At 50.6% G+C, this 56,536-nt stretch carries 58 protein-coding genes and 2 tRNA genes (1 of these 60 cut by a window edge); 46 read left to right on the forward strand and 14 right to left on the reverse strand.

Features of this window, described 5'->3' with window-relative positions; all coding sequences use genetic code 11:
* A partial coding sequence (locus tag SU32_RS06875) for a zinc-binding dehydrogenase (protein ID WP_144421060.1) occupies positions 1-535 on the forward strand: 535 nt, incomplete at its 5' end.
* 130 nt (positions 536-665) lie between these two features.
* Here SU32_RS06875 and SU32_RS06880 read toward each other — a convergent pair.
* The 3 genes from SU32_RS06880 to SU32_RS06890 form a co-directional block, all read right to left on the reverse strand.
* Positions 666-1,277, reverse strand: coding sequence for a transglutaminase-like cysteine peptidase (locus SU32_RS06880; RefSeq protein WP_053998624.1), 612 nt, complete (start codon positions 1,275-1,277; stop codon positions 666-668).
* A 156-nt stretch (positions 1,278-1,433) separates the two neighbouring features.
* Entirely contained in the window at positions 1,434-2,036 is a 603-nt protein-coding gene (locus tag SU32_RS06885) for a PilZ domain-containing protein (RefSeq protein WP_053998625.1), read from the reverse strand.
* A gap of 92 nt (positions 2,037-2,128) precedes the next feature.
* Positions 2,129-2,806: a PAS domain-containing protein gene (locus SU32_RS06890; RefSeq protein ID WP_053998626.1), complete on the reverse strand. Its 678-nt coding sequence runs from the start codon at positions 2,804-2,806 to the stop codon at positions 2,129-2,131.
* Positions 2,807-3,163: 357 nt separating this feature from the next.
* Between SU32_RS06890 and SU32_RS06895 the strand changes: the two genes are divergently transcribed.
* Positions 3,164-3,880 (forward strand): rhomboid family intramembrane serine protease, encoded by a 717-nt coding sequence (locus SU32_RS06895; RefSeq protein WP_053998627.1) that lies wholly within the window; start codon positions 3,164-3,166, stop codon positions 3,878-3,880.
* A gap of 83 nt (positions 3,881-3,963) precedes the next feature.
* Positions 3,964-4,395 (forward strand): CBS domain-containing protein, encoded by a 432-nt coding sequence (locus SU32_RS06900; protein WP_053998726.1) that lies wholly within the window; start codon positions 3,964-3,966, stop codon positions 4,393-4,395.
* Positions 4,396-4,411: 16 nt separating this feature from the next.
* Here the strand turns inward: SU32_RS06900 and hisI are convergent, their stop codons facing one another.
* Positions 4,412-4,879, reverse strand: a complete 468-nt coding sequence (hisI, locus tag SU32_RS06905) for a phosphoribosyl-AMP cyclohydrolase (protein WP_053998628.1) — start codon at positions 4,877-4,879, stop codon at positions 4,412-4,414.
* Between the two features lie 6 nt (positions 4,880-4,885).
* A complete protein-coding gene (folE, locus tag SU32_RS06910; RefSeq protein ID WP_053998629.1) occupies positions 4,886-5,509 on the reverse strand; it encodes a GTP cyclohydrolase I FolE in 624 nt (207 codons plus the stop codon).
* Positions 5,510-5,676: 167 nt separating this feature from the next.
* Here folE and SU32_RS06915 point away from each other — a divergent pair, with 167 nt between their 5' ends.
* The 6 genes from SU32_RS06915 to SU32_RS06945 all read left to right on the forward strand — a co-directional run bounded on the left by SU32_RS06915 (position 5,677) and on the right by SU32_RS06945 (position 10,611).
* Entirely contained in the window at positions 5,677-6,120 is a 444-nt protein-coding gene (locus SU32_RS06915; protein WP_053998630.1) for an iron-sulfur cluster assembly scaffold protein, read from the forward strand.
* The gene (gene yidD, locus SU32_RS06920) at positions 6,120-6,401 is read left to right on the forward strand and encodes a membrane protein insertion efficiency factor YidD (RefSeq protein ID WP_053998631.1); all 282 of its coding nucleotides are present in this window, start codon (positions 6,120-6,122) and stop codon (positions 6,399-6,401) included. Before SU32_RS06915 ends, yidD begins: the two co-directional genes overlap by 1 nt.
* Before the next feature lie 126 nt (positions 6,402-6,527).
* A complete protein-coding gene (locus SU32_RS06925; RefSeq protein ID WP_053998632.1) occupies positions 6,528-6,965 on the forward strand; it encodes a universal stress protein in 438 nt (145 codons plus the stop codon).
* Between the two features lie 12 nt (positions 6,966-6,977).
* Positions 6,978-8,531, forward strand: a complete 1,554-nt coding sequence (locus tag SU32_RS06930; protein WP_053998633.1) for an alanine/glycine:cation symporter family protein — start codon at positions 6,978-6,980, stop codon at positions 8,529-8,531.
* Positions 8,532-8,687: 156 nt separating this feature from the next.
* Complete coding sequence (gene mgtE, locus SU32_RS06940) at positions 8,688-10,097, forward strand: magnesium transporter (RefSeq protein ID WP_053998635.1); 1,410 nt, start codon at positions 8,688-8,690, stop codon at positions 10,095-10,097.
* Between the two features lie 127 nt (positions 10,098-10,224).
* Positions 10,225-10,611, forward strand: a complete 387-nt coding sequence (locus tag SU32_RS06945; RefSeq protein WP_053998636.1) for a MerR family transcriptional regulator — start codon at positions 10,225-10,227, stop codon at positions 10,609-10,611.
* Positions 10,612-10,619: 8 nt separating this feature from the next.
* On the opposite strand, the gene SU32_RS06950 is transcribed toward SU32_RS06945, so the two are convergent.
* From SU32_RS06950 to SU32_RS06960, 3 genes are read right to left on the reverse strand one after another with little or no spacing between them, the layout of a single operon-like run.
* Positions 10,620-11,105, reverse strand: coding sequence for a methyltransferase family protein (locus tag SU32_RS06950; RefSeq protein ID WP_053998637.1), 486 nt, complete (start codon positions 11,103-11,105; stop codon positions 10,620-10,622).
* The gene (locus SU32_RS06955) at positions 11,092-12,075 is read right to left on the reverse strand and encodes a heparan-alpha-glucosaminide N-acetyltransferase (RefSeq protein WP_053998638.1); all 984 of its coding nucleotides are present in this window, start codon (positions 12,073-12,075) and stop codon (positions 11,092-11,094) included. Before SU32_RS06955 ends, SU32_RS06950 begins: the two co-directional genes overlap by 14 nt.
* Positions 12,075-12,989, reverse strand: coding sequence for a DMT family transporter (locus SU32_RS06960; RefSeq protein WP_053998639.1), 915 nt, complete (start codon positions 12,987-12,989; stop codon positions 12,075-12,077). Before SU32_RS06960 ends, SU32_RS06955 begins: the two co-directional genes overlap by 1 nt.
* A gap of 655 nt (positions 12,990-13,644) precedes the next feature.
* Between SU32_RS06960 and SU32_RS06965 the strand changes: the two genes are divergently transcribed.
* Genes SU32_RS06965 through SU32_RS06980 form a run of 4 tightly spaced genes read left to right on the forward strand, consistent with a single transcriptional unit; the run spans position 13,645 to position 16,999 of the window.
* The gene (locus SU32_RS06965; protein ID WP_053998640.1) at positions 13,645-15,045 is read left to right on the forward strand and encodes an L-serine ammonia-lyase; all 1,401 of its coding nucleotides are present in this window, start codon (positions 13,645-13,647) and stop codon (positions 15,043-15,045) included.
* Between the two features lie 44 nt (positions 15,046-15,089).
* Positions 15,090-15,527 carry a DUF1489 family protein gene (locus SU32_RS06970; protein WP_053998641.1) on the forward strand — a complete coding sequence of 146 codons (438 nt, stop codon included), beginning with the start codon at positions 15,090-15,092 and terminating at the stop codon, positions 15,525-15,527.
* A gap of 36 nt (positions 15,528-15,563) precedes the next feature.
* On the forward strand, positions 15,564-16,295 hold the full coding sequence (locus SU32_RS06975; RefSeq protein ID WP_053998642.1) for a hypothetical protein: 732 nt from the start codon (positions 15,564-15,566) through the stop codon (positions 16,293-16,295).
* Positions 16,295-16,999, forward strand: coding sequence for a DnaJ domain-containing protein (locus SU32_RS06980; RefSeq protein ID WP_053998643.1), 705 nt, complete (start codon positions 16,295-16,297; stop codon positions 16,997-16,999). The genes SU32_RS06975 and SU32_RS06980 overlap by 1 nt, the downstream gene beginning before the upstream one ends.
* Before the next feature lie 73 nt (positions 17,000-17,072).
* On the opposite strand, the gene SU32_RS06985 is transcribed toward SU32_RS06980, so the two are convergent.
* The gene (locus tag SU32_RS06985; protein WP_053998644.1) at positions 17,073-18,392 is read right to left on the reverse strand and encodes a D-alanyl-D-alanine carboxypeptidase family protein; all 1,320 of its coding nucleotides are present in this window, start codon (positions 18,390-18,392) and stop codon (positions 17,073-17,075) included.
* Between the two features lie 274 nt (positions 18,393-18,666).
* Between SU32_RS06985 and SU32_RS06990 the strand changes: the two genes are divergently transcribed.
* The 8 genes from SU32_RS06990 to SU32_RS07025 all read left to right on the forward strand — a co-directional run bounded on the left by SU32_RS06990 (position 18,667) and on the right by SU32_RS07025 (position 27,101).
* Positions 18,667-19,020 carry a phasin family protein gene (locus SU32_RS06990; protein ID WP_053998645.1) on the forward strand — a complete coding sequence of 118 codons (354 nt, stop codon included), beginning with the start codon at positions 18,667-18,669 and terminating at the stop codon, positions 19,018-19,020.
* A 248-nt stretch (positions 19,021-19,268) separates the two neighbouring features.
* Entirely contained in the window at positions 19,269-19,637 is a 369-nt protein-coding gene (gene clpS, locus SU32_RS06995; RefSeq protein ID WP_201454895.1) for an ATP-dependent Clp protease adapter ClpS, read from the forward strand.
* Positions 19,637-22,117 carry an ATP-dependent Clp protease ATP-binding subunit ClpA gene (clpA, locus tag SU32_RS07000; protein ID WP_053998646.1) on the forward strand — a complete coding sequence of 827 codons (2,481 nt, stop codon included), beginning with the start codon at positions 19,637-19,639 and terminating at the stop codon, positions 22,115-22,117. The genes clpS and clpA overlap by 1 nt, the downstream gene beginning before the upstream one ends.
* A gap of 82 nt (positions 22,118-22,199) precedes the next feature.
* On the forward strand, positions 22,200-22,946 hold the full coding sequence (locus SU32_RS07005; protein WP_053998647.1) for an AzlC family ABC transporter permease: 747 nt from the start codon (positions 22,200-22,202) through the stop codon (positions 22,944-22,946).
* The gene (locus tag SU32_RS07010) at positions 22,943-23,293 is read left to right on the forward strand and encodes an AzlD domain-containing protein (RefSeq protein ID WP_053998648.1); all 351 of its coding nucleotides are present in this window, start codon (positions 22,943-22,945) and stop codon (positions 23,291-23,293) included. The genes SU32_RS07005 and SU32_RS07010 overlap by 4 nt, the downstream gene beginning before the upstream one ends.
* 238 nt (positions 23,294-23,531) lie before the next feature.
* Complete coding sequence (gene lon / locus SU32_RS07015) at positions 23,532-25,961, forward strand: endopeptidase La (RefSeq protein WP_053998649.1); 2,430 nt, start codon at positions 23,532-23,534, stop codon at positions 25,959-25,961.
* Positions 25,962-26,190: 229 nt separating this feature from the next.
* On the forward strand, positions 26,191-26,466 hold the full coding sequence (locus SU32_RS07020; RefSeq protein WP_053998650.1) for an HU family DNA-binding protein: 276 nt from the start codon (positions 26,191-26,193) through the stop codon (positions 26,464-26,466).
* A gap of 68 nt (positions 26,467-26,534) precedes the next feature.
* Positions 26,535-27,101, forward strand: a complete 567-nt coding sequence (locus tag SU32_RS07025) for an HD domain-containing protein (RefSeq protein ID WP_053998651.1) — start codon at positions 26,535-26,537, stop codon at positions 27,099-27,101.
* A gap of 11 nt (positions 27,102-27,112) precedes the next feature.
* On the opposite strand, the gene SU32_RS07030 is transcribed toward SU32_RS07025, so the two are convergent.
* Together SU32_RS07030 and SU32_RS07035 are read right to left on the reverse strand one after the other, a co-directional pair.
* Positions 27,113-27,322, reverse strand: a complete 210-nt coding sequence (locus SU32_RS07030) for a Flp family type IVb pilin (protein ID WP_053998652.1) — start codon at positions 27,320-27,322, stop codon at positions 27,113-27,115.
* A 107-nt stretch (positions 27,323-27,429) separates the two neighbouring features.
* A tRNA-Val gene (locus SU32_RS07035) sits at positions 27,430-27,505 on the reverse strand.
* 175 nt (positions 27,506-27,680) lie between these two features.
* Between SU32_RS07035 and SU32_RS07040 the strand changes: the two genes are divergently transcribed.
* The 25 genes from SU32_RS07040 (at position 27,681) to SU32_RS17075 (ending at position 55,290) form a co-directional block, all read left to right on the forward strand.
* Positions 27,681-27,757 (forward strand) — tRNA-Asp (locus SU32_RS07040).
* 267 nt (positions 27,758-28,024) lie between these two features.
* Positions 28,025-28,390, forward strand: a complete 366-nt coding sequence (locus SU32_RS07045) for an NADH-quinone oxidoreductase subunit A (RefSeq protein ID WP_053998653.1) — start codon at positions 28,025-28,027, stop codon at positions 28,388-28,390.
* Positions 28,381-28,959 (forward strand): NuoB/complex I 20 kDa subunit family protein, encoded by a 579-nt coding sequence (locus SU32_RS07050; protein ID WP_053998654.1) that lies wholly within the window; start codon positions 28,381-28,383, stop codon positions 28,957-28,959. Before SU32_RS07045 ends, SU32_RS07050 begins: the two co-directional genes overlap by 10 nt.
* A 33-nt stretch (positions 28,960-28,992) precedes the next feature.
* Positions 28,993-29,619: an NADH-quinone oxidoreductase subunit C gene (locus tag SU32_RS07055; protein WP_053998655.1), complete on the forward strand. Its 627-nt coding sequence runs from the start codon at positions 28,993-28,995 to the stop codon at positions 29,617-29,619.
* Positions 29,616-30,806 (forward strand): NADH-quinone oxidoreductase subunit D, encoded by a 1,191-nt coding sequence (locus SU32_RS07060; RefSeq protein WP_053998656.1) that lies wholly within the window; start codon positions 29,616-29,618, stop codon positions 30,804-30,806. Before SU32_RS07055 ends, SU32_RS07060 begins: the two co-directional genes overlap by 4 nt.
* Positions 30,806-31,999, forward strand: coding sequence for an NADH-quinone oxidoreductase subunit E (locus SU32_RS07065; RefSeq protein WP_053998657.1), 1,194 nt, complete (start codon positions 30,806-30,808; stop codon positions 31,997-31,999). Before SU32_RS07060 ends, SU32_RS07065 begins: the two co-directional genes overlap by 1 nt.
* Before the next feature lie 9 nt (positions 32,000-32,008).
* On the forward strand, positions 32,009-33,313 hold the full coding sequence (gene nuoF / locus SU32_RS07070) for an NADH-quinone oxidoreductase subunit NuoF (RefSeq protein WP_053998658.1): 1,305 nt from the start codon (positions 32,009-32,011) through the stop codon (positions 33,311-33,313).
* Positions 33,310-33,717: a hypothetical protein gene (locus SU32_RS07075; protein ID WP_144421061.1), complete on the forward strand. Its 408-nt coding sequence runs from the start codon at positions 33,310-33,312 to the stop codon at positions 33,715-33,717. The genes nuoF and SU32_RS07075 overlap by 4 nt, the downstream gene beginning before the upstream one ends.
* Positions 33,718-33,919: 202 nt before the next feature.
* Complete coding sequence (gene nuoG, locus SU32_RS07080) at positions 33,920-36,007, forward strand: NADH-quinone oxidoreductase subunit NuoG (protein ID WP_053998660.1); 2,088 nt, start codon at positions 33,920-33,922, stop codon at positions 36,005-36,007.
* 31 nt (positions 36,008-36,038) lie between these two features.
* Positions 36,039-37,073, forward strand: coding sequence for an NADH-quinone oxidoreductase subunit NuoH (gene nuoH / locus SU32_RS07085; RefSeq protein WP_053998661.1), 1,035 nt, complete (start codon positions 36,039-36,041; stop codon positions 37,071-37,073).
* An 18-nt stretch (positions 37,074-37,091) separates the two neighbouring features.
* Positions 37,092-37,583, forward strand: a complete 492-nt coding sequence (gene nuoI, locus SU32_RS07090) for an NADH-quinone oxidoreductase subunit NuoI (protein WP_018687653.1) — start codon at positions 37,092-37,094, stop codon at positions 37,581-37,583.
* An 89-nt stretch (positions 37,584-37,672) separates the two neighbouring features.
* Entirely contained in the window at positions 37,673-38,296 is a 624-nt protein-coding gene (locus SU32_RS07095; RefSeq protein WP_053998728.1) for an NADH-quinone oxidoreductase subunit J, read from the forward strand.
* 4 nt (positions 38,297-38,300) lie between these two features.
* Positions 38,301-38,609 (forward strand): NADH-quinone oxidoreductase subunit NuoK, encoded by a 309-nt coding sequence (nuoK, locus tag SU32_RS07100; RefSeq protein ID WP_018687655.1) that lies wholly within the window; start codon positions 38,301-38,303, stop codon positions 38,607-38,609.
* An 8-nt stretch (positions 38,610-38,617) separates the two neighbouring features.
* Positions 38,618-40,609, forward strand: a complete 1,992-nt coding sequence (gene nuoL / locus SU32_RS07105) for an NADH-quinone oxidoreductase subunit L (RefSeq protein ID WP_053998662.1) — start codon at positions 38,618-38,620, stop codon at positions 40,607-40,609.
* Positions 40,609-42,129 carry an NADH-quinone oxidoreductase subunit M gene (locus SU32_RS07110; protein ID WP_053998663.1) on the forward strand — a complete coding sequence of 507 codons (1,521 nt, stop codon included), beginning with the start codon at positions 40,609-40,611 and terminating at the stop codon, positions 42,127-42,129. The genes nuoL and SU32_RS07110 overlap by 1 nt, the downstream gene beginning before the upstream one ends.
* Before the next feature lie 13 nt (positions 42,130-42,142).
* Positions 42,143-43,588, forward strand: a complete 1,446-nt coding sequence (gene nuoN / locus SU32_RS07115; RefSeq protein WP_053998664.1) for an NADH-quinone oxidoreductase subunit NuoN — start codon at positions 42,143-42,145, stop codon at positions 43,586-43,588.
* A gap of 3 nt (positions 43,589-43,591) precedes the next feature.
* The gene (locus tag SU32_RS07120; RefSeq protein WP_053998665.1) at positions 43,592-44,365 is read left to right on the forward strand and encodes a biotin--[acetyl-CoA-carboxylase] ligase; all 774 of its coding nucleotides are present in this window, start codon (positions 43,592-43,594) and stop codon (positions 44,363-44,365) included.
* Between the two features lie 39 nt (positions 44,366-44,404).
* Positions 44,405-46,090: a ribonuclease J gene (locus SU32_RS07125; RefSeq protein ID WP_053998666.1), complete on the forward strand. Its 1,686-nt coding sequence runs from the start codon at positions 44,405-44,407 to the stop codon at positions 46,088-46,090.
* Positions 46,091-46,114: 24 nt separating this feature from the next.
* Positions 46,115-46,519, forward strand: a complete 405-nt coding sequence (mce, locus tag SU32_RS07130; protein WP_053998667.1) for a methylmalonyl-CoA epimerase — start codon at positions 46,115-46,117, stop codon at positions 46,517-46,519.
* A 4-nt stretch (positions 46,520-46,523) separates the two neighbouring features.
* Positions 46,524-46,799 carry a DUF1467 family protein gene (locus SU32_RS07135; protein ID WP_053998668.1) on the forward strand — a complete coding sequence of 92 codons (276 nt, stop codon included), beginning with the start codon at positions 46,524-46,526 and terminating at the stop codon, positions 46,797-46,799.
* A 383-nt stretch (positions 46,800-47,182) separates the two neighbouring features.
* Complete coding sequence (gene proS, locus SU32_RS07140; protein WP_053998669.1) at positions 47,183-48,511, forward strand: proline--tRNA ligase; 1,329 nt, start codon at positions 47,183-47,185, stop codon at positions 48,509-48,511.
* A gap of 2 nt (positions 48,512-48,513) precedes the next feature.
* Positions 48,514-49,830, forward strand: a complete 1,317-nt coding sequence (locus SU32_RS07145; RefSeq protein ID WP_053998670.1) for a lipoprotein-releasing ABC transporter permease subunit — start codon at positions 48,514-48,516, stop codon at positions 49,828-49,830.
* Entirely contained in the window at positions 49,830-50,549 is a 720-nt protein-coding gene (locus SU32_RS07150; protein ID WP_053998729.1) for an ABC transporter ATP-binding protein, read from the forward strand. The genes SU32_RS07145 and SU32_RS07150 overlap by 1 nt, the downstream gene beginning before the upstream one ends.
* A gap of 482 nt (positions 50,550-51,031) precedes the next feature.
* Positions 51,032-54,559: a DNA polymerase III subunit alpha gene (gene dnaE, locus SU32_RS07155; RefSeq protein WP_053998671.1), complete on the forward strand. Its 3,528-nt coding sequence runs from the start codon at positions 51,032-51,034 to the stop codon at positions 54,557-54,559.
* Positions 54,560-54,588: 29 nt separating this feature from the next.
* Entirely contained in the window at positions 54,589-55,290 is a 702-nt protein-coding gene (locus tag SU32_RS17075; protein ID WP_082376529.1) for a TIR domain-containing protein, read from the forward strand.
* Here the strand turns inward: SU32_RS17075 and arsH are convergent.
* The 3 genes in view from arsH to SU32_RS07175 are tightly spaced (each overlapping or abutting the next) and all read right to left on the reverse strand, a layout consistent with a single transcriptional unit that may run on beyond the window.
* Positions 55,287-56,000, reverse strand: a complete 714-nt coding sequence (gene arsH / locus SU32_RS07165) for an arsenical resistance protein ArsH (RefSeq protein ID WP_053998672.1) — start codon at positions 55,998-56,000, stop codon at positions 55,287-55,289. The genes SU32_RS17075 and arsH overlap by 4 nt on opposite strands.
* Positions 55,997-56,401: an arsenate reductase (glutaredoxin) gene (gene arsC / locus SU32_RS07170; RefSeq protein ID WP_053998673.1), complete on the reverse strand. Its 405-nt coding sequence runs from the start codon at positions 56,399-56,401 to the stop codon at positions 55,997-55,999. Before arsC ends, arsH begins: the two co-directional genes overlap by 4 nt.
* Positions 56,398-56,536 carry the end of an MIP/aquaporin family protein gene (locus tag SU32_RS07175; RefSeq protein ID WP_053998674.1) on the reverse strand. The gene runs 527 nt beyond the window's last position, so 139 of the gene's 666 nt are visible here — the last part of the coding sequence; its start codon lies off the right edge, out of view — the gene reads right to left on this strand; the stop codon is at positions 56,398-56,400. The genes arsC and SU32_RS07175 overlap by 4 nt, the downstream gene beginning before the upstream one ends.

Genomic DNA, 56,536 nt, shown 5'->3' on the forward strand with positions numbered 1-56,536 from the left:
CGGTGTCGGTTCGATCGCCATTCAGTTGCTGCGTGCAATGACTGACCTGACAATTATCGCAACGGCATCGCGTCCGGAAACAATGGACTGGGTGAAGGAGCTGGGCGCGCACCATGTCATCGATCACAGCAAACCATTGCCTGATCAGATTGATGCATTGGGAATAGGCCAGCCCGGTTTTGTCTTCTCGACAAATTACTCGGATACTTACGTGTCACAGATTGGAGAGTTAATCGCTCCGCAAGGTCGGTTCGGTCTGATTGATGACCCGAAGAGTTTCGACATTATGCCATTTAAAGGCAAAGCGGTGTCGATACACTGGGAGATGATGTTTACCAGACCAATGTTTGAAACAGAAGACATGCAGCGTCAGGGCGATATACTGAACGAAGTTGCAGCGCTTCTGGATGATGGAAAGATCCGCTCAACAGCAACGGAGACGCTTGGCACCATCAATGCCGAAAATCTGAAAACCGCACATGCCATACTTGAAAGCGGTAAGGCGCGTGGCAAGCTCGTGCTTGAAGGGTTTTAGGAGAGAGCGTCAGCGCTCATAAAAAGAAAGCCGGTCTTCTATTTAAGAAGACCGGCTGCTGCCCAAGTCTGGGGATGGATGATGGGACTCGACCCGGGCAAACTCAGTTTACAGTGTGGTTTCAGATGTATCAGTTACGTGCGATACGGCTGCGGTTGTCTTCAATCGTAACCCAACGACCGGCATGGTCGGTTGATTGGCGTTTCAGATATTCATAAGGGGTGTCGCGCCAGTCATCGATCCGTCCGACAAGATTGTCGAGAATGAAATCGCCCCGGTCTGTGCGCACAGTTAAAACAGCATGGCCTTCGCCATTGGCCTGTTTGACGACAGTGACCAGAAGATTGCCCGGGCTGATACCGGCTTTGATCAGTTTCTTGCGTTTTAAAAGGACATAGTCTTCACAATCACCCACATTTGTCGGGTAGGACCAGACTTCCATCTTTCCCCATATTTCAAGGTCGGTAAGCGGGGCGACGGTCGTGTTGACGAGATTGTTCACGTCTACAATTTTTGCCCAACTGGCGCGTGTCAGTACATGAGGTGCAATATTGCGGCCAACGCGCTGACATTCGACCGGAGCTGCTTTGCAAAACTCGTTATGGCCAATGGGCTGTGTGGTGAAATTAGTCGTTTTCATATTAACGGCAAAGGCACTGCCGCTTGTTGCCATAAGACCGCAAAGTGCAACGCCTAATGCGGAAGCTACAAACTTGCTCGCTGAATTCTTGTTTTTTGTCATATCCATCTCCTGTGGGATGAACACTGACAGCAAGAGTTTTATATCAGGCGAATTCCGGCGCTTGGATTTGAGACAAATTCTGCGAAATTACTTTTAAAATTATATCTTGTTTTTACAGGTTAAATCTAAGTGTTTGTATTTATGTATATAAATAGATTAGCCTAGATAGTCGGAGAGACTTTCACGGCGCTGAATTACTGCAAATTCAATTGCAATTCCGTCTTCAAAATGTCGAACAACCTGTCCGCGCATATTGCCCAGAGTGACCGATGAGCCCATTGCAGGCCTTACTTTCAACTCGATAGCGGCACCGGATAAAGACAAATCAATGATGCGGCAGCGATATTGTCTACCGTCAGGCAATGACAAAATACCGGCCTGTTTTTGCGGCACAATACGTTCATGACGACGATCTTCAGGAAGTGCGAGCTCATGCTTGTTGGCAAGCCAGGTCAATTGCGCGGCAAGTTTTTCTTGTTTTCGTGTCGTGGACACCAGCTCTATGGCAAAGCCGACATCTGTTATACGGGTGATTTTACCTTCGATACGTCCGACATGGTCGATATAGGCAACGACACGCTCGCCAATTTCGCCAACTGTGTTGCACACAAATGCCGCGCTACCAGGTGACATGTTGCAAACCTTGCACTCATGCTCAGAGCGATCCTGCAACATGTAGCGACCAATTAAATTAACATCGACGCGCTGAAATTGGCGTCTAGTTAGATCAATTTCAGCTGCGTTTGGGGCAAAGCTCATCACTGTTTCCACGAGTCAAATAAATAGTCTCTGCAGAATATATGAGTTGGGGTTAACAACAGGTAAGCCGTGCCCCTAAATTTTTATATAATTCAGGCGCGGCCACCGGGCAGGACGGTTAAGTTTGGCCGTTGGTTTGAGCTGGCATTTCGTGGCGCTTGCCTTGCGCCCAGCATTGCGCCGCCCTGCAAAACATTAAGCCCGTGATTTGGGTTTGAGGCTAGGGACTTGGCTTTGTTGTGTGCAATGGCAATGCTTGGGCGGTTATGAAGCGAAATAAGTTCTTTTCCCGCATCAATAACCCGCAAATTGCTAATGCTTAGTCCTGCAAGAGCTTCCGCGCCGATCCAGTAGGGCATTTCCATAGTGTGCAGGCAGCCAAGGATGCGCGGCTCTTCATCCATCATCGGCAGAAACAGTGCCTCAATCTGGACGGTGTGTCCGCGTTCGGATATGCCCTCAAGTTGCAGCACAATCGCAACCATCTCTGTTTGCAGGGAGGCAAGTGTGCGTCGCATTAGGTTGCGGTCATCTTCATCGAGCAGGGATGCAAAGGGCTTTCCCTTAAGCTCTTCACTGAACAATAGACACAAAGCTGTGCCAGCGAGACGAAACGCCATTTCGCCGTCTTCATTCTGATGCAGGATAAATGTTGACGGCAGGATAGTGGAAATGGCTGCCGGCGAAATATCGGCACGAAGCGGCGCTGTACGGTTGCCTTTGACTGCGTTCCAATAATCAAACAGTTGTGTTGTGCCATTATGAAGCATCGTTTCCAGTTTCCCGTTTATTTGTTCAAAGTGTTGCAGAGCGGGACACTCAACGTGCCTTGCTTTGCTTTTGAAGCTTGCGTTGCAGGAAGCGGGCCATTCAGGCGATAGTTAACAAAAGGGTTTTGTTAACCTTAACAGGCTGTTTCGTTTGATCGTCATTGGTTAATCTGGCATTAACAAATCAACTTGAAGCGACTCGTTTCAAACAGCACAAATTCTGGGGTGAGTAGGGACTCTTCTCCACGGCCATTGATGGAAACATCAGTGGCCCTTTTTTTGTCCGCTGCAAGTGCTGGCATAATTGCGCACAGATATTATGTAGTAGGCATGAAAAGATTCTAATTGCAGGTGCCTATGGAAAATCTATCTGTCGACGATGAGTTTGCGCAAAAACAGCCACGCGAGCCAATGTTCAATTTACCGGGCATTCTGGTTGTATTTGTCATCATCTGCGTTGGCATGCATATTTTGCGCAATTCGGTTTTTTCCAGACAGCTTGCCGAATGGGTATTTGTAACTTTTGCCTATTTCCCCATCCGCTTCACACCGGAATATTTTACAATTGATCTGCCGACAATGGTTTCGCCAATCGGGCATACATTCTTGCATGGTGACTGGGCCCATCTGGGCATGAACATGATCTGGCTCGTCGCTTTTGGAGCGCCGGTCGCCTACAGGCTTGGCGCGCTACGCTCCATTGTCTTTTGGGTTTTGACAGCGCTTGGCGCGGTGCTGCTGCATACACTTATCTATTATGGCGATACCGTGCCGTTGGTCGGAGCTTCCGGTGCTGTTTCCGGCTTTTTGGGCGGAGCAGCGCGTTTCGGCTTCAGGTCAAACCGGCGCAATCCGCGCGCCGGTCTTGCCGGACCTCTCTACGGACCTGTAGATTCGCTGCGTCAACGCGGCGTTATTCCATTTCTGACAATCTGGATGGTCCTGAACTTTGCATTCGGGTCAGATTTGCTTGGTCTTAACGGCGGGGCCTCAATTGCGTGGGAAGCCCATATAGGCGGCCTTGTCACCGGATTTTTCGCAATCGGTTATCTGGATAGAAAACGCTTCAATTGAAGAAAGCGCACGAGCGCCTTGTCAAATTTGCCGTTTGTGTACATCATTTCCTTCTGGATGGTTTCTTTGAGGAGGATTTATCAATGACAGCTTCACGCATACTGGAAGTCAAAGGCTCGGAAGTTTTTACATTGCCGCCTGAAACAGCCACAATGGACGCGGTGAAGTCGCTGCGCGAACACAAGATCGGTGCGCTGATCGTTTCTTCCGGAAATGGCAAGATTGACGGTATTTTATCGGAACGCGATATTGTGCGTGCGATTGCAAATCACGGTGCAGAGGCACTCACCAGTGCTGTTTCAGCGCATATGACAAAGGATGTTGTCACCTGCGCAGAGAGTGCGACCATTCCCGAATTGATGGAATTGATGACCAAAGGCCGTTTTCGCCACGTTCCGGTTGCCAGAGACGGTAAGCTGGTCGGCATCATTTCAATCGGCGATGTCGTTAAACGCCGGATTGCGGAAGTTGAAGCCGAGGCCGAAGAAATCAAATCCTACATATCTTCTGTATAAGGGAAGCTTGAGACTTTTATTTATAGACCTTTGACGGGTCAAACAGCGGCTGGTCTTCCTGATCAAAGGCCAGTTGAACTTGCCCGTCATCGCCAATTTCGAGACTTCTGTAAAAGCAGCTTTTACGTCCTGTATGGCAATTGGCACCGGTGTCCTGCGTGCGTACGCGCAGGATAACGGCATCCTGATCACAATCGGTGCGGATTTCGGATATTATCTGAACATTGCCGGACGTTTCACCCTTTTTCCATAAAGCATTGCGTGAACGTGACCAGTAATGCGCAATACCAGTTTGCAGGCTTAATTGCAGCGCTTCGGCATTCATGTAAGCGAGCATTAGAATAGTATTGTCTTCGGCATCGACCGCAATTGCCGTGATCAATCCGTCTCCATTAAAGCGCGGACGAAATAATGCGCTTGAATCCAACTCGTCCTTGGACACATCTGCGGAGGCAAATTTTATTTGAGACACTGGAGAATCCATTGATTTTTAATGACGCAACATTTCCAGAAAACGATATTGGTTCTCAGGCTTTTCAAATTCGCCCGTAAACCGTGTCGTTACTGTTGTTGAACCTTGTTTGCGTACACCGCGCATTGCCATACACATATGTTCAGCCTCGATCATCACCGCAACGCCGCGCGGTGCGAGTGTTTCATCAATCGATGTGGCAACTTGAGACGTCAATGTTTCCTGCGTTTGCAAACGGCGTGCAAAAATATCGACGACACGCGCAATTTTTGACAGACCAAGAACGCGCTCGTCCGGCAGATAGGCAACATGAGCCTTTCCGATGATCGGCACCATGTGATGCTCACAATGAGAATGGAAATGGATATCTTTTACCAGAACAATATCATTATATCCGGCAACTTCCTCAAACGTTCTGCCAAGAACATCGGAAGGGTCGGCTTCATAGCCGCCGAATAGTTCGCTGTATGACTTTACGACCCGTTTAGGGGTATCAAGCAGACCTTCACGCGTAATATCTTCGCCCATCCAGCGCAGCAGTGTGCGAACCGCTTCTTCCGCCTCGGCTTGAGTTGGCTTATTATTGCTGTCATCCAGCATATTTTCTTCCTTGCCTGGCAGCTTGTTCACAATGGCATCCATGGCTCGTCTCCAACAAAAAGCGTCTGATAGCGTTCAATCGCGCTTGGGTCCATTATTCATTAACGCAATAGTTTCGCGACCTTGCAGATCGCTCGTTCAAACACTTATATAGAATGTGAACTGTGTAATGCCACTTTATTTAAGTAACTTTTTGACGCGGTCTGAATATGATTGATGATGTATATAATTCAAAGTTGCTTGAGTATGCGGGCAATATAAGCCGCGTCGGTACGCTTGAAAACCCCGATGCTTCGGCAAAAGCTCATTCAAAGCTCTGTGGCTCTACAATTTCTGTTGATCTGAATATGAATGACGACATTGTCACAGATTTTGCGCAGGTCGTGAAAGCATGCGCATTAGGCCAATCCGCTGCCTCGATTGTCGCTTCCAATATTATTGGCGCCAGCGCGCAGGAATTGCGCAACGCTCGCAGCCAGATGATCGGAATGCTCAAAGAGGAGGGCGAGCCGCCACAAGGTCGTTTCGCGGAGCTTAAATATCTGCAACCGGTCAAGGATTACAAAGCCCGTCACGCATCAACAATGCTTGTCTTTGATGCGGTGGTGGATGCAATTGACCAAATCGAGCGCAAAAGACAGTCCGCCGCATAATGTGCGCAGTGTCGAAAAATCAAACCAGCTCGCGCAATTGGCAGGGCAAATGGCCACGCACGCCGGGACGCTTGTTAGGCACCGGCCTTATCCGCCTGTATCAGCTTACTTTATCCGGGTTTATCGGCAATTCCTGCCGCCATATGCCCACTTGTTCTGAATATGGCTATGAAGCGATCGCGCGCCATGGTCTGCTTCGCGGCGGATGGTTGACATTCAAGCGCGTTATACGTTGTGGCCCGGGCGGTACAAGCGGCATTGATAATGTCCCAAAAGAATAGACGCGTTTAACTTCAACTATACTTCATCTTTCAACAGGCAGAATCAGCGTTTCTTGCCGCTTATAAATATTTGTGTTTCACTCTTTAGGCCATCGAGGGGGATGGTTTCTCAGGGAGGGAATATAAATGACGACGAAACTTGTGGTTGGCCTTGATGGTCACGAAACGGGTGAACGGGCGTTGGCATATGCACAAAACTTGGCAGGCCTTATTGGCGACTGTGAAATTTTGGTAGCATATGTCATCGAATGGTCGCCTTATTCATTTCAAACTGCTGAAGAAAACGCGCAGCGGCACAAGCGCCGCGAAGAAGAAATATCGACAGCAAAAGAGCGGATTATTAATCCCGCGATCAAAAAACTATCCGACGCCGGTGTAAAAACCCAAGGGGTCGTTCGTCATGGTGATGTGGCCACCGCACTCAATGATATTTCAAAAGAAAATGGCGCGCAGCAGATTGTTGTTGCCCGCTCATCGGAAGGTGGTTTTACAAAACGCATATTCGGCAGTGCAACTTCTAACCTTGTCATGAGCGCTAGCGTTCCTGTCACTGTTGTGGCGTAAGGGAGCGATAAAATGAAGAAAATTCAAACAATTATGCTTTCACAAATGTTGGCGCTTGCAACCGCATCGTCAGCATATGCACAAGAGGTGATGACACTCGACCAAAAGGTGAATGAGGTCTTTGCCGAAGTTACCGGACCCTTTGTTGGTCTGATTTTCGCACCGTTTCCGGGCACAAACTTTCCTTGGATTGTGCTGTGGCTGGTGGTGGCCGCATCTATTTTCACGCTTTACTTCGGTTTCGTACAATTCCGGTTTTTTGGCCATGCCATAAGACTGGTGAAAGGCGATTATTCCGATCCGAACGATGCCGGTGAGGTGAGCCACTTTCAGGCGCTCGCAACGGCACTGTCAGGTACCGTTGGTCTGGGTAACATTGCCGGTGTGGCCGTGGCTGTCGGTATCGGTGGTCCCGGCGCAACATTCTGGATGATCCTTGCCGGTCTTCTTGGCATGGCATCAAAGTTCACCGAATGTACTCTCGGCGTGAAATACCGGAATGAATATCCCGACGGCACGGTTTCCGGTGGCCCGATGTATTATATGTCAAAAGGGTTTGACGAGCTTGGCCTGCCGGGCGGCAAAATACTCGCCATTCTGTTCTCGATTTTCTGTATTTTGGGCGCACTTGGCGGCGGCAATATGTTCCAGGCCAACCAAGCCCATGCCCAGATTTCGGGCATTGTCGGTGAATATCCCGGCTGGATTACAGGTGTAATCTTTGCAGCCGTTGTGTTTGCTGTGATCGTTGGCGGCATTAAATCAATTGCCAGAGTTACCGAGAAAGTCGTGCCGTTTATGGGCATCCTCTATGTCGGTGCGGCATTGATAATCCTGATCGCCAATTATGATAAAATCGGCTGGGCATTCGGCCAGATTTTTGAAGGCGCGTTTACTGGTCTTGGTGTTGCAGGTGGCTTTGTCGGCGCTTTGATTCAAGGCTTTAAACGGGCGGCGTTTTCAAACGAGGCCGGCGTTGGTTCAGCTGCGATCGCACACTCTGCGGTGCGCACGAATGAACCGATTACAGAGGGTTTTGTTTCATTGCTTGAACCGCTGATTGACACAGTTGTTATTTGTACAATGACGGCTTTGGTTATCACGATTTCCGGCCAGTTGATTATGGATCCGGCCACAGGCCAATTCACACTCAATGAAGCTGGAAATGCAATTGCAACGGTCGGCGATACGTCCGGTGTTGCGCTAACGTCGGCGGCGTTTGGAACGTCCATTTCGTGGTTCCCATATGTGCTGGCGATAGCAGTTGTACTGTTTGCCTTCTCAACGATGATCTCTTGGTCCTATTATGGCCTCAAGGCTTGGACTTATCTGTTTGGTGAAGGCAGAATGCAGGAACTTAGCTTTAAAATTATTTTCTGCATTTTTGTCATTATCGGCGCAGCGGCCAGCCTTGGTCCGGTGATTGATTTCTCTGATGCTGCAATTTTCTCAATGGCGGTGGTGAATATTTTCGCTCTCTACTTCCTCATGAAGCTCGTGAAGAGAGAACTTAAATCTTACAGCACCCGTCTGGCGTCCGGCGAGATCAAGAAGTTTAAAAACTAAACAATAGCGGGGGCATCAGTATGGATGCCCCCGATTTTTATCTTTTTTGATGACTTATCCGTCAATGGCAATTGCTTTTTGCGTTTCGTCATATAACTCTTAAAGAATGCCAATAAGGCTTCGATATATAACGAGTTTAGGTCCGATAAGTCTTTGATGTCTGAAACAGAAAACAACCGCGAATCGCAAACGACGAGCACTGACGGCGCCGAATTTTACGGTGAAGACGGTGTTATTCGTGCGGATGTTATCGAGCAAATTTCCGATGCCATCGAAGCAAGCGATGTCGAGCAGCTAAACCGTACCGTCGAAAATCTTCATGAATCAGAGCTTGGTGATCTGATTGAAGCGCTGGAGCCGAGCGAGCGGCAGGAACTTGTTGCGTTGCTGGGTGATCAGTTCGATTTCTCGGCATTGACCGAGGTCGACGAAGCGATCCGTATGGACATCGTTACCGTCCTGCCGAACGAGCAAATCGCTCTTGCTGTCCAAGAACTGGATACGGACGACGCCGTATATATTCTTGAGGATATGGAGGAGGAGGATCAGGCCGACATTCTTGCCAAGATCCCGTTCACCGAACGTATCCGGTTGCGTCGTTCTCTGGATTATCCTGAAGAATCTGCCGGCCGGCGTATGCAATCGGAATTTGTTGCTGTGCCGCCTTATTGGACGGTCGGACAGACCATCGATTATTTGCGCGATACTGAAGATTTGCCTGATAGCTTCTCACAGCTCTATGTCATTGACCCGACATTCCGTCTGGTCGGCGCTGTCGATCTGGACAGTATTTTAAGAGCAGGGCGCGATGTGCGCGTGGAAGATATCCAGCGCGAAACACGTCACGCTATTCCTGCCGAGATGGATCAGGAAGAAGCCGCACAGATATTCGAGCAATATGACTTGCTATCGGCCGCGGTTGTCGACGAAAACGACCGTCTGGTCGGTGTATTGACTATCGATGACGTGGTCGATGTTATCCAGCAGGAAGCTGAAGAAGACTTCAAGCGCCTTGCGGGTATTGGCGACGAAGAGCTGTCTGATAATGTGATTTCCACAACACGGTCGCGTTTTGTCTGGTTGCTTGTGAATTTGGCAACAGCAATCATTGCGTCTTACATTATCGGCATTTTTGATGCGACCATCGAGCAGATGGTTGCCTTGGCTGTTCTGATGCCGATCGTGGCTTCTATGGGCGGTAATGCGGGCACACAGACAATGACGGTTGCCGTTCGCGCTTTGGCGACCAAAGATATCGATATCTACAATTCGGGCCGTATCATTCGCCGTGAATTAACGGTTGGCTTCATAAACGGCATGTTGTTTGCGATGCTGATCGGGTTAATGGCCGCCGCCTGGTTTGGTAGTGTGCCGCTCGGGCTGGTTATTGCAACGGCAATGATCATCAATATGGTGTGCGCCGCACTTGCCGGCATTCTGATCCCGCTTATGCTGGATAAATTGAACATCGATCCTGCCAGCGCCTCCAGTGTGTTTGTGACGACTGTCACCGATGTTGTTGGCTTCTTTGCCTTTTTGGGGCTTGCCGCGCTGCTTCTGGTGTAACTGCCACGTTAAGCAAATTGTGCGTTAGTTGCTGGATAAGTTATAAATTAATTGACTTTTACGTAAGAAATTCATCTATTGATTTTGAATAGGGGAAATGTCTCCGCAATAAAGGGGACACACCGATATGCGTGAATTTTATACAATTACTGAACTGACGCGTGAATTTGAAATATCAACGCGTACTTTACGGTTCTACGAAGATGAGGGGCTGATCGCTCCTGTAAGACGCGGGCGAACACGCCTGTTTCGTCCAGCAGACCGTTTGCTTGTAAAGCAGATCATGCGCGGCAAGCGCCTTGGATTTTCGATTGCCGAAATCCGGGACATCATCCAGATGTACAAAGCGCCGCAGGGCGAGGCCGGGCAGCTTCAGAAGATTGTTGAGCGCGTAGAGGAAAAGCGCGGCGAGTTGCGGCAGAAGCGCAAAGATATTGAAGAGACCTTGGCCGAGCTTGATGCTGTCGAAGAGGCGTGTGTCAACCGCTTGGCAGAGATGCGCGTCACCTCTTAACGTGTCAATTAAATCCAGCGGTTCACCTTCTTCTTATAACTCCTGAACGCATTGCCGAATCGCGATTCAAGGTGCTTTTCTTCGCGCTCTATGGCCAGTTTGCGAGTGGCAAATGCCGCCAAGGGTGAAAGCAATAAGTGCCAGAAGGTACCGAACGATAAACCTATTCCGATGATGAGCATGATATTTGCGACATAGATCGGGTTTCTGCTGAAGGCGAATATGCCTTTTGTAACGAGCTTGTCCGCGCCGCGATGCGGCATGATTGCCGTTTTGTTCTTTTTCATCAGGCGCATTGCAGAAACATCAATCAGCAATGCCAGCACAATCAGCATAAGGCCAAGACCGAAAAGCAATTCGCCGACAATGGTGCGCGGGAAACCAAGCGGTATCAGACCGGACAAAATAAATCCGAGCGCAATGGTGCATAACAAAACAATGGGTGGCCACGGAATATTGTTCGGGCGTTCCATATAGCTTTTATCCGTTGTCATCTGATCCCTCCGGTATTGCAAGCATATCCAAGCTGCAAGCCTGCGAGATAGCAAGAGGTTCTTGTTCACCAAACTGAATTTCACCGTTCATGAGCGGGGTGAAAAGCTCTGCTTCCACAAGGTCGGTTTCTACGCAATTGCAATAATACGCGCATTGCGTCTGATTATACTGAGCCTGACATGTTTGCTGGCAATTGTTTTGAAAGCCCGCACTGAGTTCAGCCGGATCAATCTGTGCAGGCAGCACAAGGGAATAGACATATATCAGCGCGATAAGTACCGGCTGGTGCAGAAGATAGAAAATCAGGCTGTGACGCCCGATAAAGGCCAGAAGCCGACCCAAGCCGGTATCTGAGAACTTTTCAAACGGATTGGCGAACAAAACATCGCGCCGGAATAAAAACGCGCCGATGCCCATGCCGATTAAAACAACACCAAACCACGGAAATACCGGCACATAATCGTTGGATCGCACCGTTTCATTGGCAAGGCCGGTCCAGCTTAAATGTAAACCAGCCAGCACATCGAAGCGCAGATATGGCGCTGCAATGACCCAGACAACGCCAATTGCAATGAGCGCCAGCCAGGGCAGGCGCAAAAAGAGCAGGCCCGCCAGGCTGGCAAAGGCGATTTGATGAAGAATGCCAAAGAAAATAAAAGCATCAGGCGTTGCAAAATAGGTTGCCACAGTAATCAGCAGCGCTGCACCTGCAATCTTCGCCCAGCGCAACCAGAAGCCTTGCCAGCGGATGCCGTTACTGTGGGCCAGAATCAGCCCGACACCGACCAGCAAAAGAAAAGACGAGGCGATGCTGCGCGCGAAATATTTCCACGGCCCTTCATTAACGAGTTCCGGCGCCACATAATTGAAAAAGGCCAAATCCCAACCGAAATGATAGATCGCCATCGCAACCAGAGCGATACCGCGCAGAACATCGAGAAATGGAAATCTGTGTTTCCGGGTGATCATTATGCTGTCTCCGCTCTCGTTTTCTGCGCTTCAGGCCCGCCTGATCTGGCAATAAACAGGCCGATGAGAACCAGTGCAAGAGCAATGAGGATTTGCGGTCTTAAAGATTCGCCAAGTATCAAAAATCCAAGGAAAATACCGAAAACCGGTATCAAATTGATCGACATCGAAAAGGTGGAATATCCAACTTTGTTGATGAGATAAAACCGGATGATATAGGCAACACCGGTAGGCAGTACGCCAAGAAACACAAGCGCTGTAATCGCGCTTTGCGATGGCATCACACTTATCGGTTCGGCAAAGATAAGAGCGACAGGGATCAGGATTATTGTGCCGATCAGTAGCGCGATAAATGCCAGCCTTGTCGGCGGAATATCAATCTTTCGGATAAGCACGCCGGCAGTCACATAACACAGCGATCCGCCAAGAGCTGCCAGTTGCCCCCAGATATTGCTCCCCATTTGACTGAGCGCATCAACGCCAACAACAGTCATAACGCCGAGAAATCCGAAAAGGACGCCGATTGCTTTGCGTGTGTTGATTTTATCGTCATGGGTGAAAATATGTCCCGATACCAGAGCCAGAAACGGACCAACGCCCATGAGCAGGGACGTGACGCCCGCATCAATTGTCAGTTCTGCCCATGAGATAAGGAAAAATGGCAGGACGACATTGAGGGTCGCCATGGCAATAACAAGCCCCCACATCCGGCACGAATCGGGAAATTTCATGCCGCGATAAATTGCGTAGGGCGCTAATACGAGTGCGCCAATACCAACCCGAATGGCCGCAAGCCATAATGGCCCCACTTCCGGCACGGCGATTTTGATCGCCACAAATGCCATAGCCCAGATAATCGCAACGAACAGCAGCAGAGCGAGGTCTGTGGGGGAGGCTTGTCGAATCGTGTTCATAGGGAGCGTTTTCCTGGAATGGTTCGGGAGACAGAAAACCACAGCAAATCATAATTGCAATGCCGGACTGTTCTTGTCGAATAAGTTGAAACCGGAACCCTAGACTATTTGAGCGACAATAAACATCTGGCTCGAGCGTGTTTTTGCTGTGCGGAATGTTTTGCGCAATATTCCACAGTTTCGGGCGGGATTTGAAAATTGTGTATTAACAAATGCCGCAGGGATGAAGCGGCCTAACATCATGGAATATATAGAATTATCTATATTTGTGCTCTGGTCATGCAAAAGTGATGAGGGGCGTTAATAGATTTTTAACTTGCGTCATAAGGTTCGCAGGCATATACGCCGTCCCCACGACATTTTTTCAAACGTGTTGTATTAGGTTGAAATCATTTATGGGCACAGTTCATATGGAAGATCGTGTAGAGAAACCTTGCTGGAATATCACTGCATGGGCTCTTGGCATTTTCATCGTGTTGGTTTGCATTGTAGCTATGCTGAGCGGCTCGGGTACTGAAGTTGCTGCAACAGCAGCACAACCGGCCTCCTAAACCGGTAGATTTATTTTATGTCGCGCTCCTGCCAGCGCATGTCGACAAATAGCATGACTTTCAGCAAGCTTGATCTAGGTTAGACTAACAACCGGAGTTTGTGCATGTTTTTGTCCGTCTTTGATCTTTATAAAATTGGTATCGGGCCCAGCTCGTCACACACGATGGGGCCAATGACGGCGGCAGCACGCTTTCTTGAGGAAATCCTTTCAGGAAGCTGGCCGAAACCTCAAAATGCGCAAATTACACGTCTTGGCGCGTCCCTGCATGGATCACTGGCCTTTACCGGCGTTGGCCATGCGACAGACCGTGCCGTCATGCTTGGGTTGGCCGGTTATTTGCCCGCTGAAATAGATCCGAACGATATCGAAAAGATCATTGCCGAAATTAATAAAACGGGAAAAGTTAGACCTGACGGGCATCCCGCCTATGACTTTGACCCGAAAACCGATCTTGTCTTTGACAAAAAAGAAGCTTTGCCGGGGCACGCAAACGGGCTTTCCTTCAGCGCTTATGATGCAGATGGCCGCACTTTGCTGCGCCGTGTTTATTATTCTATCGGCGGCGGCTTTGTCGTGACCGAAGAAGAACTGGCCAAGCTGGACAATATCGCGGTGCCGGAACCGGCGCCCGAAGTGCCTTTTCCTTTCAAAACGGCCGATGAAATGATGGCCATGGCGAAAAAATCGGGCAAGTCCATCGCGGCGATGAAGCGTGAAAACGAGCTTTGCCGCATGGATGAGCGCGAATTAAACGCAAAACTCGATGGTATCTGGTCCGCAATGGACGGGTGCATCGAGCGCGGCATGAGCGAAAGCGGCACATTGCCGGGCGGCTTGAAGGTTCGTCGCCGTGCGGCACAATTGGCAGAGCGTCTGGATAACCGGCGCTTGTCCAATAAGTTCAATCCGCTGGAAGCCAATGACTGGCTTAATGTTTATGCCATGGCGGTCAATGAGGAAAATGCGGCCGGCGGCCGTGTTGTCACAGCGCCAACCAACGGTGCTGCGGGTGTCGTTCCGGCAGTTTTAAAATTCATCACACGGTTTCATGACAATATCAAAACCGAGGATATCCGCACATTCCTGCTCACATCGGCAGCAATCGGCGGCCTGATCAAGCACAATGCATCAATTTCCGGCGCAGAGGTCGGCTGTCAGGGTGAGGTAGGCTCCGCTTCGGCCATGGCCGCAGCCGGTATCGCGGCAATTATGGGCGGCACGCCTGAGCAAATTGAGAACGCGGCGGAAATCGCGCTTGAGCATCATCTTGGCATGACATGCGATCCGGTTGCGGGTCTTGTGCAAGTGCCTTGCATCGAGCGCAACGGTCTTGGTGCAGTTAAAGCGGTCACGGCGGCCTCGCTGGCGCTGATGGGTGACGGAGAACATATTGTCTCGCTTGATACATGTGTCGAAACCATGCGGCAGACCGGCCGTGATATGGATGAAAAATATAAAGAAACCAGTCAGGGCGGTTTGGCTGTGAATGTTGTGGCTTGTTAACGGCGTGCCATTGATTTTCACCGGCAGATGCCCATTCTAAATAAATGGCTTTAAACCTCATCAAATTATGCGTCGGCGTGGAAACAGTTGACGATCTTGCGCAGTCTATCGAACGCCGTAAAAAGCGGTTGAAGGCTGCGGGTCAGCCCATAGAAATGGTGCATACCACACGCATGTCTCCCAAGCGGGCCGATGAAATTATCGGTGAGGGTTCGCTTTATTGGGTTATCAAAAGCCGCGTTCAGTGCCGCCAGAAAATTATCGACCTGCGTACATTCAAAGACAATGAAGGCATATCGCGCTGTGATATCGTGATGAGTCCTGAACTGGTGCTGACTGCGCACCAGCCAAAACGGCCTTTTCAGGGCTGGCGGTACTTCAAAGCGGAAGATACACCGCGTGATCTTAGTTCCGGTGAAACTGAAATTTCAGATATGCCGGAGGAAATGCGCGCTGAGTTGGCAGACCTTGGCCTTATTTAATCTTGCATCTGCAAACAGGAGCGCCATTTTATAATTATGAAAGAGCGCTCTAAAAATAATGTTTTGAAACCGACGACTGTAAAAGGCGGTGCAGTCGCAAAATCAAGCGCGTCTGAAATCAGCGCGTTTCTTAGTCAGGCCAAGAATGCCGCAAACGGTGCGAAGGGCAGGGTTGTGCTTTCGCTGGATGCCACAATGAGCAGGCAGCCAACCTGGGATATGGCCTGTCATATTCAGGGCGAGATGTTCAAAGCCGTCGGTAAGTCGACGCCTTTATCCATGCAATTGGTCTATTTTCGCGGCAACGGCGAATGCCGCGCGTCGCGCTGGGTGCGTTCCGGTGATGAACTGGCAACGATGATGAGCAAGATTGATTGCAGGGCCGGTCACACGCAAGTGAATAAAGTTTTGAAGCACGCGATTGACGAAAATGCGAACATGCCGATCAATGCACTGGTATATATTGGCGATGCGATGGAAGAAAACCCTGATGATTTAGGCCATTCAGCCGCCAAGCTGGGTATGCACAAGGTGCCGGTCTTTGTTTTTCAGGAAGGCCATAACGCAATGGCAGAGGCGACGTTCAAAGAAGTTGCGCGGCTATCATCGGGCGGCTGGTTCCGGTTTGACCGCAACGCGCCCAATGTCTTGAAGGATTTACTGTCCTCGATTGCAGTCTATGCAACAGGCGGTATCAAGGCATTGCAGCTTCGTGGCGCAAAATCGGACCGGATACTGTTGGAAAAGCTGACGGGTGGAAGAAGATAATGACCATTCTTCTGGTACTTATTGGCGTTATTGGCATTGCAATTTTACTGGGCATTTATGCACTGAATGCGCAGCCGTCGCAGATCGCAAGGGTTTTGCGTATCGCCGGACCGATTGTGCTGGGTGCCCTCGGCATTATTCTAAGCCTTGCGGGAAGGGTAGCAATCGGCGGACCTATGATCATGCTGGCTTTTGCGCTGTTTTCCCGCCTTCGAAAATATAGCGGTGTCAGCAAAGCCAAGGGACAGCAATCGACGGTGCGCACGGCCATGCTGGAGATGATGCTGGATCATGATACCGGGGCAATGAACGGCGTTGTGCTTGCCGGGAGCCATGAGGGCGATGTGCTTGACGAACTAAGCGATGACGCTTTGCTTGTTCTGGCCGCTGAAATGTCCGGCGACCATGAAAGTATGCAATTGCTAGAGGCGTATCTTGACCGCCGCATGCCGGAGTGGCGAGACAACTTTGAGGCGGACGCGGGCGCGCGGAGCGCTGGCACGGCTCAGTCTGGAGCCATGACACATCAGGAAGCCTATCAGATCCTTGGCATTGAGGAGGGAGCGTCCGCTGTGCAAATCCGAAAGGCGCATCGAAGCTTGATGCAGCGCGTTCACCCCGATGTCGGCGGAAGCGCGTTTTTGGCGCAGCGGGTTAACGAGGCGAAGGACTTTTTGTTGCGAGCGCATGAAGACGGATCCTGATACTAAATACACGGGTTCAGAATTTAAAAACCTGAGCGGATAAAACGCATCCGCTCAAGCAAGAACAAGCAGATTATTTCTGGTATGCCATGCAGGCATAATCATAACGTTTGAGCGCTGAACAAGTATCCCACGCTTCGGATTTGGACGCAAAGCCTGCAAAGCGGGCACGGTGATATGTTGCGTTGCCTTTTTTGAAAACTTCAACAAACGGGTCGCGGGCGTTCAGCACAGAGGATGCCTTTGCCTGTGCATCACGCAAATAATTAAGAGCAAGCGCCTGGCTGTCCAGCGCCGCAATCTGAATGACCCAGCCTGAACGCGGCTTGATCGACGCTGTTGTGATGCCGCTGTCCACATTTACTTTTGGCTTCGGAACGGGAGCATAAGCAACGGCAACCGCTTCTTCTGTTTCTTGAGGCGCGGGCGAGCGCTGCGACAGGGAAGGGATTGGCAATTGGGAAGGCGCAAAGCTTGCAATGCCGGCCTGAACAGGCGCTGAGAACTGGGACGGTCCGACCTTTGCAATCAAATTGCCACCGCCGCGGCGCGAAGCTTTGCCAAGATACTGGCCGATAAGCTTCTGCATCTGTGCGTTACGGGAGTTGCCGGTGCGCCCGCCCAGTACCACAGCGACAATACTGCGTCCGCCTGTGTTTACAGAGGAAACAAGGTTAAAGCCTGATGCGCGGGTGTAGCCTGTTTTGATACCGTCAACGCCTTTGATTTTACCTAGCAAGCGGTTGTGGTTGCCAAAGGTTGAACGGCCAAATTTGAAGCTGCGCGTTTTGAAGTACGAGAATTCACGTGGGTAGTGTTCCTGCAAAGCAATACCAAGGCGCGCCATATCACGCGCTGTTGTTACCTGACGGGAATCTGGAAGGCCGGAAGCATTGCGGAATGTTGTTGACTTCATGCCCAGCTGGCGTGCCTTGCGGGTCATCATCACGCCGAAATTGCTTTCTGTGCCTGCAAGATGTTCGCCCACAGCCGCAGCAACATCATTGGCGGACTTGGTCACGAGCGCATAAATGGCCTGCTCGGCAGTCAAGGAGCCTCCCGGCTTAATGCCAAGTTTGGAAGGCACCATCGATGCAGCGTGGTTGGAAATGCGAATTTTCGTCGATTTCTTCATTTTGCCCTGCTTCATGGCTTCAAACATCATGTAAAGCGTCATCATTTTGGTCAGGGATGCAGGGTAGCGCTTCTGGTCCGCTTTATAATCATAAAGCGTTTTGCCTGTGCGGGCATCAATTACGATGCCGGCATATTTCGAGTTTGCGTGTGCTTGACTAAGCGGCGCAGCGACAAAGAACGCGACAAGCACGGCGGCTATGACTTTGAACTTTGAAGATTTGGCGAAGGACGTCGGACGGTCTGATGACTGATACACGATTAACTCACACTTTTTACACTTAACTCAAACACTGGCTTTTGATGCCATTACTTTCCAAAACCTAGCCGAACAGGGTTACCAATCCGTTTATGATCAACAATTCCTGCCCAATTTGAGACGGTTTTGAATAAAAATAGCAAAAAAAGAGGGCTTTGGTGCATTGCAGCAAAATAACACTTGAAATTTTGTGCGGTGCACACTAAGTCATTCCGTAACGAGAGCGGATTCGTATCTCGTCGATACTTAGAACCCAATCTGAAAGGTCACTCCCATGATCAAGTCATTCGAAGAAATTAGCAAAACAAACAAAGAAGTGATGGATTCATCACTTAAATCATATGCATCTTTGACAAAAGGCATGCAGACAATTGCAGCAGAAGCAACAGACTTCTCCAAGTCCCAGTACGAAACTGGTACAGCTGCTTTTGAAAAACTGACTGCAACTAAATCAGTCGAAAAAGCAATGGAAGTTCAGACAGAATATGCGAAATCCGCTTATGAAGCGATGGTTGCGCAGGCGACAAAAATGTCTGAGCTTTACATGAATGTTGCGAAAGAAGCTTTCCAGCCTTTCGAAGCATTTGTTCCTGCTGCTGCTACACCGGCTGCAAAAACAACTAAATAATTATCCTGAAGCGCTGGGCGCTTCGGTTTGAGAGTTGGCCCGTCTGTTCGATAGAGCAGGCGGGTTTTGCTTTTTGGGCAAGATATGGTCGTAAATTCGTGCGAAAATAGCGGGCGTTTCAATCAATCTTGCGGGAAAATGAAGCTCACGCTTGCGTGATTGAATATGGGGCTTAAAATCGGTTCACAAGTGCCTACATAATACGCGCAACAACAAGTGATTTAAGCCGAGTAAAACTTTTGCTGACTATGAAATATGATGAACTGGTTTCAATAACGCTTGGTCCTGACAATGAGGACGACGACAATGCGACAGATGGTGGCCGTGGAACGGGCGTCATCACGCGCACTGAGAAAAAGCTGAAGAAACCGAACATGTATCGCGTGCTTTTGCTGAACGACGATTTCACACCAATGGAATTCGTTGTTCATGTGCTGGAAAGATTTTTTCAGAAAAATCGTGACCAGGCGACGCAAATCATGTTGCATGTTCATCAATACGGTGTCGGTGAGTGTGGTGTATTTACCTATGAGGTTGCCGAGACGAAAGTAACACAGGTGATGGATTTTGCGCGTCAAAACCAGCACCCCCTACAGTGTGTGATGGAGAAAAAATAATGCCGGCATTTACCCAAAGTCTGGAAAAAGCCCTTCATCAGGCACTGACACTGGCAAGCGAGCGCGAGCATGAATATGCAACGCTTGAACACTTGCTATTGGCGCTCATTGACGATTCCGACGCCAAATCAGTTCTTGATGCCTGCAATGTTGATGTGGACGCTTTGCGCCGCACGCTTTTTGAATATGTTGATAATGAACTGGCCAATCTTGCGACCGGTTATGACGAAGATGCCAAGCCGACAGCCGGTTTCCAGCGCGTTATTCAACGTGCGGTCATCCATGTGCAGTCATCCGGCCGCGAAGAAGTCACCGGCGCGAATGTGCTTGTCGCGATTTTTGCTGAACGTGAAAGTCATGCAGCGTATTTTCTGCAGGAGCAGAACATGACCCGCTACGATGCGGTCAATTATATCGCGCACGGTATCGCCAAACGTCCCGGCGCTTCGGTGGCACGTACACCGGACGGTGCGGAAGAAGGCAGCCCGAATATCGGGCAGGGCGAAAGTGAAGACGGTGCCAAGAAAGCCGAAAGTGCTTTGTCAGCTTATTGTGTTGACCTGAATGCGAAAGCACGCGCCGGTAAAATTGACGTTTTGATCGGCCGCAGTGAAGAAATTGACCGTACAATTCAGGTATTGTGCCGCCGGTCAAAGAACAACCCGCTTTATGTCGGTGATCCGGGCGTCGGTAAAACGGCGATCGCCGAAGGTTTGGCCAAGCGTATTGTCGACGGTGAAGTGCCGGAAGTGCTTGAAGACGACACGATCTTCTCGCTCGATATGGGCGCGTTGATTGCCGGAACACGTTATCGCGGTGATTTTGAAGAGCGCTTGAAGCAAGTTGTCAAAGAGCTGGAAGATTTTCCGGGCGCGGTTCTGTTCATTGACGAAATTCATACTGTCATTGGTGCCGGTGCAACATCAGGCGGCGCAATGGATGCGTCTAACCTGCTAAAACCAGCGCTGTCATCGGGTTCAATCCGCTGTATCGGTTCCACGACTTACAAAGAGTTCCGCAACTTCTTTGAAAAAGACCGCGCGCTTGTGCGCCGGTTCCAGAAAATTGATGTCAAAGAACCAAGCATCGAAGATGCAATCGATATTATGCGCGGCCTGAAACCTTATTTCGAGGATTATCACAACCTCGAATATACGGATGAAGCGGTTAAAGCGTCGGTTGAACTGTCTGCGCGTTATATCAACGACCGTAAACTGCCGGATAAAGCGATTGACGTGATCGATGAAACCGGCGCGCGGCAAATGCTGGTCTCGGCCAAGAAGCGCAAAAAAGTGATTGATGTGGCCGATATTGAAGAGACCATTGCAACAATTGCGAGAATCCCGCCGAAATCTGTCTCGAAAGATGACGAGAAGGTGCTGTTCGGTCTTGAAAAAGAACTGAAACGCGTTGTCTACGGTCAGGATCTGGCGATTGAATCGCTGTCATCGTCGATTAAACTGGCTCGGGCAGGTCTGCGCGAAGTTGAAAAGCCGATCGGTTCTTATTTGTTCTCCGGCCCGACTGGCGTTGGTAAAACAGAAGTCGCCAATCAATTGGCGTCATCGCTCGGCGTTAAACTGCTGCGTTTCGATATGTCCGAATATATGGAGCGCCACACTGTATCACGCTTGATCGGTGCGCCTCCCGGCTATGTCGGCTTTGATCAGGGCGGCTTGCTCACCGACGGCGTCGACCAGAACCCGCATTGTGTGCTGTTGCTTGATGAAATCGAGAAAGCGCATCCGGACCTGTTTAACATTTTGTTGCAGGTGATGGATCACGGCAAACTGACAGATAATAACGGTAAGGAAGTCAATTTCCGCAATGTGGTGATAATCATGACCACCAATGCGGGCGCTTCTGATGCGGCTAAAAATGCTATCGGCTTTGGCTCTACCAAGCGTGAAGGCGATGATGTTGAAGCCATCAACCGGTTGTTCACACCGGAATTCCGCAACCGCTTGGATGCGATTATTCCGTTCGGTCCGCTGCCGGTGCCTGTTATCCACAAAGTGGTGCAGAAGTTCGTCATGCAGCTTGAGGCGCAACTGGCTGACCGCAATGTCGTGTTTGATCTTTCGAAACCGGCAATCGCCTGGCTTGCGAAGAAAGGTTATGACGAGCGCATGGGCGCGCGTCCGCTGGCCCGCGTCATTCAGGAACACATCAAAAAGCCGCTGGCTGAAGAGCTGCTATTTGGCAGCTTGAAAGAGGGCGGCACCGTTAAGGTTGGTGTTGAGAAAGATGAAAGCGGTGTTGAGAAATTGAAACTCGACACGGTAGCCGATCAGGAGCCGATAAAGCCGAAATCGGAAGTGACTGCGAAGGCAGGCGCGAAAGCGAAAACGGCGACTAAAACACCTGCGAAACGCAAACCAGCGGCAAGTTCATCCAAAAAGACACCAAAGGATGACAAAGACAATGGCGGTGGCGGTACCAAAGGCCGTTCCAGCGTGCCAAAGGTGCCACGCAAATAAAATATAAAAGTCAGAAAGGCGCCGGACATTGATCCGGCGCTTTTTTCATGGACGTGCGCGATAATCATGATAGCGAAGAGCTATGAACGAGGAATCGCTTAATCCCGAAAAATCAGGTCGCTATTGGCTTCTTAAAGGCATGCGTGAAGCGATCTGCCTGCCGACATTTCTTTTGATGTGCGCTTTTGTCGGCTTTGCGGGGCTTGCCCGGGAAAACGGCATTACAATGCTTCAGGCATTGGTCATGACATCGACAATTTGGGCGCTGCCTGCCTGTGTGGTTTTAATCACCGCCATAGCCAACGGTGCGACACTGATTGCGGCTTTTATCGCTGTAACGCTTTCATCTGCACGTATGATGCCGATGGCGATTGCCTTGATACCGGAAATGCGGACAAAGAAAACACGCACATGGGTTTTGCTTTTACTGTCGCATTTCATCGCCATTACGGCATGGGTGATTGCGCTCAGGCGTTTCAAAGATGTGCCTAAACAGTACAGAACATATTATTTCGGCGGCTTGGGCGGCACGATAACATTGATCAATCAGTTTGTGGTGCTGGGCGTTTATCTGTCTGCCAACAGCTTTCCGCCGCAGGTACTGGGCGTTCTGTTCTTTCTGACGCCAATCTACTTTCTAACTTCATTATGGGGATCGGCGCGGGAGACAACGGGCAAAATCGCCATGGTTGTCGGTCTCCTGATGGGCCCGTTTTTCTATCTGAACTTACCGGGATTGGACCTTCTAGCGACCGGCTTTATCGGTGGCACTATTGCCTATTTCATCGGGCGTTTTATGCGTGCGCGCAATGCAAAGGGTGAGACATGACCTTTGATGCAATTGATAGCTGGTGGTGGCCACTGGCCTTTATTCTTATCGCAGGATGGCTTGCTACGGATATGTGGCGCTGGCTTGGCGTGTTGATGGGCAACCGGATTGATGAAACCTCCGAAATTCTGGTTTACATCAGGTCTGTGGCAACAGCGCTGGTGGCGGCTGTTATCGCGCAATTGATTATTTTCCCGTCCGGCACATTGTCTGAAACACCGGTGTTATTGCGAATAGCAGCAGCACTTACGGGCTTTAGCACCTATATTTTTATCGGCCGTCATGTGGGGTTGGGTGTGCTGGCAGCGCTCGTTGTTCTGTCAGCGGGTATAGTGCTCGATATTTAGTCAAAACTGCATAAAGTTGGCGAATCTTTGCATAAACAGTGGAATAGGGCAGAATAAGCCGATGATTCGTGTGCAAAGGCATTTGAAATCCTTGAAAACAGGTGTTTGAAATTCCAATTACACTGATGCGCTTCCGCAATGCCTTATTATCGGCTTGCGCCTGTGCATTATATGACAGGACACAGGGCTATTTTGCATGTGTTTCTGATATCTGCCGAAAGGCACGAAAGGATAGACTATGAGTGACCAAATCGTGGAAACAACTGCGGGTGGTTCTGACGGGCGTTATGCCGTTTTACCATTGCGCGACATTGTTGTTTTTCCGCATATGATCGTCCCGCTATTTGTCGGGCGTGACAAATCGATCCGCGCGCTTGAAGACGTGATGGAAAATGATCGCCAGATTTTGTTGGTCACACAGCTCGATGCTGGTGACGACGACCCTTCAGGTGATGACATTTACAAACATGGCACGCTTGCCAATGTGCTTCAGCTTCTCAAGCTGCCGGACAATACGGTAAAAGTACTGGTAGAAGGCGTCAGCCGCGTGGAAGTGACGGAATTCATCAACAGCGATGATTTCATGGAAGCCGATGCGATTGTGACCCCTGAATTGGATGAGGATCCGATTGAAGTGGAAGCGCTTGCGCGCTCTGTCGCATCCGAGTTTGAGGATTACGTAAAGCTCAACAAAAAGATTTCGCCTGATGTTGTCGGCGCTGTCGGCCAGATTGAAGATTTCTCCAAACTGGCGGATACGGTCGCATCGCACCTTGCTGTCAAGATTTCCGACAAGCAGGCGCTGCTTGAAACCTCTTCAACAAAAGCACGTCTTGAAAAAGCACTTGACCATATGGAAGCCGAAATTTCCGTGCTTCAGGTCGAGAAACGTATCCGCAGCCGCGTTAAACGCCAGATGGAGAAGACGCAGCGCGAATATTATCTCAACGAGCAGATGAAGGCGATCCAGAAAGAGCTTGGCGACGGCGAAGACGGCGGCGGCGAGCTTGCTGAACTTGAGGAGAAAATCTCCAAGACAAAGTTCACCAAGGAGGCGCGCGAAAAAGTTGATGCCGAGCTGAAAAAGCTCAAGCAGATGAGCCCGATGTCCGCTGAGGCGACTGTCGTGCGCAATTATATGGACTGGATGGTTTCTATTCCTTGGAACAAGAAAACCAAAGTCAAATATGATCTGAACAAAGCGCAGGAAACGCTGGATGAAGATCATTATGGCTTGGAGAAAGTCAAAGAGCGTATCATCGAGTATTTGGCGGTTCAAAAGCGTCACAACAAACTCAAAGGTCCGATCCTTTGTCTTGTTGGCCCTCCAGGTGTGGGTAAAACATCGCTTGGTAAATCCATTGCGAAAGCAACTGGCCGCGAGTTTGTGCGCATGGCACTGGGCGGTGTACGTGACGAAGCGGAAATCCGTGGCCACCGCCGTACCTATATCGGTTCCATGCCGGGCAAGATCATCCAGTCGATGAAGAAAGCCAAGAAGTCCAACCCATTGTTCCTTCTCGATGAGATCGACAAAATGGGGCAGGACTTCCGCGGTGACCCGTCATCGGCAATGCTTGAGGTTCTCGATCCGGAACAGAACAACGCGTTCATGGATCACTATCTTGAAGTTGAATATGATCTTTCATCAACGATGTTCATTACAACGGCAAACACGCTGAATATCCCGGGCCCATTGATGGACCGTATGGAGATAATCCGTATCGCCGGTTACACGGAAGATGAAAAAATCGAGATCGCAAAACGTCACTTATTGCCAAAAGCAATCAAGGATAATGCGCTTCAAGATGGCGAGTTTTCAGTCGATGAAGAAGCGCTGCGTAAAACGGTACAGCTTTACACCCGTGAAGCCGGTGTCCGTTCTCTGGAACGCGAGTTGATGAAGCTTGGCCGAAAGGTTGTGACCGAGATTTTGCGTACTGATAAGAAAACAGTCAGGGTGACTGTCAATAACCTTGACGATTATCTGGGTGTGCCGAAATTCCGTCACGGTGAAATCGATACGGAAGACCGTGTCGGTGTTGTGACCGGTCTGGCGTGGACAGAAGTCGGCGGCGAATTGTTGACCATTGAAGGTGTGGCCATGCCCGGCAAGGGCAAAATGACCGTCACCGGCAATTTGAAAGATGTGATGAAGGAATCAATTTCTGCAGCGGCGTCCTATGTGCGTTCGCGGGCAATTGAGTTCGGAATCAAGCCAACGCAATTCGACAAGCGTGACATCCATGTTCATGTTCCGGAAGGTGCAACGCCGAAAGATGGTCCGTCCGCAGGTATCGCAATGGCAACGTCAATCGTGTCAATCCTGACGGGAATCGCAATCCGCAAGGATATCGCAATGACCGGCGAGATTACATTGCGCGGACGGGTTCTGCCGATCGGTGGATTGAAGGAAAAATTACTGGCTGCCGTTCGTGGCGGCATCAAAAAAGTGCTTATTCCTGAAGAAAACACTAAGGATCTTGCCGACATTCCGGACAATGTGAAAGACGTTCTCGAGATTGTGCCTGTGGCTCATCTCGATCAAGTCTTGCAACATGCGCTGGTTGAACAGCCGGAACCGATTGAATGGAGCGAGGAAGACGAAGCTTTGGCCGCAGATTTGCGAATCGCGCGGGCTAATGAAGCCGCGAATCTCGCCCATTAATGCGAAAAATTAAAAGGGCGTGTTAAAAACGCCCTTTATATCAATTGAAAAACGCCGCTTCATGCGGCGTTTTTTGTTTTTTCAGTACGAAAACGGTGCAGAAACCCCAGAAAATATAGGGTTTTGCCCTATTCGATTTCTCTAGGCTGCAATTCCCGCTATTATCAATCATTGCTTTAGGCAAACTTGATTCGTTGATACGCAACGATGGGAACTTGGAGATAATGAAATGAATAAAAACGAATTGGCCGGCGCCGTAGCCGAAAAAGCGGGCATGACAAAGAGCGATGCGACAGCAGCCGTTGAAGCGCTTTTTGAAGTGATTACAGAAACTTTGAAGGGCGGCGACGATGTGCGTGTGCTCGGCTTTGGCAATTTCGTTGTTCAGCAGCGCGCTGCGACAACAGGCCGTAACCCTATGACAGGTCAGCCTGTTGATATTCCTGCAAAACGCGTTCCTAAGTTTTCTGCGGGTAAAGGCTTGAAAGACGCTGTAAACAGCTAATTTCGAGTGCTATTTTCACGAAAGCCCGCGCATGTTCGCGGGCTTTCGTTTTTCTAAAGTAGGAAAAAATGGAAAACGTAATTTTATTTCTGCTGGAAAGCGAAAAATTAAAGTCGGTTTTACGTCAAACCAAGCCTTTGGGTGAGGACCGTTTTGAAAATTCTGCCGAACATTCCTGGCAGACGACTTTGGCGGCAATGATTCTTCTGGAGAACGCGCCGGAAAATCTGGATCGTTTGAAAATTTTACAAATGCTGCTCATCCACGACATTGTTGAAATCGATGCGGGTGACGTTTTCGTTTATGACGAACAGGCGAGGGTGGACGCGTTCGAAGCGGAAACCAAGGCCGCAGAGCGCCTTTTCGGTATGCTGGATGAAGATGTCGGTAGCCGTCTGTTGGCCTTGTGGCATGAATTTGAAGCGGCTCAAACGCCGGAAGCAAAATTTGCCAAAGCATGTGACCGTATCATGCCGGTTTTACAAAATCTGGCCGGCGAGGGGCAAAGCTGGACAGCACACGATATCAAGCGGGCAAAAATACTCCTGAAGAATCAGCCGATTAATGATGCCAGCCCACAATTGTGGGCGTTGCTAAAAAAGCAGATCGAAGACGCCGACTTTATCAACGACTGATTCCTGCCGGACTATTTGCACACTTCTGCTTTATCCTGACCGTTAATCACATCTCTGCTACAGTTGAACGGTTCGTTGAGATCGTCGCCCATTTGCGACAAAAGCCCGACAAGCCCGAGTGCAATCAGGCCGATAATGAGCCCGTATTCAACGGCAGTCGAACCGCTTTGCGCGCTTAAAAAGCGTTTGGCGCTTGCAAATGCTGGGTTTTGGGGCTGCATCTGCGGATTCCATAGCAATTATGAAACCATTATAGGCCCGAATGATTGACGCGCCGTAAGCAATCACACTTAACGAAACAAAAACGTCTGACACACTGTGTGGGGACTGGTGGGCGATGAGAGACTCGAACTCCCGACATCTTCGGTGTAAACGAAGCGCTCTACCAACTGAGCTAATCGCCCCAACGAAACGGCTTCTACGCATCTATTTTGATTTTCGCAACCCCTTCTTGTCATAGAAATGAACTTTTTCTTTGCTATGCAAGAAACTTTAAAAACTACAATATTCGCCGTTGACACTTGTTAGAGAAGCGCCTAAATCACCGCCACGCCAGCAAGACTGGCAACAAGAAAATGCGCGGGTGTAGCTCAGTTGGTTAGAGTGCCGGCCTGTCACGCCGGAGGTCGCGGGTTCGAGCCCCGTCACTCGCGCCATTTTCTCCCTTTCTCCTAAAGTATCATATGTTTAAGGCAGGGCGAAATGTCGCGCCGGCCTTATAAGCGCCGTTAAACCGGCTGCATTCAAAAGTTCTCACATATTTTGTTCCCATATGGTCTTGCACCACGCGCAACATAGCAGTAACCCACCACACATACTGTGGTTTTGGTTTGTGTTTTTTGCGCGTTCAGCCTAAAAGACCGGTGATAAAATCACTTAAGAAGCATGCTGCATTTGCAGCGAGAGTGTTTAGGAAAGACAAGATGGACGCAGTCGTCGCCTCCTATTTGCCCATTATCATTTTTCTGGTTGTGTGTATTGGCATCGCCGCCGCACTTTTGATCGCACCGTTTCTGGTTGCGTATCGCAATCCGGATCCTGAAAAATTGTCCGCCTATGAGTGCGGTTTCAACGCCTTTGATGATGCGCGCATGAAGTTTGATGTGCGGTTCTATCTGGTCGCAATTCTCTTTATTATTTTCGACCTTGAAGTTGCGTTTCTGTTTCCGTGGGCTGTTTCATTCGGCGAAATGGGAATGTTCGGCTTTTGGTCAATGATGGTCTTTCTCGGCATTCTGACAATTGGCTTCATCTATGAATGGAAAAAAGGTGCGCTGGAATGGGATTAAGCGATAACAAAACGCTCGTAGCGCCGCAGCCAAAAGGCATTATTGATCCGTCAACCGGTAAACCGGTTGGTGCTGATGATGCGTTTTTCGGCGAGATGAACAATGAACTGGCCGATAAAGGCTTTCTTGTTACGTCGACGGATGAGTTGATCAACTGGGCCCGTCAGGGATCGCTGATGTGGATGACATTTGGGCTGGCCTGTTGTGCGGTTGAAATGATGCACACATCCATGCCGCGTTATGATGCGGAACGCTTTGGCGTTGCGCCGCGCGCATCGCCGCGCCAGTCCGATGTGATGATCGTTGCGGGCACGCTGACCAACAAGATGGCACCGGCACTGCGCAAGGTTTATGACCAGATGCCGGAGCCGCGTTATGTGATCTCCATGGGGTCATGTGCCAATGGCGGTGGTTATTACCATTATTCATATTCCGTGGTTCGTGGCTGTGACCGCATCGTGCCGGTTGATATCTACGTGCCGGGCTGTCCGCCAACGGCAGAGGCTCTGCTTTACGGCATTTTGATGCTGCAGAAGAAAATTCGCCGCACAGGTACAATCGAACGCTAGGTTTATTGTCCCGTAAGGGGCAGGGGAAATAAGATGGCAACATCAACAAAACAAAATGCGCAGGACGCCTTGCAGGATTTGGCAAGCACTGTCAGCGATGGCCTGGAGAATATCGACCATTCGGTTTCAATTGCCTTTGGTGAATTGACCGTTGAAGTCGCTTCGGAAGACGTTGTGCCAACGCTTAAAGTGTTGCGCGACGATGTGCAGATGAAATTCATCTCATTCATTGATATGTGCGGCGTTGATTATCCGGCGCGCGCAAAGCGCTTCGATGTCGTTTATCACCTGATGAGCCCGACATTGAACCAGCGTATCCGTGTGAAAGCGCAGACAGATGAAGATACGCCTGTTGCCAGCGCAACCGATGTGTTCCCGGGTGCAAACTGGTTCGAGCGTGAAGCTTACGATATGTACGGCATCTTGTTCACCGGCCATCCGGATTTGCGCCGTTTGCTGACCGATTACGGTTTTGAAGGGCACCCGCTGCGCAAGGATTTCCCGCTCACCGGCTTTGTGGAAGTGCGCTATGATGATGAGACAAAGCGTGTGGTCTACGAACCTGTTCATTTGCGTCAGGAATTCCGGGATTTTGATTTCCTCTCCCCATGGGAAGGTGCCGAATATGTGCTGCCAGGTGATGAAAAGGCGCAGAAATGACCGAACATAACGTCCGTAATTTTAATATCAATTTTGGCCCGCAGCACCCTGCGGCGCACGGTGTTTTGCGTCTGGTCCTTGAGCTGGACGGCGAGATTTGTGAACGTATCGACCCGCATATCGGCTTGCTGCACCGTGGCACCGAAAAGCTGATCGAGCATAAAACCTATCTACAGGCGGTGCCTTATTTCGACCGCCTCGACTATGTTGCGCCAATGAATCAGGAGCACGCTTTTGCGCTTGCTGTTGAAAAGCTGGCGGGCATCGAAGTGCCGCGCCGTGGCCAGTTGATTCGTGTTCTGTATTCAGAAATCGGCCGTATCCTGTCGCATATGCTGAACATCACGACGCAGGCGCTCGATGTTGGTGCGCTGACACCGCCGCTATGGGGCTTTGAAGAGCGCGAAAAGCTGATGATCTTCTATGAGCGGGCTTGCGGTGCGCGTTTGCACGCAGCTTACTTCCGCCCGGGCGGTGTTCATCAGGATCTGCCGGAACAATTGATTCGCGATATTGGCGATTGGATTGACCCGTTTTTGGGCGTCGTCGATGAAATTGACGGCCTTTTGACCAATAACCGCATTTTTAAACAGCGTAACGTCGATATCGGCATTGTTGCGCTTGAAGATGCGTGGGCTTGGGGCTTTTCCGGCGTGATGGTGCGCGGTTCCGGTGCCAAGTGGGATTTGCGTAAAAGCCAGCCTTATGAATGTTACGACGAAATGAAGTTCAATATACCAATCGGCAAGAACGGCGATTGTTATGACCGTTATCTCATTCGCATGGAAGAAATGCGCCAGTCTGCTGAAATCATGCGTCAATGCGTTGAAAAACTGCTGGCTCCTGAAGGTCAGGGCCCTGTTTCTTCAACCGATGGTAAAATGGTGCCGCCGAAACGCGGTGAAATGAAGCGCTCAATGGAAGCGCTGATCCATCACTTCAAACTCTACACTGAAGGCTATAAAGTGCCTGAGGGCGAAGTTTATGCGGCCGTTGAAGCACCGAAAGGTGAGTTCGGCGTTTATGTCGTGTCCGATGGTTCAAACAAGCCGTATCGCTGTAAGCTACGCGCACCGGGCTTTGCCCATCTTCAAGCAATGGATTTCCTTTGCCGCGGCCATATGCTCGCGGATGTTTCAGCCGTGCTTGGTTCTCTTGATATCGTATTTGGTGAGGTGGACCGATAATGTCCGTTCGTCGTCTAGCAGAAGATTCTGTCCAACCGGAAAGCTTTAAGTTTAACCGCGCGCTAGGCGCGGAAGCCAAAGGCTGGATCAAAAAATATCCGAAAGGCCGTGAGCAATCGGCTGTTATTCCTTTGCTTATGCTTGCGCAGGAGCAGGAGGGCTGGGTAACCAAAGCGTCTATCGAGCATGTGGCAGAAATGCTGAACATGCCGCTCATCCGCGTGATGGAAGTTGCAACATTCTACACCCAGTTTATGCTTCAGCCGGTTGGCACGAAAGCACACATTCAGGTGTGTGGCACAACACCATGTATGCTGCGCGGCTCCGAAGAGCTGATGGCTGTCTGCAAAAGCAAAATTCACCCTGAGCAGTTTCATACCAATGAAGAAGGCACGCTGTCTTGGGAAGAGGTAGAGTGTCAGGGCGCGTGTGTGAACGCGCCTATGGTTATGGTGTTCAAGGACACGTATGAAGATTTGACGGCAGAGCGCCTTGAAGAAATCATTGATGCGTTTGAGGCCGGTAATGGCGATAGCATCGAGCCGGGACCGCAGATCGACCGTATCTATTCCGCACCGGCAGGTGGTTTGACAACGCTGAACGGCAAGCCGGTTGGTAAAAGTTCAAAAGCTGCCAATAGCAACGCAAAATCAAGCGCCGCGAAAAAATCAGACAAGCCGACACGTGCGGCAAAGCCAAAGCAGGAAACATCGCTTTCAGATGGCACTGTGAAGAGCCCGAAACAAAACCGTGTATCGCCGGATTCAAAATCTGCGAAGAATGCGGCTCCGGCTCCCGGAACAGCTAAGAAAGATACAGCAGCAGCGCCAAAATCTGCCGAAGAATCAGCTTCTAAAAGCCCGAAAAAAGCGCCTGCCGCCAAGAAAGCGTCTTCCTCTGGTGCTGCAGCCAAATCGGCTGGCCCTGAGCGTCTGTCCAAGCCGCAGGGAACAGCAGATGATTTGAAGCTGATTTCAGGTGTTGGCCCCAAGCTTGAAAAAACGCTCAATGATTTGGGTTTCTGGCACTTTAGTCAGATTGCAAAATGGAAAAAAGCCGATATCGCAATCGTTGATGATGAACTCAGGTTCAAAGGTCGCATCGAGCGTGATGATTGGGTAAAACAAGCCAAGGCTTTGGCCAAGGGTGGCGAAGCGGAATACATCAAAGTATTCGGCAAAAAGCCACGATAGGATAGCAAGATGCTGCAAGATAAAGACCGCATTTTTACAAATATCTATGGCATTCACGACAAGTCGCTTAAAGGCGCGATGTCACGCGGCCATTGGGATGGTACAAAGGCGCTTGTTGAAAAGGGCCGCGACTGGATCATCAATGAGATGAAAGCCTCCGGCCTTCGCGGACGCGGCGGTGCCGGCTTCCCGACAGGTCTCAAATGGTCGTTTATGCCTAAAGAAGTTGGTGAGCGCCCGCATTATCTTGTCGTTAATGCCGATGAATCAGAGCCGGGCACATGTAAAGACCGTGATATTATGCGCCATGATCCGCATACATTGATCGAGGGCTGCCTGCTTGCCTCTTTCGCCATGAACGCGCATGTGGCTTACATTTACATTCGCGGCGAATATATCCGTGAGCGTTACGCGCTACAGGCCGCGATTGACGAATGTTATGACGCCGGTCTTTTGGGCAAGAACAATAAATGCGGCTGGGATATGGACGTTTATGTTCATCACGGCGCAGGCGCTTATATTTGCGGTGAAGAGACAGCATTGCTGGAAAGCCTTGAAGGTAAAAAAGGCCAGCCGCGCCTGAAACCGCCATTTCCGGCCAATGTCGGCCTTTATGGTTGCCCGACAACGGTGAACAATGTTGAATCCATTGCTGTGGCACCGACCATTTTGCGCCGTGGCGGCGGTTGGTTTGCCTCCTTCGGCAAGGAAAACAACACAGGTACAAAGCTGTTCTGCGTGTCCGGCCATGTGAACCAGCCTGCGACATTTGAAGAAGAAATGTCAGTGCCTTTCAAAGAATTGATTGACCGCCATTGCGGCGGCATCCGTGGCGGCTGGGATAACCTCCTATGCGTTATTCCCGGTGGTTCATCTGTGCCATTGGTGCCTGCAGAGCAAATCATTGATTGCCCGATGGACTTTGATTCGCTGCGCGCGCTGCAATCAGGTTTGGGCACGGCGGCTGTGATCGTTATGGATAAATCAACCGATATCGTTAAGGCGATTGCGCGTCTGGCTTATTTCTACAAACACGAAAGCTGCGGCCAATGTACACCGTGCCGTGAGGGAACAGGCTGGATGTGGCGCGTCATGGAACGCATGGTTGCCGGTAATGCGCAAAAGCGTGAAATCGACATGTTACTGGACGTAACAAAGCAGATTGAAGGCCATACAATTTGTGCACTTGGCGATGCGGCTGCATGGCCAATTCAGGGCCTGATTCGCCATTTCCGTCCGGAAATCGAGCGCCGTATTGATGAGTTTTCCCGTAACGCCCATCAGGCACAACCGGTAATGGTGGCGGCAGAATGATGCGCAATACCGTAGTTATATTCGCGGGACTATTGGCACTCGGCGCTTGTTCCTCAACCGGCGGCGACACGGCGACAGGTTCGACATCTGCCTCCGCATCAACACAGAGTTCATCTTTCCAGATGGATGTGACTGACATTGATTATGGTTCTGTTGTCTCTGACAACCGCTTTCTTGTCAGCTATTCATTTCCTGATAGCCGTGGCCGGTTTGCAGTGATGTCAACGGCACAGTCAGGCGCTTCGGAACCTGTCGATGATGCCAGCGAGTTTAAAACGGTCAATGATGATGTGGCAGCGTCAATCATCTGCAAGGACGGTTTAACCAAGCTGAGCGGAAAGCCGACTTATGTGGTCGCTGACCGCGCATATCAATCAACATATGCGTGCAGCACGACGGGGTAGAGAGATTTTGGGCCTTAGTGCCTGCAATGAATGAATGTGGTTGGGCAGACTGTTGTCTGACGCATAAAGTGGCTGGTAGCAGCCACAAAGAACAGATGGTAGTGCATTAGAGGCGACTAGGGTCTTTACCGCACGACCTAGCGGTGGTTAAACGCCGCAGATATAACTGCGCTGTGCACGCGCGAAAGAACGGAAGATACCGATGACGAAAGTCAAAGTTGACGGCAATGAAATAGAGGTTCCAGACCACTACACGATTTTGCAAGCGTGTGAGGAGGCTGGTGCCGAGATTCCCCGTTTTTGTTACCATGAGCGGCTTTCGATTGCCGGTAACTGCCGCATGTGTCTTGTTGAAGTAAAAGGCGGCCCGCCAAAGCCGACCGCTTCATGTGCTATGGGCGTCAAAGACTTGCGTCCCGGACCGGAAGGTCAGGCACCGGAGATTTTCACCAATACGCCAATGGTCAAAAAGGCCCGCGAAGGCGTAATGGAATTCCTGCTGATCAACCATCCGCTTGATTGCCCGATCTGCGATCAGGGCGGTGAATGCGACCTGCAGGACCAGGCAATGGCTTATGGCGTTGATTCATCGCGTTTTCAGGAAAACAAGCGCGCTGTTGAAGACAAATATATCGGCCCGCTCGTCAAAACGATCATGACGCGTTGTATTCACTGTACGCGCTGCGTCCGCTTTACAACAGAAGTTGCCGGCATTTCCGAGCTTGGCCTGCTTGGCCGCGGTGAAGACGCCGAGATTACAACATATCTCGAAAAAGCAATGACATCCGAACTTCAGGGCAATGTCATTGACCTTTGTCCGGTTGGTGCTTTGACCTCGAAACCATATGCGTTTCAGGCCCGTCCTTGGGAATTGTCAAAAACCGAATCGATCGACGTGATGGATGCTGTCGGCTCTGCAATCCGTGTCGATACCCGCGGCCGTGAAGTCATGCGCATTATGCCGCGCATCAATGAGGCGGTGAACGAAGAATGGATTTCCGACAAAACACGTTTTGTCTGGGATGGCTTGCGCACACAGCGTCTTGACCGTCCGTTCCTGCGTGATGCCAGCGGCAAATTGAAACCGGCGTCATGGTCAGAAGCGTTCGCGGCAGTAAAATTAGCATTGAACGGTAAATCTGGCGATCAGATCGCTGCGGTTGCCGGTGATATGGCTGGCGTTGAAGAAATGTATGCGATGAAGGAACTTCTTGCATCGCTCGGCTCGGCAAATTTTGACTGCCGTCAGGATGGCGCGGCGCTTGATCCGGCACTGGGTCGCTCTTCCTATATCTTCAACCCGACGATTGAAGGCATTGAAGAAGCTGACGCTGTTCTTATCATTGGTTCGAACCCGCGCTTTGAGGCTTCCGTGCTCAATGCCCGTATCCGCAAAGCTTACCGTGCAGGCGGTATGAGAATTGGCGTTATCGGCGACATGGGCGACCTGCGCTATGATTATGAAATGTTGGGTGCCGGTCCTGAAACACTGAAAGAGCTGGTAGACGGCTCAAACAAATTCGCAAATGTCTTAAAGCGCGCGAAAAAGCCGATGATCATTATCGGGCAGGGCGCTCTTGCACGCGGTGACGGCGCTGCTGTTTTGGCCAATGCTGCGAAACTGGCCGATGCAACAGGCGTTGTTAAAGGCGAATGGAACGGATTTGCGGTTCTTCATTCGGCAGCTGCGCGTGTTGGCGGGCTGGATCTTGGTTTCGTGCCGTCTGGCGATGGCATGAATGCTGCAACATCAGTCAAGGAAGCGGACGTTCTGTTCCTTCTTGGTGCAGACGAAATGGATTTGCGTAACCGCAAGGCTGGAGCAACCACAATTTATATCGGCACTCATGGCGATATTGGTGCGCATCATGCGGACATCATCTTGCCTGCGGCGACTTACACCGAAAAATCAGCGACATATGTCAACACAGAAGGCCGTGTTCAAATGACGAACCGCGCCGGTTTCGCACCGGGCGAAGCAAAAGAAGATTGGGCGATTCTGCGTGCTCTTTCCGACGTGCTTGGACAGCGCCTTCCATTCGACTCACTGGCGCAATTGCGTGCCAAACTCTACGAAACACATCCGCATTTCGCGGCAATTGATGCAATTGAAGCCGGTGATCCTGCTGTAATTGCACAATTAGCCAAGAAAGGTGGGCGTTTGGGCAAATCTGCGTTTGCATCCAGCGTGAAAGACTTTTATTTGACCAACCCAATCGCCCGCGCTTCTGCGGTGATGGCGGAATGCTCAAGTTTGGCCCTCAAAGGCTATGCTGAGGCAGCAGAGTAGAGCGCGGAACCGGTAAATTGGACTTAAATTGATGTTTGAAGACTACATATTTCCAGGTCTGATCATTTTGCTCCAGAGCGTAGCGCTTCTGGTCGCATTATTGGTCTTTACCGCGTTTATCCTTTATGCGGACCGTAAGGTCTGGGCGGCTGTCATGTCGCGTAGAGGTCCAAACGTTGTCGGTCCTTTCGGATTGCTGCAATCATTTGCCGACCTTTTGAAATTTGTCATCAAAGAGCCGATCATACCGTCAGGCTCCAACAAAGGCATCTTCCTGCTTGCGCCATTGATTTCATCTGCCCTAGCTCTGGCGGGCTGGGCTGTGATTCCGGTCAGTGAAGGCTGGGCCATTGCTTCGATCAATGTCGGCATCCTGTTCGTGTTCGCCGTATCTTCGCTTGAGGTTTACGGCGTCATTATGGCCGGTTGGGCATCAAACTCTAAATATCCATTCCTCGGCGCGCTTCGCTCAGCCGCGCAGATGGTGTCGTATGAAGTTTCAATCGGCTTTGTTATCGTAACAGTGTTGCTGTGTGTCGGCTCGCTGAACATGACTGACATTGTTCTGAGCCAGAAAGACGGCCTTGGTACGCATCTTGGACTGACAAACTCGCTGCTTGATTGGCATTGGCTTGGTCTGTTCCCAATGTTTGTGATCTTCTTCATTTCGGCATTGGCGGAAACAAACCGGCCGCCATTTGACTTGGTGGAAGCTGAATCCGAACTCGTTGCCGGTCATATGATCGAATATTCCTCAACGCCGTATCTGCTGTTCATGCTTGGTGAATATATCGCGATCCTGCTGATGTGCGCGTTGACGGTTATCCTGTTCTTGGGTGGCTGGTTGCCGCCGCTTGATATTGCGCCGTTTAACTGGATACCGGGTGTATTCTGGTTCATCTTCAAGCTGTGTATGGTGTTCTTCATGTTCGCCATGGTTAAAACAATCGTACCACGCTACCGCTACGACCAGTTGATGCGCCTTGGCTGGAAAGTATTCCTGCCGATTTCACTCTTTATGGTGATCGCGACAGCAGCATTCTTGAAATTTACCGGTTTGGCATAAGGGAAGGGACAAAACGCTATGAGCACAATCGCACAAGCTGCAAAATCACTTCTTTTGCTGGAATTCATTTCTGCATTCGGTTTGGCAATGAAGCGCTTTTTTGCGCCGAAAGCCACATTGAACTACCCGCATGAAAAAGGCCGTTTGAGCCCGCGTTTTCGCGGCGAACACGCGCTGCGCCGTTATCCGAACGGTGAGGAGCGCTGCATCGCCTGTAAATTATGCGAGGCGATCTGTCCGGCGCAGGCAATTACCATTGAAGCGGGACCGCGCCGCAATGACGGCACACGCCGTACAGTGCGCTATGACATTGATATGGTGAAATGCATTTACTGCGGCTTCTGTCAGGAAGCATGTCCGGTAGATGCCATTGTTGAAGGACCGAACTTCGAGTTCGCGACTGAAACACGTGAAGAACTTTATTACGACAAAGACAAGCTATTGGCGAATGGAGACCGGTGGGAGCGCGAAATTGCGCGCAACATCGCGCTCGACTCGCCATATCGATAATTTTAATCGTTCTGTCATCGCAAGGTGGCAGAGCACACGTCTAGCTGAATTACCGGCTGGGTAACCAAAGGATTTCGGGGGAACCGATGCTGTTGACCGGACTTGGCGCGGCCTTCTTTTATTTGTTCGCATTTGTCGCTATCGCGTCTGCCGTGATGGTCATTTCTGCGCGCAATCCGGTACATTCCGTGCTGTACCTTATTTTGACCTTCTTCAATGCGGCGGCATTGTTCATTCTGACAGGTGCCGAATTTCTCGGCATGATCCTGCTGGTGGTCTATATTGGTGCGGTTGCGGTGCTGTTCCTGTTTGTCGTGATGATGCTGGATGTTGATTTTGCATCCATGAAGCGCGGTGCGCTTGATTATGCACCGATTGGCGCGATGGTGGGTATTGTTCTGGCGTCGGAACTGCTGATCGTTCTTGGCGCGCAGTTCATCGGTGTCGGGCAACCCGGTAGTGTCGCTTCTCCGACACCCGATCCGCTGACCCGCACCAACACGGCTGCGCTCGGCGATATCATTTACACCGACTACATCTTCTTCTTCCAGATCGCGGGCATGGTTCTTCTGGTTGCCATGATTGGTGCGATCGTGCTGACACTGCGTCCGACACGTCCCGGCGTTAAGCGCCAGAACATGGGCAAGCAGGTCGCCCGTAAGGTGGAAGACTCGATCGATGTGGTCGATGTTGAAACAGGCAAGGGGCTTTGATCTGATGGAAATTACGATTTCTCATTATCTCGTCGTGTCAGCGCTACTGCTGGTTATCGGAATATTCGGCATTTTCCTAAACAAGAAAAATGTCATCGTTATTCTGATGTCGGTGGAGCTGATCCTCCTTGCCGTGAACCTGAACTTCGTGGCCTTTTCCGCGCATTTGCAGGATATGGTGGGCCAAGTTTTTGCACTATTCGTTTTGACCGTTGCTGCTGCAGAAGCCGCAATCGGTTTGGCTATCCTCGTTGTCTTCTACCGGAACCGTGGTTCCATTGCGGTTGAAGACGTCAACATGATGAAGGGCTGATTGGACCTATGTATCACGCCATCGTCTTTCTCCCGTTACTGGGCGCTATTGTTGCCGGCTTTGGTGGCCGTGCTATCGGTGCCAAGGCTTCGGAATATATAACAAGCGGCTTTATGGTCATTGCCGCGATCCTTTCTTGGGTTGCGTTCCTGACTGTTGCCATGGCTCATGACGACCATTCGGCCACCGTTCAGGTTATGCGCTGGATTCAGGTCGGTTCTCTGGATGTGAATTGGGCATTCCGGATTGATACGCTGACGGCTGTCATGCTTGTGGTTGTGAACACGGTTTCGACCCTCGTTCATATCTATTCCATCGGCTATATGCATCACGATCCGCACCGTCCGCGTTTCTTTGCCTATCTTTCGCTTTTTACCTTTGCGATGTTGATGCTGGTTACGTCTGACAACCTTGTTCAAATGTTCTTTGGCTGGGAAGGTGTTGGCCTTGCGTCCTATCTGTTGATTGGTTTCTGGTACAAGAAACCTTCTGCAAACTCTGCAGCCATGAAAGCGTTCATCGTTAACCGTGTGGGTGACTTTGGTTTCGCACTTGGTATTTTTGGCGTGTTCGTGCTGTTCGGCTCGGTTAATTTCGATACAATTTTTGCCAATGCGGCGACATATCTTCCAGCCGAAGGCGCAGAAGCCAGCACTGATACTGTGCTGACTTTCCTTGGCTATTCGCTCGATAAATCACACGCGCTGACAGTGGTCTGTTTGCTGTTGTTTATGGGCGCTATGGGTAAATCGGCGCAGTTCCTGCTGCACACATGGCTACCGGACGCGATGGAAGGCCCGACACCTGTGTCAGCGCTTATTCACGCGGCGACAATGGTTACTGCCGGTGTGTTCCTGGTCGCGCGTATGTCGCCGATCTTTGAACTGTCGCAAACAGCGCTCACAGTTGTTGTAATCATCGGCGCGACAACCGCATTTTTTGCGGCAACCGTTGGCCTTGTTCAAAACGACATCAAACGCGTGATTGCCTATTCAACCTGTTCGCAGCTCGGTTATATGTTTGTGGCACTGGGTATCGGCGCTTATGGCGCGGCGGTATTCCATCTGTTTACACACGCATTCTTTAAAGCCTTGCTGTTCCTTGGTGCCGGTTCTGTCATTCATGCCGTTTCGGACGAGCAGGACATGCGCCGCATGGGCGGTTTGCGTAAACTCATTCCGACAACCTATTGGATGATGATTATCGGTACGGTCGCGCTGACAGGTGTCGGCATTCCGGGCACATTGATCGGAACCGCCGGTTTCTTCTCCAAGGACGCGATCATCGAAAGTGCTTTTGTGGCGCAAAATTCTGCAGCCGGATACGCTTTCGTCATGCTGGTTGTCGCCGCGCTGTTCACCAGCTTCTATTCGTGGCGTCTGATTTTCATGACATTCCACGGCAAGCCGCGGGCAACCGCTGATGTGATGCACCATGTGCACGATTCACCGCCGGTTATGCTTGTGCCGTTGTTCATTCTGGCCGTTGGCGCAATTCTCGCAGGTGTCGTCTTCCATGGCTATTTCTTCGGCCATCACTATGACGAGTTCTGGAAGGGTGCTTTGTTCACCTTGCCTGACAACAATATTGTTGATGAGTTCCACAATGTACCGTTCTTGGTTAAGTGGAGCGCAACGATTGTTATGTTGCTGGGTCTGCTTGGCGCTTGGTATATGTATATCCGTTCACCGCAAACGCCCGCTTCTCTGGCCGCGCAGCACAACGGTCTATACAAATTCCTGCTCAACAAATGGTATTTTGACGAGCTGTACGACTTCCTGTTCGTGCGCCCGGCAAAGCGCCTCGGTTCGTTCCTCTGGAAACGCGGTGACGGCTGGCTTATTGACGGGTTTGGACCCAACAATATCGCGGCACGTGTTTCGGGCCTCGCACAGCGCGCTGTGAAGGTTCAGACCGGATTTCTTTATCATTATGCGTTCGCCATGTTGATTGGTGTCGCTGCTCTCGTGACTTGGATTATGCTTGGAGGCATCCACTAATGGACGGTATGCCAATCCTCTCGCTCGTAACGTTCCTTCCTCTGGTTGGCGTTCTTGTTGTTCTGTTTATCAATGATGAAACAGAAGCGGCAAAGCGCAACATTCGAATGGTGGCGTTGCTGACGACGATCTTTACATTTCTCGTATCTTTGATGATTTGGGTAGGATTTGATAATTCAAATCCGGGCTTCCAATTTGTTGAAGAGGCCGAATGGCTCGGCGGCGGTTTGACCTACCGTATGGGTGTGGACGGCATTTCAATGCTGTTTGTCATTCTGACAACATTCCTGATGCCGTTCTGTATTCTCGCCGGATGGGAAAGCGTTACCAAGCGTCTGAAAGCTTACATGATCGCGTTCCTGATTTTGGAAACGCTCATGATCGGCGTATTTACCGCGCTTGATATTGTGCTGTTCTATGTCTTCTTTGAAGCTGGCCTTATTCCGATGTTTATCATCATCGGTGTTTGGGGCGGAGCACGCCGCGTCTATGCATCATTCAAGTTTTTCCTCTACACATTGCTGGGTTCAGTGCTGATGCTGATCGCGATTATGGCAATGTATTGGGAAGCGGGCACAACATCTATTCCTGCACTGCTTGAATATGATTTCTCGCCTGAAATGCAGTTCTGGCTCTGGCTTGCCTTCTTTGCATCATTTGCGGTCAAAATGCCTATGTGGCCTGTCCACACTTGGCTGCCGGATGCACACGTGGAAGCGCCGACCGCTGGCTCGGTCATTCTTGCCGGCGTTTTGCTGAAACTGGGCGGTTATGGCCTTATCCGCTTCTCGCTGTCCATGTTCCCGGTCGCTTCTGCTGATCTGGCTTGGCTGGTGTTCGCGCTTTCATGTATCGCCATCATCTACACATCACTTGTTGCGATGATGCAGGAAGACATGAAAAAGCTGATTGCTTATTCATCTGTTGCGCATATGGGCTTTGTGACCATGGGCATCTTTGCAGCAAACGAGCAGGGCTTGCAGGGCGCTATCTTCCAGATGTTGTCGCATGGTCTTGTATCAGGCGCTCTCTTTATCTGTGTCGGTGTTGTTTATGACCGTATGCACACACGTGAAATCGCAGCCTATGGCGGTCTTGTCCACAACATGCCGAAATATGCATTGATGTTCATGCTGTTCACCATGGCCAATGTCGGCCTTCCGGGTACATCCGGCTTTGTCGGTGAATTTCTGACATTGATGGGTATGTTCCGCGCCAACACATGGTTTGCGTTCTTCGCAACAAGCGGCGTGATTCTGTCTGCATGTTATGCGCTTTGGCTCTACCGCCGCGTCATTTTCGGTGCATTGGAGAAAGAAAGCCTGAAAGCGCTTCTCGATCTTTCGGGCCGTGAAAAGGCAATGCTTTATCCGCTTGCCGCACTGACTGTTTTCTTCGGTGTGTACCCTGCGCCCGTCTTTGATGTCATCAGTGCTTCTGTGGATGCACTTGTCACTAACTATGAGGCTGCCAATGAGGCAGCTAAAGCGGCAATGGATGTTGCCCTGAACGCTAAGTAATCGGATTGCTGTCATGACAGTCGTTGAATTGACCCAAAGTTTGAACATCGCAGCGCCGGAACTGGCACTGGCGGTCGGTTCTATGGTTCTGCTGATGATCGGGGTTTTCGCGCCCAAGGACAGTGCGAACTCCACCGTAACCGGATTGGCCGTGGCGCTTCTTATCGGCGTTTTGGGCTGGATGGTGTTCTTTGATGAGCAGGGCACAGCCTTTGGCGGTGCTTTTGTTCAGGACGCATTTGCCTACTTCTTCAAGATACTGACATTGGTCGGCTCGATTGTGGCGCTGGTTATGTCGGTTGGCTTTGCCCGCGAAGAGAAGTTTGACCGCTTCGAATTTCCGATTTTGATCATTCTGGCAACGCTGGGCATGATGCTGATGATCTCGGCAACAAGCCTGTTGTCGCTCTATATGGCACTCGAACTCCAGTCATTGGCGCTTTACGTGATTGCCGCGATCAACCGCGACAGCGCGCGTTCAACAGAGGCGGGATTGAAATATTTCGTTCTTGGCGCTTTGTCTTCCGGTATGATGCTTTACGGTATTTCACTCGTCTATGGCTTTACCGGTCATGTTGGCTTTACGGAAATCGCCGCTGCGTTGACAGGTCAAGAACGCTCCGTCGGCCTTCTATTCGGTCTTGCATTCCTGCTGACAGGTCTTGCATTCAAGATTTCGGCTGTACCGTTCCATATGTGGACGCCTGATGTTTACGAAGGTGCGCCGACACCGGTCACAGCCTTTTTTGCCGCTGCGCCAAAGATGGCGGCAATGGCGATGCTTGTCCGCGTTGTCACAGATGCGTTCGGTACCGTGACTGGCGACTGGCAACAGATTATCATCTTTATCTCAATTGCCTCTATGGCTTTGGGTGCTGTTGCCGCGATCGGTCAAAACAACATTAAACGCCTGATGGCTTATTCTTCTATCGGCCATATGGGTTATGCTCTGGTTGGTTTGGCAGCCGGAACCGTTGCCGGTGTGCAGGGCGTGCTCGTCTATATGGCAATCTACCTTGCCATGACGCTTGGCACATTTGCGTTCATTCTGGCGATGCGGCGCAAGGACGAAGGCAATGTTGAAAGTATAAACGATCTGGCAGGCTATGCGCAAAACAATCCGTTGCAGGCAACTGTGCTGACCATTCTCATGTTCTCGCTAGCCGGTATTCCGCCGCTCGCCGGTTTCTGGGGCAAATGGTATGTGTTCCTCGCAGCGGTTGAAGCAGGTTTGTATCCGCTTGCAATCATCGGTGTTGTGGCTTCGGTTGTGGGTGCGTTCTACTATCTGCGCATCATTAAAATCATGTGGTTTGACGAGCCGGAGAGCAAGTTTGTCTCTGCTGCCGGTGAACTGCGCTTGGTGATGGGGCTGTCAGGCATCTTCGTGGTTGGCTTTATCGTCTTTGGCGGTCCGATTGCCGCCTATGCCGAAAATGCCGCAAAGGCGCTTTTTTAAACATTGATCGAGATAGCAGATAGCCAGCCAATCATCGGCCTGTCCGGTTGGCGGGCGCTCCATGTCGAGACAACCGGCTCGACAAATGCTGATTTGGTTGAACTGGCAGGGGCAGGGCATGATGTCGACAGGTTGTGGCTGACGGCGGGAGAGCAGATGCAAGGCCGCGGCCGCCGTGGCCGCGCTTGGGTTTCGCCGCATGGTAATCTTCACGCTTCGCTTTATCTGCGCAGTCCGGTTTCAGCTAAAGAAATCGGCTTTTTTCCTCTGGTATGCGCTGTCGCCCTGCATCGGGCAATCAGCGAAGCGCTGGATGAAAACCAGTCTGAAATTAAGATAAAATGGCCAAACGATATTTTGGTCGACGGTGCTAAATGCTGCGGCATGCTTATGGAGTCCGATCAGCGTTCAGGTGCCATCAATATTGTTATCGGCTGCGGGGTGAATATTGTCGCCCATCCGGAAGACACGCCTTATCCGGCAATGCACCTAAATGAAAAAAATGCAGCTTTAACGCCGCAGGATATGTTCCAATATTTGGCGGAAAGCTTTGCAAGAACATTGGATGAATGGGCAGACGGCCGCGGGAAAGCCTTAATACGTGATTATTGGCTGGCACATGTTCGCGGCATGGGGCAAACGATTATTGTCAACCTTGCAAGTGAACGTCTTCAGGGCATTTTTGATGGTATTGATGCTGACGGCGTGCTGTCGCTGCGTCTGCCATCCGGCAAGGTAAAAGAAATTTCTGCGGGTGATGTCTTCTTCCCGCGTTAAAACAAGTGAAGACTGTATAACGAAGGTCGATTATTCTTAATGACAAAAAATAATAATGAACTGGTGTTCGTCCCGCTTGGTGGCGTGGGTGAAATCGGCATGAATTTGGCCATGTACGGCTATGGTCCGGCAGATGACCGCTCGTGGATCGTTATGGATGTGGGCGTGACTTTCCCCGGGCCGGAACTGCCCGGTGTGGATCTCGTTCTGCCTGATATTCGCTTTCTAGAAGCTGAAAAACACAATATCGAAGCCATCATTATCACCCATGCCCACGAAGATCATTATGGCGCGCTCTTGTCGCTTTATCCGCTTATTGCACCGGATGATAATGTGCCGGTATTTATGACACCCTTCGGTGCCGGTATGCTGGAAAGCAAAGCGGTTGGCGAGAAGAGCGCGCCGAAAATAAACATAACCACGTTCGAGCAGGGCGATATTTTCGAAGCCGGCCCGTTCAAACTGCAGGCTTTGGCCGTAACCCACTCGATACCGGAACCTGTCTCTATAGCGATCACAACACCGCTCGGCACTGTGCTGCACACAGGCGACTGGAAGAATGATGTTGCGCCATCCATGGGGCCGGTCACTGACAGCAATGCTTTTACCCGTCTTGGTGACGAGGGTTTGCTGGCATTGATCTGTGACTCGACAAACGCCATGCGTGACGGTGAAAGCCCGTCCGAGCAGGAGGTTTCCGAAGGTCTTCGTAAAGTCATTGAAATGGCGACAGGCCGCGTGGCTGTTACCACTTTCTCCTCAAATGTCGGACGCATCAAATCAATCGCACTTGCTGCAGCAGATGCCGGCCGGCAAACATTATTGCTTGGCCGCTCCATGAAGCGTGTGGTCGATGTTGCCACCGAGCTTGGCTACTTGGAAGGCGTGCCGGATTTTCTGACCGAAGATGAATATGGCTATATCCCGCGTGATAAAGTCGTGATCATTTTGACCGGAAGCCAAGGCGAGAGCAGGGCGGCACTTGCCAAACTCTCCCGTGATGAAATGCGCGATGTCGCGCTGACAGCCGGTGACACGGTGGTCTACTCGTCCCGTTCCATTCCGGGCAATGAGAAGCTCATTCTCGATACAAAGAACCGCCTGATTGATATGGGTATCACCATCGTCGAAGATGGACCGGATTCACTGGTTCATGTGTCCGGCCATCCGCGCCGCAATGAACTGCGCCAGATGTATCATTGGACACGCCCCAAAATCGGCATTCCAGTGCATGGCGAAGCGGCGCATCTAACCGCCCATGCCGCTTTGATGCGTGAAAACGGTATCAACGAGGTTCTGGATGTGCGCAATGGCGATCTTGTGCGCCTTGCCCCCGGTAAAGCCGAAATCATTGATGATGTGCCGCATGGCGAAATTTACAAGGACGGAACATTTGTTGGCTCTGCCGATGATGTGGGTGTCACCGAGCGCCGCCGTTTATCTTTTGCCGGACATATCGCCGTTTCGGTCATTTTGGACAAAAGCCATGAACTGCTGGTTGACCCGCAAGTGTCGTGTCTGGGTATTCCTGCCGCGGATCATAGCGGCGAAGACATGGAAGATATTGTCTATGATGCTGTGGTTAGCGCGGTTGAATCTATGCCTCGCGCACGCCGCAAAGATCTTGATCTGATCGAGGATAGCGTCACGCGCGCGGTGCGCGGAACTGTGCGCAATATCTGGGGCAAAAAACCGATTGTTACTGTGATGGTCGATCGCGTCTAAACCACTGTCTGCTGGAGAAACGAAATGCTGGGCCGCCTAAATCATGTCGCAATTGCCGTACCGGATCTGGATGCGGCGATAAACCGGTATAAAAATGTGCTTGGCGCAACGGTTTCCGAGCCTCAGCATTTGCCGGAACATGGCGTGACCGTTGTTTTCGTCGAGGTGGCAAATACCAAGACAGAACTGCTTTATCCCTTGGGCGACAATTCGCCCATCGGTGCCTTCTTGGAAAAGAACCCTTCAGGCGGTATGCACCATATGTGCTACGAAGTGGATGATATATTGGCTGCCCGTGACAAGCTGATTGAGGACGGTGTTCGTGTGCTTGGCGACGGGAATCCGAAAACAGGCGCACATGGAAAGCCCGTATTGTTTCTTCATCCCAAAGACTTCGATGGCACATTGATTGAATTGGAACAGGTCTGATATCATGCAGCTATTGTCGGCGTTTGCGATTTTCTTCATCATCTGGTGGACAGTTTTGTTTACTGTTTTGCCGTTTGGTGTGCGCAGTCAGGTTGAATCCAAAGATACAGTCCTTGGCACAGAGCGCGGTGCGCCGTCTGATTCCCGCATCAAATTCAAGCTGATGATAACAACACTTATCGCCATCATCATTTTCGCTGCTTTCTATTATTTGAGCATCGTGCGTGGTTTCGGCATCGATGACCTGCCGCAATTTGTGCCGAATTTTGCCGATAAATAATTTTGGAAAACTTCCAATAAAAATGGCAGGACAAAAGTCCTGCCATTTTCAACGAGCGTGATTTTATAAACCGTAAGGTCCGCAGCTAAAAAGCGCGTAAAATCAAGATCCTCCCAAGACTACACTCGTTAGAAATTGTGAAGCTCACAAATTCTGCGCAATTGGTAACAAGATGAAATGGCAATGTCACGCAAAAAATACAAGCGTAACAGTTAGTCAGTTTTGCACAGCGCTTTTTACGAGACTGATTTCTTTCCTCAATATTGAGGCGCGCGCAGCTTGTGGCTTTCATTTCATCGTTCAACCGCTTAAACACGCATAGAAAATTGCCTTAAGACGGTCTGATTCTGGGCATATCACACAGTTCACAACGGAATAGATAAATGCGCCTTTCAAGATATTTTCTACCAATATTGAAAGAAAATCCAAAAGAAGCGGAAATTGTCTCGCATCGGCTCATGCTGCGCGCAGGCATGATCAAACAGGCAAGCGCCGGCATTTATTCCTGGCTGCCGCTTGGATACAAGGTTTTGCGCAAGATCGAGGCCATTGTGCATGAAGAGCAGCAGCGCGCGGGCCATATGCCAATGCTGATGCCGACCATTCAATCCGCCGAGCTGTGGCGTGAAAGCGGCCGTTATGATGATTACGGCGAAGAAATGCTGCGCATCAAAGACCGTATGGACCGCGAAATGCTCTACGGGCCGACCAATGAAGAGCTGATTACCGATATCTTTAGAAGCAATATCACCAGCTATAAAGATCTGCCGATGACGCTCTATCATATCCAGTGGAAGTTTCGCGATGAGCGGCGTCCGCGCTTTGGTGTGATGCGTGGCCGCGAATTCCTCATGAAAGACGGATATAATTTCGATCTGACAAAGGAAGACGCGCTACACGCTTATAACCGTCATCTGGTCACATATCTTCGCACCTTCGAGCGTATGGGATTGCAGGCAATTCCAATGCGCGCTGACAGTGGTCCGATTGGCGGCGATGATACGCATGAATTCCTTGTTCTGGCGGAAACAGGCGAGAGTGAAGTGTTTTATGATGCAGCCGTGACCGATCTGACATTTGGCGACCGCCAGATTGATTATGATAGCGTCGAGGACTGCGCTGCTGTCATGGAGGAATTTACGTCTAAATATGCACGCACGGACGAAACCCATGATGAAGCGCTATTCAATGAGGTGCCGGAAGAACGCAGGCGTTCAGCACGCGGTATCGAAGTCGGGCAGATTTTTTATTTCGGTACAAAATACTCCGAACCAATGAAGGCTCTTGTCCAGGGGCCGGACGGCAAGCCTGTGCCGGTTCATATGGGTAGCCACGGGATCGGGGTAAGCCGCTTGCTCGGTGCGATCATCGAAGCTTCACATGATGAAAATGGCATTATCTGGCCGGCATCTGTCGCACCGTTCGGTGCCGTGATCATCAATATGCGCGTTGGTGATGAAGGCTGCGATAGCTGGTCTGAAAAAGCGTATAATGAATTGACGAAAGCCGGTGTCGATCCGCTTCTGGACGATACCGACAAAGGAGCAGGCGCGAAATTTGCCACTGCGGACTTGATCGGTGTGCCTTGGCAATTGGTTATCGGGCCGCGCGGCGTCAAATCCGGCGAAGTCGAGCTGAAAAACCGCAAGACCGGCGAAAAAGAAAATATGACTCTTGAAGCCGCTATCAATAAGATTTCAGCAGGAGAATAAGCTTGAGCGCATCACAGGCGAGTAAAGCAGGCGAGGCCGCGAATTCACGTAATCAGGATGGTCGCGCAGGACCGTTTTCTGCCTTTGAGCGAACTGTTGCGTGGCGTTTCCTAAAACCGCGCAAACAAGAGCGCATGGTGTCGATTGTGACTGTTATCTCCCTTCTGGGCGTGATGCTTGGTGTGGCTGCTCTGATCATTGTGATGGCTGTGATGAACGGTTTTCGCGCTGAATTGCTGGACCGGATTTTGGGTCTCAACGGCCACATAATCTTGCAAGCCTCTGATACGCCGCTCAATGATTATGATACCGTCGCCAAAAAGCTTGAGGAAGTGCATGGCGTGCAAATGGCTCTGCCATTACTGGAGGGGCAAACCCTTGCATCGGGCAATGTAGGCGCCGGAACCGGCGCGCTGGTTCGCGGTGTGCGCAAACAGGACTTTGCCAGACTGGAAAGCGTTGCGACAAACATCAAGGAAGGTTCGCTAGAGAAGTATCAAGAGGGCAATGGCGTCGCGATCGGCATTCGCATGGCGCAGAACCTCGGACTGCTTGTCGGTGATAAGTTGACCTTGGTTTCACCGGAAGGCGATGTGACACCGTTTGGCACAATTCCGCGCGTGAAAAGCTACACCGTTGAAGCAATCTTCGAAATGGGCATGTCGGAATATGATACGTCCATTGTTTTCATGCACCTGGACGAAGCGCAGCTCTATTTTAATCAGGAAAACAATGTGCAGGTCATCGAAGTGTTTGTCGATGATCCTGATAATGTGGGGCTGTACAAGAGCGATATTGTGGCCGCAGCCGAGCGCCCGCTCGTTGTGACCGACTGGCAGCAACGCAACAGCGCATTCTTCTCTGCTCTTGTGATTGAGCGCAATGCCATGTTCCTGATCCTGTCGATTGTGGTTATCGTCGCTTCGCTCAATATTATTTCGTCTCTGATCATGCTGGTCAAAGAAAAAAGCCGCGGCATCGCTATTCTGCGCACAATGGGCGCATCGCAAAATTCGATTTTACGAATCTTTATCATGGCCGGCACTGGTGTCGGTTTGGCCGGTACTGCGGCAGGTGTCTTGCTCGGTGTTCTGGTCTGCTTGAATATTCGTGGAATACAGCGCCTTATGAACTGGATTTCAGGCGCGGAAGTGTGGGATCCGACAGTACGCTTTTTAAGCGAAATTCCTGCGCAAATGGATTTCTTTGAAACGATGTCCGTAATCCTTCTGGCACTTATATTGTCATTTCTGGCGGCTATCCTGCCAGCGCGCCGTGCGGCCAAACTCGATCCGGTTGAAGCTTTGAGGTACGAATGATGTCTGCACGAAACGCACCGGTACTATTGCTGGAAAATGTACAGCGTCATTATGAGGAAGTGGGCAAACGTCTCGATGTGCTTAAAGACGCGAATCTGACGATTGAAACCGGCGAGATGGTTGCGCTAGTCGCGCCTTCAGGTGCCGGTAAATCGACATTGTTGCACACTGCCGGACTTTTAGAGCGTCCCAATGGCGGCGAGGTCTATCTGTCGGGGCAGGCGTGCTCCGGCCTTAACGACCGTCAACGTACCGCGCGCCGGCGCAATGATATTGGCTTTGTCTACCAGTTTCACCATTTGCTGCCTGAGTTTTCCGCTTTGGAAAATGTCATGCTCCCGCAAATGATCCGCGGGCTTTCCCAGTCGGACGCAAAGGACAGAGCGCAGGAATTGCTTGACTATATGCGTATCGGCCAGCGCGCGGCGCATCGCCCGGCAGAACTGTCCGGCGGGGAACAACAGCGCGTTGCCATTGCGCGCGCCGTCGCCAATGCGCCTTTGCTGCTGCTTGCAGATGAGCCGACCGGCAATCTTGATCCTGAAACGTCTTCCTATGTATTTGAGGCATTGGAAGCGCTGGTGCGTCAGTCCGGTTTGAGCGCTTTGATTGCGACTCACAATCACGCGCTTGCCGCAAGAATGGACCGCGCCATTACGATGCAGGATGGCAAGCTGGTGCCGTTTGATGTAAAAGCCGCGGTTAAAGCATCTTTATAAGCGCTTTTATTTTTCGCTTATTGCACTGGTTTTAAAGGCTCTTCGGTGTGTTGCCGGAGGGCTTCTTTACGTTTTGTTACCCATATTGTCGCGCTGTGCCAAAATGAGAACAAAAAGGGTTTACATGAGAACATAAATAGAACAATATAGGCTCATAGACAAAACAAAAGGATTGTTCACCATGACCGACTTTGTTCGTGACCTTGCTTCTCTGGCCTCAATCGCTGCCTTTGTCGCAACATTTTCAATTTTTGTCGACTTTATTTAATCCGGTTCGCCGCATTGGTCGCGGCTCTGCCCAAACCCCCATCAGCATGCAGCACTTCCCCATAAGCTGCCCGCCGCGACCATTCTTCATTTTATAAAAGAACAACGGGGATGATGATGTCAGATAGTGGACATCATTTTGAATTGCTTCAAAATCGAACTTTATATTTGTACTCTCGTATAAGAGAGTCGGTTGTGGTTTTGGGGTGCTGTTTATGGCTGATAATGATACAAATTTGGATGTTGCAGACAAAATTTATGTGACGCCGAAATTTATCCATTTGCGCACCCATTCAGCCTATTCACTTTTGGAAGGTGCATTGCAGGTTGGTAAAATTATCAAATTTGCAGAAGACCAGAAAGCGCCCGCAATTGCCATTACGGACACGGGCAATCTTTTCGGCGCGCTTGAATTTGCTGTGAAAGCGACAGGGGCGGGCATTCAGCCAATCGTCGGCTGCCAGCTTGATATCCGTTTTACCAAGAATTCTGACGGTGATGCCAATGCTGCGCTGAAGGGTAGCCAGAATAAAAACCAGACAATTGTTCCCGAACCAATCGTTCTGATTGCGGCAAGCGAGCAAGGCTATGCCAATCTCGTCGAGCTTGTAAGCCGCGCTTACCTTGATACCGGTGCGACCGACGGCACTTATTTGCGTCCTGAATGGCTGGACGGCTATACAGATGGCATCATCTGCCTAACAGGCGGCGAACTTGGGCCGCTTGGCCGTGCAATAACCAATCAGGATCAAAAGGCGCTTGCAGAGCGGTTCACATTTCTAAAATCTGCATTCGGCGACCGCCTCTATATCGAATTGCAGCGTCCTTCCGGATACAGCAAGCGTGTTGAAGCTGCGCAGATTGCAATGGCCTATGAGCATGACGTGCCTTTGGTGGCGACCAACGAAGCTTTCTTTCTGACGCGCGATGAATATGAAGCCCATGACGCGCTGATTGCGATTGCAGAGGGCACGGTCATCTCCCGCGATGACCGGCGGCAATTATCGCCGGATAATTATCTGAAAACCGAAAGCGAAATGGTATCTTTATTTAAAGATTTACCGGAGGCGATTGAATCAACTGTCGAAATCGCCAAGCGCTGCAATTATTACCCGCTGGAACGCGCACCCATTTTGCCACGCTTTACCAAAGCGGCAGAGGGCGCGAGTGAAGAAGAGGCCCTACAGGCGGAATCGGACGAGCTAAAGCGTCAGGCGCGTGAAGGACTGGAAAAACGGCTTTCCAATCAGGGCATGGCCGAAGGCTATTCGCGCAAAGATTATGACGACCGTTTGGAAGTCGAGCTTTCGATTATCGAAAACATGAAATTTCCGGGCTACTTTCTGATCGTTGCGGACTTTATCAAATGGGCCAAGGATCATGAGATTCCGGTTGGTCCAGGCCGAGGTTCCGGTGCCGGTTCTCTGGTTGCCTGGTGTCTGACAATTACCGACATTGATCCATTGCGCTTTTCGCTTCTTTTCGAGCGCTTCCTTAATCCGGCGCGTGTCTCCATGCCCGACTTTGATATCGACTTTTGTCAGGATCGCCGTGAGGAAGTCATCAAATATGTGCAGGACCGTTATGGGCGCGCCGAGGTGGCACAAATCATCACCTTTGGTTCGTTGCAGGCGCGGGCGGTGCTGCGCGATGTCGGCCGTGTGCTGGAAATGCCATACGGACAGGTGGACCGTTTGTGTAAAATGGTACCCAATAACCCTGCGCAGCCGACAACGCTTGCGAAAGCCATTGAGGGCGATCCCAAATTCGAGGAAGAAGTCGAGCGCGAGCCTATTGTCGGCCAGTTGCTTGATATGTCGCTAAAGCTGGAAGGGCTTTATCGTCATGCGTCCACCCATGCGGCGGGTATTGTGATCGGTGACCGGCCTTTGTCGCGCCTTGTGCCGATGTACCGCGATCCGCGTTCCGACATGCCGGTGACCCAGTTCAATATGAAATGGGTGGAAAGAGCCGGCCTCGTCAAATTTGATTTTTTGGGCCTGAAAACGCTGACCGTTCTCAACATGGCAGTCAAACTGATTGCGAGGCGCGGCATTGACATCGATTTGCAGCAAGTGCCTGTGGATGATGCGCCGACCTATGAAATGATGGCCAAGGGTGAGACCGTGGGCATCTTTCAGGTTGAAAGTCCCGGGATGCGTAAAGCCCTTGTGGGCATGAAACCGGACTGTATTGAGGACATCATCGCGCTGGTGGCGCTTTATCGTCCCGGCCCGATGGAAAATATCCCGACCTATAATGCGCGCAAGCACGGTGAGGAGGAGATCGCCTCGATTCATCCTATGGTGGATCATCTGGTGGCAGAAACGCAAGGCGTTATCATCTATCAGGAACAGGTGATGCAGATCGCGCAGGTGCTGGCCGGTTACTCACTGGGCGAAGCGGACTTGCTGCGCCGCGCGATGGGTAAGAAAATCCGCGAGGAGATGGACAAGCAACGTTCCCGCTTTGTGGAAGGCGCCAAGGAAAACAATCTGACGAAGCAGCAGGCGGATGTTATCTTTGACCTGCTGGCCAAGTTCGCCGACTATGGGTTTAACAAGTCGCACGCGGCTGCCTATGCGATGGTATCCTACCATACGGCCTATCTTAAAGCCCATTATCCGGTCGAATTTCTGGCTGCATCCATGACCTATGATATGCAGAACTCCGAGAAGCTGAATGACTTCCGCCGCGATGCGATCCGGCTTGGTATTGATGTCATTTCGCCGTCGGTCAATACGTCTTTCAGGCGCTTTGAAGTTGCTGAAAACAAGATCTTCTATGCTCTTGCCGCCATTAAGGGTGTGGGCGAAGCTGCCGTTGATCATATCGTTGAAGTGCGAGGTGATAAGCCATTTGAATCATTGGAAGATTTTGCAACACGCATTGACACGAAAATGGTCAACAGGCGCACAATTGAAGGCCTGATTTACGCCGGCGCGTTCGATTGCTTTGGTCATGATCGCGCTTCGCTGGTCACCGGTTTGGACCGAATTGTCGGTCTTGCGCAGCGCACATCTGAAGAAAAAGCCAGCGGACAGTCTGACATTTTCGGCTCAATGGCCGCTGCCGAGCCGGAACGTTTGCAGCTTCCTCAAAACAGCAAATGGTCTGATTCCGAAAAACTGATGAAGGAATTCCAGTCCATCGGTTTTTACTTCTCGGCGCACCCGCTTGATGCGTATCAAATGATTTTGGAAAAGATGCGTGTTCAGCAATATGCTGATTTTGCCATCGGTATTAAACGCGGTGCCGAAGCAGGGCGCTTGGCCGGAACCGTGGCATCCAAGCAAATACGGCGCACGAAAACCGGCAACAAAATGGGCATTATCACATTGTCGGATGCGACCGGACAATATGAGATTGTGCTGTTTTCCGAGGCGCTGGAAGAGTTCGGCGACAAGCTTGAAGTCGGCAAAAGCTTCATCCTGACGGTTGGCGTGCGTGTGCGCGACGATGATTCTGTCAGTCTGCAATTGAATACGCTTACGGAGCTTTCCGAAGATCAGGGCGCGCGGGAAGCGCATTTGCTGCGGGTGTTTGTGCGGGATCAAAAACCGGCAAAAAGCATTGCGCGTCAGTTGCAGGGCCGGGGCCGCAGCCCCGTATCTTTGATCATGATCAAGCCGGAAGGCGAAGGTGAAGTCGAGATCGAATTACCGGGCAAATATGCCGTTTCCGGACCCGTTGCCAGCGCCATCAAAGCCATTGAAGGCGTTGTGGATGTGGAGCTGGTTTAAGTAATAAGTACCTGAGGAAGGGGACTACTATGTCGAAAAAATGGGATGTAAATTCGGTAAGAGATGTCCTGCATAACAATGAAGTAGAAATTCTTGAAGAGAGCCCGATGAGTAACGGGCATGGACATCAATTTAAGGGAAGTGATGGAGAAGTAATCTGTATTTATAATTCTGGGAAGTTAGTAATTCAGGGCAAAAATCAAGATCGAGTAAAGTCAATTTTTGGTTTGAGTATTTCTCCCAAATCTAAGGATTCTGCGCCTGTGGCAGCAAATGGCAACCGGAAAGTTTTTGTAGTATATGGACATGATGTCGCTGCAAAGACACAGCTAGAAGCAATGCTGCGTAGGTGGGGTCTTGAACCTTTAATTCTCGACCAATTAACTTCAGGTGGTCAAACTATAATTGAAAAACTTGAACGGGTTCGTTCAGATGCAAATTTTGCAGTTGTATTAGCGACGCCTGATGATGAAGGGCACCGTGCAGAACATCCTGAAGAAAAAGCACATAGAGCACGTCAAAATGTAGTGTTAGAACTTGGTATGATGTTATCGGTACTCGGAAGGGACAGGGTAGCAGTACTTATGAAAGATCAAATTCAAATGGAGCGCCCTTCTGATATTCAAGGTGTGATATATATTCCATTTAAGGAAGACGTCTCCGAATCTGCCCTTAGCTTAGCGAAAGAAATCAGTAGCAAAGGAATACATATCGATTTGAGCAAAGTCTAAATCGACGCCTGATTTACCCGTTTTGACAATTCCTCACGGCTTTCAACCCGCTCTGAATAGCGGTCTGTCAAATAGGCAGACTGCGCACGGGTCAGCAATGTGAATTTCATCAGTTCTTCCATGACGTCCACAATGCGGTTGTAATAAGGTGACGGTTTCATACGGCCTTCATCGTCAAACTCGTTCCACGCTTTGGCGACTGAAGATTGGTTGGGAATGGTAATCATCCGCATCCAACGGCCCAGAATACGCATCTGGTTGACCGTGTTGAAACTCTGCGACCCGCCGCAAACCTGCATAAGTGCAAGCGTGCGTCCCTGCGTCGGGCGCACTCCGCCAATCGGTGCCAGTGGCAGCCAGTCAATTTGCGTTTTCATAAGCCCGGTCATGGCGCCGTGACGTTCCGGTGATGACCAGACCTGACCTTCGGACCAAAGCGATAATTCACGCAGTTCCTGCACTTTTTCATGATCGAGATTGGTTTCATCGACGAGCGGCAGTCCGGCCGGATTGAAGACTTTCACGTCAGCGCCCAAGACTTCCAGTATGCGGGCCGCTTCTTCGGTGGCAAAGCGCGAAAAAGAGCGCTCACGAAGCGAGCCGTAAAGCATCAAAATGCGTGGCTTGTGATCTGGCTGCGTTGGTGCGCCTAGCGCTTCCAGATCGATAGGGCGCAAGCTGTCGGCTTCAATATTCGGTAAATCATTCATGGGGCTGCAACAACCTCACCATCTTCTTTGGTAAAGCTTGAACCGGATTTGACATCCAGCAGATCAAACACTTTCTCGGACGGACGGCACAAGGCAGCACCCTTCGGCGTGCACACAATCGGGCGGTTCACAAGAACAGGATGCTCGATCATCGCATCCAGTAATGCTTCATCACTCACTGAAGGATCGGTCAGGCCAAGTTCTTCGGCAGGTGATTTGCTGGTACGCAGCGCCTCGCGCGGCGTAATATCGGCCATAGCGAACAATGCTAAAAGTTGCGGCTTGGTCCAGCCGGTATCCAGATATTCGATCACAGTTGGCTCGCCAACGAAATTGCGAATGATTTCCAATACGTTACGGGACGTTCCGCAAGCAGGATTGTGGTGAATAACGATTGTCATTTTTGTTCCTTTAGCAGCCAGCGGCAAACAGCAAATGCTGCAACCGCGCCAACGATTTGTGCGATGATAAAGCCGGGTGCATCGACAGGTCTGATGCCGGCAAATGTGTCAGAGAATGAACGTGCAACGGTCACT

The sequence above is a fragment of the Ahrensia marina genome (genome assembly GCF_001293565.1).
Classification (GTDB): Bacteria; Pseudomonadota; Alphaproteobacteria; order Rhizobiales; family Rhizobiaceae; genus Ahrensia; species Ahrensia marina.

Excerpts from the sequence above, each read along its gene's own strand:
- SU32_RS06880 (WP_053998624.1), bottom strand. The coding sequence starts at position 1,277 with ATGACAAAAAACAAGAATTCAGCGAGCAAGTTTGTAGCTTCCGCATTA.
- SU32_RS06885 (WP_053998625.1), bottom strand. The coding sequence starts at position 2,036 with ATGAGCTTTGCCCCAAACGCAGCTGAAATTGATCTAACTAGACGCCAA.
- SU32_RS06890 (WP_053998626.1), bottom strand. The coding sequence starts at position 2,806 with ATGCTTCATAATGGCACAACACAACTGTTTGATTATTGGAACGCAGTC.
- SU32_RS06895 (WP_053998627.1), top strand. The coding sequence starts at position 3,164 with ATGGAAAATCTATCTGTCGACGATGAGTTTGCGCAAAAACAGCCACGC.
- SU32_RS06900 (WP_053998726.1), top strand. The coding sequence starts at position 3,964 with ATGACAGCTTCACGCATACTGGAAGTCAAAGGCTCGGAAGTTTTTACA.
- hisI (WP_053998628.1), bottom strand. The coding sequence starts at position 4,879 with ATGGATTCTCCAGTGTCTCAAATAAAATTTGCCTCCGCAGATGTGTCC.
- folE (WP_053998629.1), bottom strand. The coding sequence starts at position 5,509 with ATGGATGCCATTGTGAACAAGCTGCCAGGCAAGGAAGAAAATATGCTG.
- SU32_RS06915 (WP_053998630.1), top strand. The coding sequence starts at position 5,677 with ATGATTGATGATGTATATAATTCAAAGTTGCTTGAGTATGCGGGCAAT.
- yidD (WP_053998631.1), top strand. The coding sequence starts at position 6,120 with ATGTGCGCAGTGTCGAAAAATCAAACCAGCTCGCGCAATTGGCAGGGC.
- SU32_RS06925 (WP_053998632.1), top strand. The coding sequence starts at position 6,528 with ATGACGACGAAACTTGTGGTTGGCCTTGATGGTCACGAAACGGGTGAA.
- SU32_RS06930 (WP_053998633.1), top strand. The coding sequence starts at position 6,978 with ATGAAGAAAATTCAAACAATTATGCTTTCACAAATGTTGGCGCTTGCA.
- mgtE (WP_053998635.1), top strand. The coding sequence starts at position 8,688 with ATGTCTGAAACAGAAAACAACCGCGAATCGCAAACGACGAGCACTGAC.
- SU32_RS06945 (WP_053998636.1), top strand. The coding sequence starts at position 10,225 with ATGCGTGAATTTTATACAATTACTGAACTGACGCGTGAATTTGAAATA.
- SU32_RS06950 (WP_053998637.1), bottom strand. The coding sequence starts at position 11,105 with ATGACAACGGATAAAAGCTATATGGAACGCCCGAACAATATTCCGTGG.
- SU32_RS06955 (WP_053998638.1), bottom strand. The coding sequence starts at position 12,075 with ATGATCACCCGGAAACACAGATTTCCATTTCTCGATGTTCTGCGCGGT.
- SU32_RS06960 (WP_053998639.1), bottom strand. The coding sequence starts at position 12,989 with ATGAACACGATTCGACAAGCCTCCCCCACAGACCTCGCTCTGCTGCTG.
- SU32_RS06965 (WP_053998640.1), top strand. The coding sequence starts at position 13,645 with ATGTTTTTGTCCGTCTTTGATCTTTATAAAATTGGTATCGGGCCCAGC.
- SU32_RS06970 (WP_053998641.1), top strand. The coding sequence starts at position 15,090 with ATGGCTTTAAACCTCATCAAATTATGCGTCGGCGTGGAAACAGTTGAC.
- SU32_RS06975 (WP_053998642.1), top strand. The coding sequence starts at position 15,564 with ATGAAAGAGCGCTCTAAAAATAATGTTTTGAAACCGACGACTGTAAAA.
- SU32_RS06980 (WP_053998643.1), top strand. The coding sequence starts at position 16,295 with ATGACCATTCTTCTGGTACTTATTGGCGTTATTGGCATTGCAATTTTA.
- SU32_RS06990 (WP_053998645.1), top strand. The coding sequence starts at position 18,667 with ATGATCAAGTCATTCGAAGAAATTAGCAAAACAAACAAAGAAGTGATG.
- clpS (WP_201454895.1), top strand. The coding sequence starts at position 19,269 with ATGAAATATGATGAACTGGTTTCAATAACGCTTGGTCCTGACAATGAG.
- clpA (WP_053998646.1), top strand. The coding sequence starts at position 19,637 with ATGCCGGCATTTACCCAAAGTCTGGAAAAAGCCCTTCATCAGGCACTG.
- SU32_RS07005 (WP_053998647.1), top strand. The coding sequence starts at position 22,200 with ATGAACGAGGAATCGCTTAATCCCGAAAAATCAGGTCGCTATTGGCTT.
- SU32_RS07010 (WP_053998648.1), top strand. The coding sequence starts at position 22,943 with ATGACCTTTGATGCAATTGATAGCTGGTGGTGGCCACTGGCCTTTATT.
- lon (WP_053998649.1), top strand. The coding sequence starts at position 23,532 with ATGAGTGACCAAATCGTGGAAACAACTGCGGGTGGTTCTGACGGGCGT.
- SU32_RS07020 (WP_053998650.1), top strand. The coding sequence starts at position 26,191 with ATGAATAAAAACGAATTGGCCGGCGCCGTAGCCGAAAAAGCGGGCATG.
- SU32_RS07025 (WP_053998651.1), top strand. The coding sequence starts at position 26,535 with ATGGAAAACGTAATTTTATTTCTGCTGGAAAGCGAAAAATTAAAGTCG.
- SU32_RS07030 (WP_053998652.1), bottom strand. The coding sequence starts at position 27,322 with ATGCAGCCCCAAAACCCAGCATTTGCAAGCGCCAAACGCTTTTTAAGC.
- SU32_RS07045 (WP_053998653.1), top strand. The coding sequence starts at position 28,025 with ATGGACGCAGTCGTCGCCTCCTATTTGCCCATTATCATTTTTCTGGTT.
- SU32_RS07050 (WP_053998654.1), top strand. The coding sequence starts at position 28,381 with ATGGGATTAAGCGATAACAAAACGCTCGTAGCGCCGCAGCCAAAAGGC.
- SU32_RS07055 (WP_053998655.1), top strand. The coding sequence starts at position 28,993 with ATGGCAACATCAACAAAACAAAATGCGCAGGACGCCTTGCAGGATTTG.
- SU32_RS07060 (WP_053998656.1), top strand. The coding sequence starts at position 29,616 with ATGACCGAACATAACGTCCGTAATTTTAATATCAATTTTGGCCCGCAG.
- SU32_RS07065 (WP_053998657.1), top strand. The coding sequence starts at position 30,806 with ATGTCCGTTCGTCGTCTAGCAGAAGATTCTGTCCAACCGGAAAGCTTT.
- nuoF (WP_053998658.1), top strand. The coding sequence starts at position 32,009 with ATGCTGCAAGATAAAGACCGCATTTTTACAAATATCTATGGCATTCAC.
- SU32_RS07075 (WP_144421061.1), top strand. The coding sequence starts at position 33,310 with ATGATGCGCAATACCGTAGTTATATTCGCGGGACTATTGGCACTCGGC.
- nuoG (WP_053998660.1), top strand. The coding sequence starts at position 33,920 with ATGACGAAAGTCAAAGTTGACGGCAATGAAATAGAGGTTCCAGACCAC.
- nuoH (WP_053998661.1), top strand. The coding sequence starts at position 36,039 with ATGTTTGAAGACTACATATTTCCAGGTCTGATCATTTTGCTCCAGAGC.
- nuoI (WP_018687653.1), top strand. The coding sequence starts at position 37,092 with ATGAGCACAATCGCACAAGCTGCAAAATCACTTCTTTTGCTGGAATTC.
- nuoK (WP_018687655.1), top strand. The coding sequence starts at position 38,301 with ATGGAAATTACGATTTCTCATTATCTCGTCGTGTCAGCGCTACTGCTG.
- nuoL (WP_053998662.1), top strand. The coding sequence starts at position 38,618 with ATGTATCACGCCATCGTCTTTCTCCCGTTACTGGGCGCTATTGTTGCC.
- SU32_RS07110 (WP_053998663.1), top strand. The coding sequence starts at position 40,609 with ATGGACGGTATGCCAATCCTCTCGCTCGTAACGTTCCTTCCTCTGGTT.
- nuoN (WP_053998664.1), top strand. The coding sequence starts at position 42,143 with ATGACAGTCGTTGAATTGACCCAAAGTTTGAACATCGCAGCGCCGGAA.
- SU32_RS07125 (WP_053998666.1), top strand. The coding sequence starts at position 44,405 with ATGACAAAAAATAATAATGAACTGGTGTTCGTCCCGCTTGGTGGCGTG.
- mce (WP_053998667.1), top strand. The coding sequence starts at position 46,115 with ATGCTGGGCCGCCTAAATCATGTCGCAATTGCCGTACCGGATCTGGAT.
- SU32_RS07135 (WP_053998668.1), top strand. The coding sequence starts at position 46,524 with ATGCAGCTATTGTCGGCGTTTGCGATTTTCTTCATCATCTGGTGGACA.
- proS (WP_053998669.1), top strand. The coding sequence starts at position 47,183 with ATGCGCCTTTCAAGATATTTTCTACCAATATTGAAAGAAAATCCAAAA.
- SU32_RS07150 (WP_053998729.1), top strand. The coding sequence starts at position 49,830 with ATGTCTGCACGAAACGCACCGGTACTATTGCTGGAAAATGTACAGCGT.
- dnaE (WP_053998671.1), top strand. The coding sequence starts at position 51,032 with ATGGCTGATAATGATACAAATTTGGATGTTGCAGACAAAATTTATGTG.
- SU32_RS17075 (WP_082376529.1), top strand. The coding sequence starts at position 54,589 with ATGTCGAAAAAATGGGATGTAAATTCGGTAAGAGATGTCCTGCATAAC.
- arsH (WP_053998672.1), bottom strand. The coding sequence starts at position 56,000 with ATGAATGATTTACCGAATATTGAAGCCGACAGCTTGCGCCCTATCGAT.
- arsC (WP_053998673.1), bottom strand. The coding sequence starts at position 56,401 with ATGACAATCGTTATTCACCACAATCCTGCTTGCGGAACGTCCCGTAAC.